The sequence below is a fragment of the Brevibacillus sp. FW306-2-1A-C05A genome, assembly GCF_058781555.1.
The window spans coordinates 57,672-106,475 of sequence record NZ_JBYSWV010000010.1; the positions used below are offsets into that span (position 1 = coordinate 57,672).

The window sequence follows — 48,804 nt, forward strand, 5'->3', positions numbered from 1 at the left end:
CCCGCGTCCTGTTCCGTTGCGGAGCGGATCGTGTAAGTCAGCCCATTGACGGTAAAATCGCGCTTTTCGATTCGCATGCTGCCCCTCCCTCTCTGTTTGGAGTTGATAAACTCTGCTGCGCTCGTCCATTTTTTCACAAAAAAGCCCTCAAGCGAACGAGTATTGGAAATTTTACCAAAACAAAGGAAATGGCGCAATTGTTTTGGCAACTCCTGGCATGGAGAAAAAAGAGCAGCGTATCCATTCATTAAGAGGACACTCTGCTCTTTTCCTGCCCGCCCGCTCGTGTTCAGGCGGAGCGCTGCCGCTCCACTTCGCGAATATGCTCAAACAGCATATAGGAACGAATCGCCGTCTCCAGGTGCAGGCGATCCGGCTCTTTTGTCGTGAAGTGCTTCTGAAAAAAAGCGGACAGCTTGTAAAGCACGCCGCAATATTTGCGCACGTAGCGATCCCCAAACATCCCGACGAACAGGCCGCCCACGCCGCAGACAACGCTCCACTCCAGCGGCAAAAACCAGACCGAGAGCAAAAATCCGACGAAAAACCAGACGACCAGATTGGTCGAGCAGCCGTCGTTGACGATATCGGCTTTGGCGATTTGCGGCAAGGCCGCCAGCGATTTTTTGCCTGTATAGCTGAAGACTTTATGTTCTGCACCGTGAAACTTTTTCATCATTTTTGGAAAAACAAAATGAAAGCCGCCGATGTAAACCGCTACCCACAGCGGATCTATAACCGCCCACGCCGGATTGACCAGGGCTGCGACCACATAGCAGGCAAGCAGCAGATGAAAAAGCTGATAATACCAGGGAAAGGAGAAAAAAATCCGATACCACAGCTTGCCGATCGTCTTGAGCGTAATTTTTTCCGCCCACATATGGATGACGCCGTCTTTTACTTCGGCACAAGCAAGCACGTTTCGATCATGAAAAAGCACACCGCGTCCAAAAGACATCCCCATAATCATGCCGTTAGCTATTCTCCTTCCGCTCTAATGTCGTTATAATAGGTTGAGTTGTACGCAGAATGAAGGAGGTTTCCACAATTGATCCGCATGGTTCCAACAACACCAATCACACCGATACACGATCCATGGGAGCCGTTGTTTAATGCGACACCGCCCGCTTACAAGCTTACCAGCGTGGAGTTTACGGTAACGAATCTGTGCAATCTCCGCTGCGAGCATTGCGCGGTTGGCGATACATTGCGATATAAAGACGATCCCGCCCTGCCTGTCGATCTGATCCTGCGCCGTCTGGACGAAGCCAAGGATTTGCTTACGCTAAGTATAACAGGCGGGGAACCGATGTACAGCGAACGAACTGTAAAGGAAGTCATCCTGCCGATCCTGCGCTACGCAGCAGACCGCGGACTGCGCACACAGATCAACTCGAACATGTCCATGCCGTTTTCCCGCTACGAGCTGATTTTGCCTTACATAGATGTGATGCACATTTCCTGGAACTGGTCTACGCCAGAGGAATTTCATGATATTGTTTACGCAAAAGCAAGGCAAACGGTTTCAATCAAACAGGCAGAAGCGCAGTTTGAGCGCATCATGGAAAATTCCCGCAAGCTCGCTGCAGCAGGCGTGTTCGTCTCCGCGGAGACGATGCTCAATCATCGGACGTGGCCGAAGCTCGATACACTGCATCGGCAAATTCAGGAAATGGGCAGCCGCAGGCACGAGGTTCACCCGATGTACGCCAGCGACTTTGCCCGCGACCTGAACGTGCTGTCTTTGGATGAGCTGCGCCAGGCGATTCACCGGATGCTCGACATTCGCAACGAAAACTTGTGGATGCTGTTCGGGACTCTCCCCTTTTTCGCCTGCAGCCCTGATCCGGCAGACCGAGAGCTGATCCAAAGACTGCGAACAGCGAAAAATGTGACCACCCGCAATGATCCGGATGGTCGGAATCGCTTGAATATCAACATTTTTACGGGCGATGTGATCGTGACCGACTTCGGCGATGTCGAGCCGCTCGGCAATATCCAGGACGCTCAGCTTCAACATATGTTTGACGCCTGGCAGCGCCATTCGTTGAACCAGAAGATCAACTGCTTCTGTCCCGCGGCCAAATGTGCCGGGCCGAACCTGCTCGTTGCCAACACTTACTACCCGGAGACGGACTTCACGTTGCGCAAGGCACTCGTCTAGTTGGGCACGCTAAGGCGAGAGGTGATATCCGTGAGCAGACGAAAACGTCCTCTCGTCCCAGGTGCCAGAGCAGGGCTCGATGCCTTGAAAGCGCAAGTCGCCCATGTCGCCGATCCGAACCAGGCGAAGTATGAAGTGGCTTCCGAGCTTCACGTCCCGCTGCAGCGCGGCTACAACGGCCAGCTCAGCTCACACGACGCAGGCCGGATCGGCGGCAGGCTGGGCGGCAGCATGGTAAAGGAAATGGTGCGGATGGCCGCGCAAGCCATGAATCAAAAATCGTAACGGCCTCACGCCTTGGGAACCCTGTCTTTTGCTGAAAGCGAGCGGCGGGGTTCTTTTTCGATCAATCGCGCCCTCCCCAACAGCATGCTGGCAGCCAGGCTGATGAAAATCAGTAGCATCCCGGAGAAAAACACGCCGTGCAAAGCCTCGCTGAATACGTGCTGCACGGCCGCGAGCGACTCGGGCGCAAGCGCACTGCGAAGCTGCTCGTCCAGCAGAAGCTTCGGATCGGCAAGGGCGGCAAGCTGCTCAGCAGACAGCGTGGAGTCTGCCATACCGCTCACCTCGTTCATCCCCGCCTGCATGCGCCACGCCAAAATCGTTCCGAATACGCTGATGCCCATCGTCCCGCCAATCGAGCGAAAAAATTGCGAGGTCGACATGGCGACGCCGCGTGCCTCGGGCGGAACCGCACTTTGGGCTGCTGTACCGAGCGCCGGGAAGACTGCTCCCATCCCAAGCCCCGTCACGATCATGGAAACCAAAAGCTGGCTGTTTGGCGTGGTTGCCTGAAGCTGGCCTAAAAGGTAAAAGCCAATCGCTATCAAGACCAGACTCGGAACCAGAATCGCGCGAAACGAAGCTTTGGCCAGCAGCCTTCCGCCAATGGCAGAAGACACTGCCACGGACAGCATGAGCGGTGTCAGCATATACCCCGCCTCCGCCGGACTTGCTCCGCGCACGCCCTGGACGAACAGCGGAATGTAAGCAATGGCACCAAATAGCGCTGCGCTCACGAAAAAGCCTGCGATATTTCCGAAGCCGATGGCCGGAATCCGAAACAGCGAGAGCGGCAAAAGCGGCTCCTTCGCCTTGCTTTCAACCCAGATGAACAGCCCCGTCAAAAGCAGACCCGTACCGAACAAGCCGAGAACCGGCCATGAGCCCCATGCGTCATGCCGCTCCCCTCCGATCACCAGGGCGAGCAAAATCGCAAGGACAGCGGCGCTCAGGCTGATGGCTCCGTACCAGTCAATCTGCGGCTTTTTGTCACGAATCGTTTTCCCGCGCCACGCCAGTGCGATGAGCAGAAAGGCGGGAATGCCGATCGGCAGATTGAGAAAGAAAATCCAGCCCCAGTCCCACTTCTCCACTATGATCCCTCCCAGCGTCGGACCGACCATGCTCGCCAAAGCGAACACCGCTCCGAACAAGCCCTGGAATTTTCCGCGTTGCTCGGGTGGGTACAGCTCGCCGACAATCGTAAAGGCAATCGGCAGCAAAGCCCCGGCCCCCAAGCCTTGCACTCCCCGGGCGGTAATCAGCTCCATCATCGAGCCTGACCATCCGCACAAGAGCGACCCCGCCAAAAACAGCGCCAACCCGCTCAAATAGACAATCCGCGTGCCAAACAAATCGGCGAGCTTTCCGTAAATCGGCATCGTGATCGTCGAAGCGAGCATGTAGATCGCAAACACCCAACTGTAGAGCGACAATCCTGCCCATTCTTTTGTAATCGTCGGCATGGCCGTGGCCACGATCGTCTGATCCAGCGACGCCAACACCAGACCAAGCAGCAAGCCTGCCGTCACCAGATTCACCTGACGCTTTTGTTCCTTCATCTCGTTCCCTCCCTTTTTTTGTAAAACCATCGTTGACAGCTTTAAAAATATAAGGGAAATCGCGAAAAATGAATAGACTTTTTCTTTGCGATCGGTTATTCTGATGATAGAGTCTGCCCCTGAGAACTTGCAGGTTTCCATTGCTTTCGGACGCCTTGCCTATAGATAAAAAACCGCCCCAGCAACGACTGGAGGCGGTTTTTTGGTTGTCCGGCTTCATGCCTGATCGTCATCTGAGTTTGTCGAGATTTTTCGCACTCGGCTTGCGTGGCCCAAGCATCGTCTTGCTGATGCTGTTTACTTTGTGAAAGGAATCGAATACTTGGTCGATGACTTCCACCAGCTCGCGAATCTGCACCACTTTTCCATAGACGCCCATGAAATGGTGTCTGACGTTTTTGCCGTTAAACCCTAGCATGGCCGCACCTCCTCGTAATCCTCTAGTACTACCTTATGCAGTTCGGGGCCAAGAGGCGATGGCGTAGCGGGAAAATTATTAGCCCTTTGCAAAAAGGAAGGATGGCCGGACGTCCAATGGCTTAGCGCGGGCGTGGAGTCGCAGTCGGGCGCGGTCGAGGGGGCGGGGTTGGCGCAGGCGTCGGCACCGGGCCGGGCACGAGGCGTTCCAGACGGGTCACGCGCGCCTCCAGGCGGTTGACGCGTGTTTCCAGGCGATCCACGCGATCATCGACTTTGGTGTAGTCGTCGCGCAGCGCATCCACGCGATTTTCCACGCGCGTCAATCTCCGTTCCACATCACTCGTCGGAGCAGGCGTGGCAGTGACCGGGATGTACAGGTTTTGACCGACGTAAATGTAATACGGATAGGCGATATTGTTTACGCGGATCAATTCCTGAACGGGCACGCCAAAGCGAGCGGCAATACTGTTCAGGGTATCTCCCGCACGGACTGTATAGTTCACGAAGCTCACTCCCTCTATCGTTTCTTGTTCGTTACTAGCCTATGCCCGCCCGGAGACAGTGGAGATAAACCAATACCCATTTTTGCAAAGATAGGTAAACACCCAGTATATTCGCCGTTGCAGGCGCGCAGCGGCAAGGCGCCCAAGAATGCTTAGGAGTGAGAATGAACAACAGTGCTAATCATGATACTCAATTAAATACTGCAAATCTGTTTCCCTTTCGATTATTTCCCTTTCAATATCTTCGGTATAAATAAGCACATGTGGTCGGTTATCTTCTTTTCCTAAGTGGTAAACTTTTGAATAAACACTGACTTTTTGTTTCAACAACCGATAAAAAAGCAGATTAAACGGTCTTGGTATGTACCCCACTCGTTCATAATGATTTTCTTGGTCAATAAATTCAACTGCAGACGAATCTTCAGGATTAACATCGTCTATTCTGACAATAAACTCAATGTTCTCCTTCTGTTGAAAATCCCTGTTCTTAGATTTTGTATATGACCAGCCTGCAACCTCACAACTAAATAAAACATAATTCTTTTCATAAACAATTGGTTCCATGAACGTTAACGAGTCCGTTGCCAATTTCCCTTTTGTTACACACAAGTAATCCCAATACACATCATCAGAACCCTGCAAATCATTATCAGACAAAAATTTTTGAAAATCATTTCGTTTCGTGTTAGGAAGTCTTCTTTCAAAAACGGAAAACAATTTCTTGCTTTCATAGACTGACTCGATATCACTAATCCCGATAAACGGAATGAAACCTTCCGCCTTTGCCTCTTCAACGACTGAAATGTTATAAGAAAACACGTACAGACCGCTATCAAGCCTTTTTTGCAGTACTCCTACTGGGAAATTTCTCCCTGAAACTGGACTTTTCCAGTTTAGAAGTAATTTACTAAAACTAATTTTCATGGCTAAACTCCCTTAACATATAGTCTCGACGAGTTATTAACAAGCGTATAACGAATTGCTTTTGAAGGTCAGTCATAACTACGTCCGGTACTTTTTCAAGCAATTGGATTATCAAATTATCAGAAAGTTGTTCAATACGCGACACATATTTACTAATTTCAGGGGTACATTCCCTGATTTTTTGAAACAACGAAAAAATATTCAATTTCTCATGCTGTTGAATGTTTCCCCATTTGATTAAAGAACTTGATTTCCTTCCAAATAAGTATGCATCAAACATTTGTTTATCCCGCATCATTAGCATGATTTTATGTTGAGGTAACTCTCTTCCTAAACTAGAAGAATTATCGTAAAAAGGAGCAAACCGTATCTCGTTTGTTTTTTCATTTCTTATGATTCCAAAATTATCTTGATGTCGATCTGTGTTCCCTATTAAAGTGTCAAAAACCATCATTTTATACAGTTCTTCTATAAAATTGTATTTACGAAAAATTTTCTCTAATAACTCATAGCTGTAAACTTCAAACTCTCCCCGTAAAATGTCCCGATTGTATGTAAAATCATATTCCATGATCATATCTGCACCTTCAACTAAACTCTCCTCCCCTTCAACAAGAAAGGAATGACAAAGTGCTCCGTAAATCATTCCCGAATCCAACTTCGAAATATCTAGCCCATAATGCCCTACGATTTCGTCGTCAGCCGCAACACAAGCTATGTCTACAGTATGTGTGCTAAAACCCAGAATTTTGCCTATTTCGGAAGCAATTTTTTCAGCCCACATTTCCCCAGTAGATTCTCCTTCTATTTTCCATGTACTACTTGTCAGCGAAACAGGAAGCTTGAATAAGCCTAGCTTAAAACTCTCAGGAAATCTGTACCATCTCTTTTCTTTTGATCCCGAAACGTATAGATCTTCGAAGGGCCACCCTGAAATATTTAAGATTGGGTACATATGGCAATCTCCTTAACAATAATCTATGCTGATTATATCAAATAGCACATGTTTAATGCTAAAAGCTATTACTGCTTTTTCATGACCACAGGACAAGGGTTATTGCTTGAATGACTCGTTTACAGCTCAAAAGCCTCTGGCATCATATAATGTCAGAGGCTTTTGCGTTATTTCTATACGGTTTCCCTTATTTGAATACCGGCTCGGCAAACTGAGCCAATTTTTCCAGGGACGATTTCTCGACATCGGCATGCAAGCTGTTGCCGTGGGAGTCCATCGTCACGATGGCGGCGAAGCCTTTTACGCGCAAATGCCACATCGCTTCGGGAATACCGAACTCCAGGAAGTCCACGCCTTCGACTTTTTCCAGGCACTCTGCATAGTACTGAGCCGCGCCACCGATTGCATTCAGGTAGACAGCACCGTGCTCGTTCAACGCTTTCAACGTTTTTGCGCCCATTCCGCCTTTTCCGATAACGGCACGGATTCCGAATTTCTTGATAATGTCGCCCTGGTACGGTTCCTCGCGGATGGAAGTCGTCGGTCCAGCCGCTTTTACATGCCACTCGCCCGCTTCATCCTTCAGCATGACCGGACCGCAATGGTAGATGATCCCCCCATTGAGGTCCACAGGACAGTCGTGATCCATCAGGTAGCTGTGCAGGGCATCGCGTCCGGTGTGCATTTCGCCGTTGATGATGACGACGTCGCCCACTTTCAGGCTGCGGATTTGCTCTTCCGTAATGGGCGCTTCGAGCACTACCTCGCGACGGCTTTCGCCTTCTTCGCTTGCGGCTGCGGTCGGAGCCAAATCCATGGCGACTTCCTCGTCCTTGTACAAGTAACGGAGAATTTCGCCTGTTTCGGCGTTCAGACGCACACCTTGACGGCGGAACGCCCAGCAGTTGTAGGCAACAGAAACGAAAAAGCTTGCGGGCAGGCGATTTTCCACGCCCACTTTACAGCCGAGCAAGGTCGAGTTTCCGCCGAAGCCCATCGTCCCGATTCCCAGTTGGTTCGCTGTTTCCATAATGTAGTTTTCCAGCGCGGCCAGGTCCGGGTTCGGATTGACATCATCCACAGGGCGGAACAGTTGATGCTTCGCCAGCGCATAGCCGGAGGTGCGGTCGCCACCGATGCCTACGCCGATGAAGCCGGCGCTACAGCCTTGTCCTTGTGCCTGGTAGACCGCATGCAAAATGCATTTGCGCACGCCATCCAGGTTGCGGCCCGCTTTGCCCAGACCTTCCAGCTCACAGGGCAGGGAGTATTGAATGTTCTTGTTCTCACAGCCGCCGCCTTTTAGGATCAGCTTGATTTCGATTTCATCCTCTTCCCATTGCTCGAAGTGAATGACCGGAGTACCTGGCCCCAGGTTGTCCCCGCTGTTTGCCCCTGTCAAGGAGTCAACGGAGTTGGGACGCAGCTTGCCTGTTTTCGTCGCCTCTACAATCGCTTCCTTGATCGCTTTTTTGATCGTGAGCTGGTTGACGCCAACCGGAGTTTTGACCTCAAAGGTCGGCATCCCCGTATCTTGGCAGATCGGAGAGACGTTTTCCTCGGCCATCACGACGTTTTGCGCGATGGTGGACAAGGACAGCGCAGCACGAGTGCCCAAATCTTCTTTCAGTTTTGCTGCATTGACGGCGCGACGCACGTCTGGCGGCAAGTTTGTTGACGTATCCGTGATGAGTTCCAGAATGCTTTGCTTCAAGTTTTCCATCTATGACGCCCCTTTTGACGTAAGTGTGAATGGTAGCTTAAACCGCCTATTATTATAGCACACGCTCTCCCCCCTGTCCGTAGATTGCTGACCAAAGACAATGTGAAACGTTAAAGCAGCATTCTGCGTCTTATAACTGAATGCACATCCTGCCAAGATCGAGATGCGAGGGGATCGAGATGAAGAAAAAAGCAGCGGGACTTATCGTGACAGCCGTCGTGCTGTGCGCTCTGCCGTTTTTGCTCCCGCCAGGCTCGCTCAACGAGCCGACTGTCACAGCCTCAGAGCAAGACGGATTGCCTGTCGTCGGTTCCTACGGGCAATTCAAGAAGCTGCTGAAAAAGGCGAAAACCAACTACGTCGTGGCAGAAGCCGAGTTGAGCATGCCCGCAGCGGCTGCTGTCCTTGAAGCGAGGGATTCCGGCAAAAGCGCAGCAGCCCCGGATTTTTCTGCGACGAACACGCAGGTGCAAGGCGTCGATGAAGCCGACATCGTCAAGACGGATGGCACCTACCTGTACCAGTCGACGAGTCGCGAAGTGCGCATCGTCAAAGCGTACCCGGCCTCGGAGATGCGCATGACGAGCCGGATCAGCTATGAGGACGGCCTGTTCACGCCGCTGGAGATGTTCGTCGACGACAAAAAACTCATCGTCATCGGCCAGGCGAACAGCAGCGTCGAGTTGGCTCCTTTGCCCGCTTCGAAGCGCGCTATCCCGTATTACCGCCACAACCAGCTTGTCAAAGCGCTCGTCTACGACATCCAAGACAAAGCGCAACCGCGGCTCATCAGACAACTGGAAGTGGAAGGCCAGTATTTGTCGTCCCGCAAAATCGGTTCCAGCCTGTATTTGACGGCCAATCACTACATCGACACTTACCGGATTTTGCAGGAAAAAACGGAGCTGCCTGGCCCTGCCTATCGCGACAGTGCCTTCGGCGAGCAGTATCAAACCGTTCCGTACAGCGACATCCGCTATTTTCCGGAAAGCTTGCAGCCGAACTACCTGATGGTGGCAGGCGTCAATCTCGACGAGCCTAAACAAAAGCTGTCGCTTTCCACTTATTTGGGCGCAGGGGAAAACATTTACGCCTCCCCGACCAATCTGTACGTAGCGGTAACCGAGCATAAAGCGGAGCCGATCAAGCTGAAGCAAGGCGAGTCACTTGCCCCTTCGTTTGCCCCCCCGCCGCTTGCGACGGACACGACGATCTACCGCTTCGGCATGAACGACGGCAAGATCGCCTTTTCGGCAAAAGGCAGCGTGCCGGGCCAGATTCTCAACCAGTTTTCCCTGGACGAACACGACGGCTACTTGCGGATCGCGACGACGAGCGGAAACATGTGGCGCACCGATTCCGGCACTTCGCAAAACAACGTGTACGTCCTTGACAGCACGCTCGGAATCCACGGCAAGCTGGAAGGCATCGCTCCGACCGAGCGCATCTACTCCGTCCGCTTCATGGGGAAACGCGCCTACATGGTGACGTTCCGCAACGTAGACCCTCTGTTCGTGCTCGATTTGGCAAAGCCTGCTGCCCCGCGTATTTTGGGAGCGCTGAAAATTCCGGGCTACAGCGATTACCTCCATCCGTATGACGAGAACCACATCATCGGATTCGGCAAGGAAGCAGAGTCAGACAAGGACATGGCTTTTTACCAGGGCATGAAAATCGCGCTGTTCGACGTCAGCGACGTGACCAAGCCGAAAGAAAAGTTCAAAACCGTCATCGGCGACCGCGGAACAGACTCCGAGCTGTTGCGCAACCATAAAGCTTTGTTGTTTTCCAAGGAAAAAGGGCTGCTCGCCTTCCCGGTCACCGTCTACGAATGGACCGAGGAACAAAAGGCGAAGCAGGACATTCGCGGCTACGGCCACTTCACGTTCCAGGGCGCGTACGTCTACCGGCTCGATCTGGAAAAAGGCTTTACGTTGACGGACAAAATTACACATCTGGAGCAAGCAGACAGAGACAAGGCAGGGGAAGGCTGGTACGAAAGCACAAAAAACATCAAGCGAATCCTGACGATTGACCAGACGCTCTACACCGTTTCCGACGACTTCGTCAAAGCCCAGCCGCTTCAAGGGCCGAAAGCTGTAAAGACTTTGCCATTGACGAAATAAAGGGAATGGTCTGTCACGCGGACAGGTTCTGTGCTAAGATGGGGGAATAGAGGCAGCGCAAAAAGAGAGGGTGTCATTACGTGGAGTATTTGAGTCTTAATCTGACTTCAACACTGGCGGGATTAGCTGCCGTGCTGCTGGTCATGTTCATTCGCCTGCACTGGCCCTTCCGTTTTCAATATATGGCGAATCTGTACAAGCGCCGATTGGATGTACGGCTTAGCTGGTTGGAGGCATCCTACCGAAAAAACCGTTCGCGTGCGGTAGCCATGCTCGATAAATCGACACACGAAATCATGATCGGCAATTACGAACTGGCTGAAAAGTACATTGTTTCGGGCATCAACGTCTGCAAGGAACGCCCTTCTCTGTTCAATCAGGCCATGATTCACTACCTGTTTTACAACCTGGCGATCGTCTACTACTCGTCCGGCCGTTACAGCGAATCGCTGGAAGTCGCTTTCCGCATTTACCAACGCGACCAGAGGATGACGGATTCGCTCGCGCTCATCGCCTGCTCGCACGCTCGACTGGGCGAAATCGAAAGCGCACTCGAAGCTTATCAACTGATTGCCACCAAGCGCTCTGCCAAGGAGTGGAAGCTGTTTTGCCTCGCTGAAATCGAAGCAGCCAAGGGCAACTACGAGCACGCCTTGACCTATCTCCGCCAGTTGCTGAACAAATCGGCCAGCTCTTTGCACTTCAACCGCTCCGAGCTGGAAAAACGCCTGGAGGAATGGCAAAAGGCTTCGACTCACGTCAGCTAAATATCCGCCTGCTTTCCAATCCAAATGACACCGCACATGATTTTTCTGGTGTGCGGTTTTTTATTGCCGCCTGCTTCCAGAAAACGGGCATATCGGGCAGGAAAATGTGGCATTCTCGTAAAAGCCGTTCCATTTTTCTTCCGTATCGCTGCTCTATACTATTTCAACAGATGTAGGCCAGAAAGAGAGGTTTCTTGAAATGAAAAAGTTTGACATTTCCATCCTGACAGTCGCCGTCCTCCTGACAGGACTGGCTGTGATCGGCGTATCGCAGGCAAAAGATCCTGCCGCCGCCCACACAAGTGCAGTCGCGACAGTCGGCAACACCGCGATCTCGCAAACCGCGCTCTATGAGCAGATGAAAAAAGAGGCTGGCGCCAAAGTCGTGACCGACCTGATTGCCATTGAGCTGTGCAAGCAGGAAGCCGCCGCCCAAGGCATCAAAGTGACCGAGCAGGAGATCGACGCGAAGATCAATCCGATCAAGGATAAATTGAAAACACCGGAGAAGTTCCAGGAGTATTTGCAGGAACGAAAAATGAATGAAAAAGAGCTCCGCGAGCGGTTCGGCATGCTCCTTTTGCGCGACAAAGTGTTTGAAAAGGCATTCCCGGTAACAGAGGAGCAAATCAAGGAGTACTACGAGAAAAATAAAGAAAAGCTCGGAAAAACGTATGAAGAAGCTCGTCCCGAGATCGCCGAGAAGCTGCTAGAGCGCAACAGACGCAAGCACTCGGACGAGTGGCTGGAGCAAATGAAGAAAAAGTACAACGTCCAGATCATGGACCCGGTTCTGGTGGAGCAAGCAAAGGAATAATCGCGCTTGATTCACCCGCACGCGTAATGCCAAAAGACTTGTGTCGCCCGTTTTTCCGGTGCACAAGTCTTTTCTTTTGCAGAAAAAAGTTACGGACGTAAAATCGCGATCAGCTCCTGCAAAAAGTCGGGGATGTCGCCTTGCAGGATGGGACCGTGTCCCGTCGCCAAAAATTCGATCGGCCAGTCAAGCAACGCTTCCAGCCCCTCCACGTACTCCGGGACGCGATCAGGCTCGTCGATGGCCCAGCTTTTTATATGCGCCTTGTACGCCGCCCGGCACTCGCTTTCTTTTCCGACGATCTGACCCAGCTCGGCTTTATCAAAGCAGATGTGGTCGCCGACAAAACAAATTTTGCTCTGCGGGTCGAAAAACGCCACGGACCCTTCCGTATGAAAGGACAATTGCCGAAAACGCAACGACGGTAGATCTCCGCCGCTCCCCGTGAAGGTGTGCCCGAACAGCGTCTGAGAGAAATCGTCCAGCTCGTAGTAATCGTCGAGATGAATCCAGTTGTTTCGGGAAGGAAACATGTCGGCATTCCCGATATGGTCCGCGTGCCGATGGGTAAAGTAAACGTATTCAATCCGCTCCGGCTTGGCACCGATTCCCTCCAGCGCCTGCTGAAAGTACGTCCGCTGCTTGCGCAAGTGGGAATCGATAACAGCAAACGATTCACCTTGTTTGACCACGTAGCTGTTCACGTAGCTCTGCCACGCATCCTCGTAGGTGATGATCGCCCAGGTGGAGTCTGTGATTGGTGCAATCACGTTGTTCATGCCTCCATCTCTCCTCTCCTCCCAGTTTCTATTCATACTGTTATTATACACAATGTTACACGACCTTGCCGACTCTTGCCAAAAGATCGGCTGTTAAAGCACCGATGCCGCTTCCCCGAGGCTGACCCAGGAGCGTCCCTGCGACCGCGCAATGTTGACCGGAACCCCAAAAAAGCGGGTCAATCCGTCTGCCGTCAGCACCTCGTCCGTTTTTCCCGCCCGCTCGACCTCCCCCGCCTTCAACAGCAGCGTGTGGGTAAAGCACGGCAAAATTTCCTCGATATGATGAGTGACGTACAGCAATGTCGGCCCGTCCGGCTGCTTGGCAATTTGCTCGATCATCGACAAAAGCTGCTCTCGTGCCAGCAAATCCAGTCCCGTACATGGCTCGTCCAAAATGAGCAGCCGGGGGGACGCCATCAACGCCCGCGCAATCAGCACCTTTTGCCGCTCTCCTTGCGAAAGCGCTCCGAACGGCCTGTCCCGCAGCTCCGTGCAGCCGAATGTTTCGAGCAGTTCGGACGCTTTTTGCACATCTTTCTCCGCCGGAACCGCGTACAGGCCAATCGTCGCTTCTCTCCCGCTCAAAATGACGCGAAAGGCCGTCTCGTGCTCGTGAAGCTGTGCGATCAAAGCCGTGCTGACCCAGCCGATCGATTTTCTTACTTCGCGCAAATCGACCGTTCCGTACACATTTCCGAGGACACTGACCTGCCCCTTTGTCGGCCAAGTGTAGCCACAGATGATTTTCAGCAGGCTCGTTTTGCCGGAGCCGTTCAGTCCGACCAGGCACCAGTGCTCGTTTTCTTGCACCTGCCAGTTAACGTCGCGCAAAATGACCGTTTCGTCTCTTTGCCACATGACTTGGTTCACATCAATAATCATTTGCTCTCTCCACTCCTGTCTTACTTTGTCGGAAGCCGTAATCTTTCTGATTATTAAGAGTATAACTGTCCATTCCTGATCGATCAATTCTTTTGTACACCCGGAGGCGATGCGAAAAAACCTTCGCGGCAAGTTGCGAGCCACGAAGGTTTGTTTCGCTAATGCGGTTTGCTTAAAACTTTCCTTGAATCTTGAACACGATCTCCGCGAACAAGGTTGCGAACAGGAACGTCCCTGTGAAAACGACGAGGGATACGACTACGATCCGCCAGCTCAACTGCTTGAACAGATGAATGTCTTTTCCAAGCGACAGACCGGCGTATGCGAGAATCGGTGTCGCGAGCGCCAGCAGGTTGATTTTGGCAATTGATGCTGCCGTGTACTCGCTTCCTGGGAAGAAAGGAGAAGTAGCCAACATGGCAAACAGAGAAATCCAGACAATCACCGGAGATTTGAACGGCAAAATTTTCGTAAAGCCCATCCCGATCAAGGTGATGACCGCGAGAAGCACAATGCCTGGCAACGATTCCATGATCGGCACGCCATAGCCGATCCAGTTACCGATGAGTGAGATTGCGCCAATGATGAGAATCGTCAAAATTTGATTCATGCGCTTCTTTTCCCCCCTTCTGTGTCAGAAGAAGCGTTTTTGCGGCCGATGATCGGCTCCAGCCATGCGTACAGCCGCTGCGTGAGCGGTAAGGAGACGAAAATGCATACATACGTACCGATAATGCTCATCATCAAGTTCGCCGCCCCCGAGTAGAAGGCGATGTCTTTTTGCGCTTCCGGGAAAATTACGGCGAGCGAGCCTGTCGCTGCCGCCATCATGCTCCCTGAACCAACCGCTGCGCCCATCGCGAGCGAAATCGGATGGAACAGTCCGCTGCTGCCGAGGATACTTGCGAGCAACGACATGAAAATCGCGCCAAACAACGTACCGCAAATGTAAACGCCCAGTGCGCCGCGCGCTTCCGGCGAGCTTGCCCCGAACTTGTCCACGATAATCGCCAGGTTAGGCTCGCGGTCGAGGGAATAGGTAGCCCCGATTGATTCGCGCTTCAGACCGAGCAAAAGCGCCACTGGCAAGCCCAAAATGATCGTTCCGACGATGTGGCCTACCTCCTGGACGAGCAGCGATACGCCCGCTCCAAACAGCTTGGGCAGCTCTGGACCAATGTTGGCGCCGAGCTTACATACGAAGATCAGAAAAGAAACGCCCAAAATGTTTGCCGCGACATTCATATCTTTTTCTTTCAAAAACTTGAATGAAGGCCAGCTAATGACACCGCCGATAACGAGTGCGTACAGCATCGGGAACAAGGCGATGACCCCGATGCCGATATTGATTTTTTTCGTGCCGATAAACTCTGTCAAGGCTACCAGTACAAGCACCAGGAAATGCAGCTTGTACACATTCACGCGTCCCTCAGTCATAAGGATCCCCCTGTTCGGTCTTGTTTCTGTCTGCTATTCGATGACTACCTTTTGCGCTGCCCGAACGAACAATTCGACGCCGCGAGCCAATGCGTCTTCATCAAAATCAAAGCGTGGGTGGTGGTGCGGGTAAACAAAGCCTTTCTCCGGATTGCCCGCTCCCAACTGGATGAAGCAGCCTGGCGCCTTTTTCAAGTATTCGGAGAAATCCTCGCCCGGCATCAGCGGGTCGATGTACATAATGTCTTCCTCGCCCCAGCGCTCGCGAATGATGTCCTCCATCAGCCTGGTCACTTGCTCGTCGTTGACGACGGAGGTGTAGCCGTGAGAGAACGAGAACTCGTAGCCGGCCCCATGTGCTTCGGTAATCCCTTTGACAATCCGCTCAATCCAGACCGGCAGATTTTCGCGAATTGTCGCGTTAAAGCAGCGGGTCGAGCCTGTCAGCGTCAGCGTATCTGGAATGATGTTGTAGGCCGTGCCTGCGTTCAGCATCGTCACGGAGAGGACGACCTTGTCCAACGCGCTGACATTGCGGGAGACGATTTGCTGCAAAGCGGTGATGACTTGCGCGCCGATGACGACCGGATCGATCGCCGACTCCGGCTGGGAGGAGTGTCCGCCCTTGCCCTGGATTTTCACATCAATACGGTCTGTGGAAGAGGTGAGCGCCCCGTATAAAACTCCGAATTTTCCGACTGGCATGTAAGAAGCGAGGTGAATCCCGATAATCGAATCCAGACCGTCCGCCGCTCCTGTCCGGACAATCTCGACCGCGCCGCCCGGCGGAAGCTCCTCTGCGTGCTGGAAGAAAAATCGCACTTCCCCTTTGATGCGGTCTTTGTACTGCGACAATATTTTCGCCGCCCCAAGCAGCATCGCGGTGTGCCCGTCGTGCCCGCAAGCGTGCATCACGCCCGCTTTGCCGGATGCGTAAGGCACATCGTTTTCTTCGTGAATCGGCAGGGCGTCCATGTCGGCGCGCATGCCGAGCACTTTTCCCGGCTGGGAGCCGATCAGGCGAGCAACCACGCTCGTTTTCGTCGGACGGGACAATTCCAAACTTCCGAAAGATCGCAATTTTTCATACACATATTGAGACGTCTGTTCTTCTTCAAACGACAGTTCGGGATGCTGGTGCAAATGTCTGCGCCAGGCAACGACCTGTTCTGCCAATTCGTCCGCCAATCGCTTCGTATCCAAACTCACTGTGTCCACTCCTTTTCTCTCTAGCTTTACGTTCAGTTAAGTTTCATTAAACAAATTGGCTTTCCGTGAATTCTATCACGTGTGAGCCAAAATTACAAATGTCCATTTCAGAAGGACATTTTTTGTCGAATCCACCTCGATCCCTGTCTATTTATTAGTTATTTTAGAATTTTCTATCTATAATGTCCACGTAAAATATACATAAAACGCAATAAAAATTTTTGAACAGCGTCCTTTAGGGCTTTTCCGCAGAAAAGCCCTGCCCCGCTTCCTACAAATTGACGGCAAACCACACGTACTTGCCGCCGCTTTGGCCCAGCCACAGTTCACCGTTGCCCACCATCACGCCTTGGGCGTTGACGAACGTCTCACGGACGTTTTGGGCGAGCAAAGCTTCCTTGACCTTCGGTGTGACAATCTCGTCGTACTCCGCGAGGAACTGCTGCTCATTTTGCACGTAGCGGCTGCCCCCGTCCTTGTTTATGCGCAGCGGATACTGGACCATTCTTGCGACTTGTGCTTTGTTCCCGGCCTTCACCGCCTCCTGAAGCTTGTGGAAAAAAGCTTCAAAGGCAACCGGGTCGGTAATGCCTGCCACTTCGTAGCGATTGTGCTCGCTCTCCGCCTGTTGCCGCGCCGCTTGCTGCATCATCTGGCCCGGTTCCGCCGCTTGTCTGGCGAGAGCTGGGGAAGTCAGGTGAAGCAGAACGGTTCCGATGACGAGTAACGTTCTCACGCTTTTGCTTTTGCTCATCACGCTTCGCTCCTTTACGGTTTATCGTTCGTTTCTACCAGTAGCTTTTCTCCGGGGGCTTTGGCTTATGAGTCGCGGCGGCCCGTTGCCCAAGCTTTTACCGTGTCGCTGCGGCAATCCATCGCACCTGATGCTTGTCCGTTGCAGGCGGGTGGCCGTACGGAAAGGAAACATGCCGATCGAAAAAGGGTGTACACAGGCGCCCTGCCTGTTCGCTCACCTTCATGCGCGCAACTGGGAAGTTTTCATATCACACGCCGCTACTGTTTTTGGAGATACTACGTGGTGACGACGATCCCAGGGGTGATTTCCTTGATCCGTTTGGGCTATGCCTGCATCAGCGTAAAGCTGAAAAACAATCCGAACAAAAAGACGACCGTTGCGCAAATCAATAAACTGGAGCCGCAGGCGCGCCTGAAAAAGCTGCGGCAAGTGTTGCAGACGAATTTTTTCAACCTGATGGATTTGCTCGCCTACAACGTGGAAAACCGCATTTTTTTGTATCGCCTCCCCTCGGAATTTGTGCCGCTGGCTACGCACCCGGTCGCGGCAGACTGGGACTGGGCCAAAGAATTTTCCTGGGACTTTCAGAAGACAGGCACATTCATCCGCAACAACGGCATTCGCCTGACAGCGCACCCCGGCCACTTCAGCATTTTGAACAGCGACAAGCCATCCGTGGTCGAGGCGGCGATAGCGGATTTTTCGTATCACGCCAAAGTGTTTGATCTGCTTGGATTGGACGACAATTCGGTGCTGGTCACGCATGCCGGCGGTGTGTTCGAGGACAAGGTCACTTCCCTGGAACGATTTGCGGCGAACTTTGAGCGACTGCCTGAGCAGGTCAAGCGGCGACTGGTCGTGGAGAATGACGACACGTCCTTCACCATGCGCGAGGTGTTGGAGCTGTGCGAGCGGATCGGTGTGCCGATGGTGTTCGACATCCATCACCACCATTGCCATTCGGACGGCGAGGAATGGACAGAGTATCTTCCGCGCATCATCCAGACGTGGGGGAAGCGCATCCCGAAAATGCACATGTCCTCGCCGAAATCAGCCAAAGACTTTCGCTCCCATGCGGACAATATCGATCCGGACGAATTTATCGCTTTTGCCAGCGCTCTCGCCGATTACCATGTCGATATTGTGCTGGAATGCAAAAACAAAGACGATGCGCTGCTGACTCTGCGGCAACATCTGAAAAAACGCGGGGTTGAGGTCGAGGCGTTTGCCGCTGCCCCTTGATCGCCCCGGCAGGAAAACCAATTCGCTTTTGCCGCCAGCCAAACAGCCAAAAGGACGCCTACGCGAAAACAGGCGTCCTTTTTTTGCTTGCTCGTTAATCGCAACTGCAACCACAGTCGCAGCCATGTCCGGAGGAGGAGCTTCTATGTCCGTAAGACGATGAGCTGCTGCGTCCGCCAGAGCTGCTGCCCCTATGATGCCAAACTTGGCAACGGTCGTGATAATGCTTCATTCTCCGTTGATGGTGTTTGTAATGTCTGCGGTATTCGCTGTATTTCCGGCGGTGATCCCGGTATTGCTCGCATTTGTGACGGAAATACTGCATCCGGTCCATATGGAAATGGAACTTGAACAAATACAGTTCGATTTCCGAGCCTGGCCGGACGTTTTCCGCTGACGGCGGCCTCATGTTTGGCGAAGCATTTGGTGGACGCCGGTTCGGCATGACGTTCGGCGGCATCGGATTCGGTCTGCGGTTTGGCGGCATTGGGTTGGCTGGCCTCCGATTTGGCGGCATCGGATTGGCTGGCATCCGGTTTGGCGGCATCGGATTGGCTGGCATCCGGTTTGGCGGCATCGGATTGGACGGCATCGGGTTTGGCGGCATCGGGTTTGGCGTATTCGGCATAATCTGGTTAGGAGATGGCACGTTCGGCCGTTGCGGCATCGGGCGTGCCGGGATGTTGTGCTGCGGATTCTCCGAGCTTTGCGGCGCTTTCGGCTTCGACGGTGACGGTACGTTTGGCGATGGTACGTTAGGAGACGGTACAATCGGTGACGGCAACGGCATTATCGAGGAAGGCGGCTTTGGCATTTCTTTGGGACGCCTTGGGGACGATGGAGGCACAGGCGGCATCTTGCGTCGCTTTTCCACGGAAATGAACACGTCCTTTCTGATGAAATAACACAGTACATGGTATGACATTTATCCCGCTCAAGAAACGACAATCGCCCAGTTTCCAAAAATGGATTGAGCCCGTTTTTTCCACTATAGGGAAGGAGCCGTGCCAATCTTGATCTTGACTGCGCGCTCACTTCCGTTACAATAATACTAATAACGAAAATTATCTGACAGTTGTAGAGCGAAAGTGAGGAAAGACGTATGCGGCCTCCAATCGGGCTTACGCGTTTCATCCAATCACATAGAACCCAGGAGCGAGGGGTTAGGATCTAGTATCCTAACCCCTCGCTCTTTTCGTTCTCTGCTCTGTTAAAGGAGGAAACTATCCATGAATCAGCAAGCAAGCGTCATCCATATGAATGGGAATCGCCTGCGCATTGAAGACGTCGTCCGGATTGCCAGGGACGCTCACCGCATCGAATTGACCCCCGAGGCGCTGGAAAATGTGCGCCGCTCCCGGGCGATGGTCGAAGAGATGCTCCAGGAGCAAAAAGTCGTCTACGGCATCACCACAGGCTTCGGCAAATTTTCCGATGTCATGATTCAGGGCGAAGATGTCAGCAAGCTGCAGGAAAACTTGATTATGAGCCACGCCTGCGGAATGGGAGAGCCTTATCCGGTGGAAGTCGTCCGCGCCATGATGGCGTTGCGAATCAATGCGTTGGCAAAAGGCTATTCCGGCATCCGGGAAGAAACGCTGCTGCACCTGGCCGAGCTGTGCAACCGCGGCGTCCATCCGGTCATTCCCCAGCAAGGCTCGCTCGGCGCCAGCGGCGATTTGGCTCCGCTCGCGCACATGGTCCTCGTCATGCTCGGCAAGGGCGAAGCGATCGTCAATGGACAGCGGATGAGCGGAGAAGCGGCGCTCAAAGCAGTCGGGCTCTCCCCGATTCGCCTGCAGGCCAAAGAAGGTCTGGCCCTGATTAACGGCACGCAGGCGATGACCGCCCTGCTCTGCCTGGCCTTGTACGATTCGCGCGTCGTCCTGGAAAGCGCGGAGCTGATCGCGTCGATGACGATTGAAGCGTTGCGCGGCATACCGAAAGCGTTTGATCCGCAACTGCACCTCGTCCGCCCGCATCCCGGACAGCAGGAATCGGCGAGACGACTGCTCGCGCACCTGTCCGGCAGCGAAAGAACCTCGCAGCAGGGCGAGCTGCGCGTCCAGGACCCTTACAGTCTGCGCTGCCTCCCGCAAGTCCACGGAGCGACACGCGATACGCTGGAATACGTCTGGGCGACGGTCACCCGGGAGTGCAACAGCGTGACCGACAACCCGATCCTGTTCACGGAAACAGGCGATGTCATCTCCGGCGGAAACTTCCACGGGCAGCCGATGGCCTTTGCCGCCGATTTTTTGGCGATCGCCATGGCAGAGCTGGCCAACATCTCCGAGCGCCGCACAGAGCGACTCGTCAACCCGCAGCTTAGCGGCCTGCCCGGATTTTTGACCGAAAACGGCGGTCTTCATTCCGGTTTTATGATTACGCAATATGTAGCCGCTTCCATCGTCTCGGAAAACAAAGTGCTGTGCCATCCTGCGTCCGTCGATTCCATCCCGTCCTCGGCAAACCAGGAGGACCACGTCAGCATGGGGACAACCGCCGCCCGCAAGCTGCGCACGGTCATTTCCAACGTGACAAAGGTGCTCGCCATCGAATATTTGGCGGCAGCACAGGCGATCGACTTCGGGAATGGAGAGCTGGGCGCAGGCACGAAAAAAGCTTACGAAGAGCTGCGCCGCGTCATTCCCCGTCTGCACGAGGACCGGGAAATGCACCCCGACCTGGTGAAAGCAGAGGAACTGATTCAAAAAGGAGCGCTTGTCATTCTCTAGTTATCCGCACTGGGAAAGCCCTCCCTTCTCTGCTATGATGAAAGCGAAGGCGGCACGACCGCACGACCATTCGATTCGCTGTAGAGCATGGAGGGCTGCCTGATGAAGCCAGCATCTGAGCCGCTGCAACACCCTGACTATCTTTTGTTGTTCGACGGTGTTTGCCATTTGTGCAACAGCGCCGTTCAATTCATCCTCAAGCGCGATCCTTCCGGCAGCATTCACTTCGCTTCTTTGCAGTCGGAAAAAGCGCAGCAAATTTTGTCCCGCTATTCGTATGCCGAAAGCGGGCTGTCATCTGTCGTCCTGATTGCCCATGGACGCTTATACACCAAGTCAGACGCGATTTTGCGAGTGGCGCGCAAGCTGTCCGGGGCCTGGCCGCTGTGCTACTACCTCGGCCGTCTGTTCCCCCGTCCCGTCCGCGATTTCACCTACGATTGGGTGGCCAAAAACCGTTACCGCTGGTTTGGCAAACAGGAACAGTGCATGCTGCCTACTCCCGAGATCAAGGCTCGCTTTCTGGACTGACTGATCGGTTAGAAAACTTGGCTGCGCCAAACCCTTGGCGACGCCTTTGTGGCACTTATGTACAAAAAAAAGAGGAGCCGTCGCGATCTGTCGGCTCCTCTTTTCGCTATTTGACCCGCGCTTGCGGGTGATCGTCGCTTGCGAAGGCAGCGGCTTTGGCGTTTGCCTCCACCTGTGCCGGGCTTTTGCTGCCCGGGATGACCGTCGTGACGGCCGGGTGCTTCAGGCACCACGCCAGCGCCCACTGCGCCATGTCCACGCCCTCCGGCACTTCGCTTTCCTTGATTTTGGCAACCTCTTCGAGCAGGCGGGCGACGTGCTGCGGATCGTGGCGGTGGCGCACATCGTTTCCGGCGAACACGGCTCCTGGCTTGTATTTTCCGCTCAAATAACCGCTCGCCAGCGGCACGCGTGCGAGCACGCCCAAATCCTGCTCCGCGCACGACGCAAGCACCGCTTCCTCCGGCTTGCGATCCAGCCGGTTGTAGACGACCTGGATCGTCTGCGCGTTGACGCGGGAAGCTCCGCCCACCTGATGCATGTTGTCGTTTTTGGCAATCGACAAGCCCAGATGGCGAATCTTCCCTGCCTGCACCTGCTTGTCCAGATACGTCCACAGCTCGTCGTTGTCAAACGCTTCGTCTGGCCCGGAATGGAACTGGTACAGGTCGATGTAGTCGGTCTGCAAAGCCCGCAGCGATTTTTCCAGTTGCTCCAGCACAGCGGCAGCCCCGTACTCGTTCGTCCGCGAAAACTTGTCGTGGAAATGGTGGCCGAACTTCGTCGCGATGATCCAATCGGCGCGGCGGCTCTTTTTCAAATAGCCTCCGATCAGCTTCTCGGACAGATGATCGCCGTAGCACTCTGCGGTGTCGATCAGGTTGATCCCCAGCTCGTGCGCCTTGTCCAGAATCTGGTCGACTTCTTGCTGCGAAAAGTCTTGCCCCCACTCTCCGCCAAATTGCCACGTCCCTACGCCAATGACCGAAACAGTCAGTTCCGTTTTCCCTAATCTGCGGTACTTCATTGTCGATTCCTCCTCGCGCCTCTATGTAGAAAAGGCCCTGAGCGAACTGTCGCTCAGGGTGAAACCAAACGAACATCAGATTGTTTTTTCGATGTTTAACTGGCTGACAAACGCTTGCAGGCTGTCTTTCCGTTCCTTGCGCATTTTTTTGCGCTCCTCGGCAGTAGCCATCAACCTTTTCTCTTCCTCGGTTTCCGGAACGATGGCCGGAACCTCGGTAGGATTGCCCGCTTCATCGAGCGCGACAAAAGTCAAAAACGAAGTGGCAGTCAGGACTCGTTCCCCTGTTTGCAGGTTTTCCGAGACGATTTTCACAAAGACCTCCATGGACGTGCGCCCTGTCGAGGAGACAAACGCTTCCAGGCAGATCGAATGCCCCATTTTTACGGGTGCCAAAAAATCGATGGAGTCTATGGAAGCAGTCACGACCGGGCGGCGCGAATGCCGCATGGCAGCGATTGCCGCTACCTCATCTATATAGGCCATCATCGTCCCGCCGAAGATGGTCCCGTGGTAATTCGTATCGGACGGTTGAACCAAGGATGCCTGGATCGTGCGGGATTCTTGTGTAGTCTTGACGTTCATCACTGTTGCTCCTTTGTCAATCATGTTCATGCTCCCCCATCATATCACAAGGCATCCGCTGTTCCAATTACATACTGACAGTTGTCATATGGCTGCGCTCGCGCAGGCGCTCCAGCACGGTATCCGCCTCCTCCTGCAAAAAATAGCGCAGCATCGGCACGTTCCATTCGTAGGCGGGGCGGTAGCCATCGAGCGCGAACCAGTTTTCGTCGATGTGCGCAGCCAGCTTCCTGCGCTCCCGGTTCGCGCAGTAAAACTGCTCCAAATAGTCCGTTCCCCAGCGGGAAAAGGACGACGTCTCTTTGGTCACGGCAGTCAACAAAATTTCCTGGCCCGTATCAATCAAATCCAGCGGGTACAACTGGCAACTGAACGGCTTGAGCGGCAGGACATCGTGCCCTGCCTCTTCCGCGTAGGCGTGGATCGCACAGCCGAAGCGGCCGTTGTTTTCCTGATAAAACAGACAGTTGCCATGCCGCATACGAATCGTGCCTGGCAACTGTCCCCGGTCCCACACGCCGTAGCGCTCCCAGTTTTCCCGCTCACCTGCTGTCTGCAAACGGGCAGCGATCGCCGGAACCTGTTTTTCCAGCAGCGGGATTTGCCATTCCTCGACGGCGTATGGCTGGCCGCCTTCGCAGCAAGTCTCGCGGTGAACCGCCCGGCAATTCCAGCAGTCCAGGTGAAACAAAGCGAGCAGAGCGGGTACGTCCACCATGTACCGCCCTGCCTTTATCATCGCATGCCTGTTTTTTTTCATGTACTTTTCGCAACTGTACACTTCTTTTTCACTCATCGGATCGGGTGTTCCGACGTAGCGATAGGATGGCTTCCTGTTCATTTTTCCAGGACGATCTCCGCTTCCGTACCGAAAATGTTCAGTTTTCCGTCTGCATAGGTGGCGAGATCCACTTCTTCTCCGGGAATTTCCATCAAAATTTCCACGCTTTCCTCGTCCGCTGCCACAAACAGCAGCAACAGGTCTTTTTCGTCAAATTCGTTGTCGGTGAGCTTCACTTCTGTCAGTTGTCCCTGAAACTGCGCGACTTCTTCATCGTCTTCGCTTTCCGTGTCCCATTGCGTAAAAGTGACAGACAGCGTTTGCTTGGCAAACTCGTCCGCAAGCAGGCGCAAAAGCTGTTCGTGCTGTTGAATTTCCATTGTCAATCCCTCCGAAAAAATATCATTACTGCCCATCATAGCAAAGTGCAGCGGAAAAGCCAAAAGAAAAACCGCTTCCCAAACCGAAGCGGCTGTTTCCTGACGCTAGCTTACTTTGCTGATCGTCTGGGCGAGGGCAAAATCTTTGCCCGTCAGCCCTTTTGCCTCGCGGGTCGCGAGCGTAAACGTCACAGTTCCGCCAGACAGGTGAATCTCGACATGCTGACTGTCATGCTCAAGCATTTCCGCCACACGGTTTACAAAGCTCACAGCCGTGGCAAAGTCTCTACAGTGATATGTGCGAGACAGCGCCATCCTGTCTTCTACCAGCTTCCAGCCCGGAACCTTGCTCAAATACAGTTTGACCTGTTCCAAAGACAGCTTGCTCACTCACATCGCCCCCCTTTTGTCCGATGAATCGGTGGTAACACCATCATATTCAACAGACAGAAAGGTTAGTCACGCTTATCCGCGCTACCTATTGCTTGATCGCGTAAAAAATCATGCGCGGCGATTGACTGGCTATATACGGTTCAAATTGGTAATTGCCGAATACCTGAATTTGTCCGAATCCGGCCAGCTCCAGCATGGCCGTCATCTGTTCCACGGAGAAAAGCCGAACCTGCTCCAAGTACTCCCTCGGCTGCGCGGCGGGATCGTCTCGAATCAAAATCCGCTTTTTTACCGCCTTGTCCTCGATCCAGCGCTTCTCCTCGATCAGCATCCCGCTGACCTCTTTGGTGGAGTGCGGGACAAGATGCTGCTTCACGTAGGCGGGGTTCAAATAGTCGATGACGACTTCCCCGTTCACCTTCAATGCCTGCGCCATATTGCGGACGACCTGCGCGTTTTCCTCATCGGACGAAAAATAGCCAAAGCTGGTGAACAGGTTGACTACGATGTCAAATTCGTCCCGATACGGAATATGGCGCATGTCGCAGCGAGCGAAGCTGAGCTGTGGATAGGTGTTCTGCTCTTCCGCAAGCTGCAGCAGCACGGGGGACAGGTCGACACCTACGACTTCGTATCCTCTGCGAGCCAGCGCACGCGAATGCCGCCCGCTCCCACAGCAAAGATCAAGTACGCGCCCCGTGCTCTTTATCGGCAATCGCTCGAGCAGATTGGCGATCTCGCTGTCGGCCGCCGAATCGTCCCGATGCCGATACACAAGTACGTAATCTTCGCGAAAGCTGCGTTCAAACCATTCTTCTGCCATTCCCTAGCTCCTTTAATTCCAAGATGCTCTCATTATACCACAGCGGGGTTTATCCGCAGCCGATTTCCCCCCGCCGAAGTGCACGGAAAACCGCAGGAAGCCTGACCAAAAGCACGCTCGCGAAGAAACGACGACAGCGATGCGCTGAGGCTCGAAGACTATCCCGTCCGGTGAATGGCAAACACAGTCCGAAAACAAAAACCCCCTGTCTTTCCTGCTGGCGGCAAGCCTTGCCATACAGTAGGAGGACAGGGGGTTTTGGGGCTGGCTACGGCAGGCGCGCAGCTCGTCCCAGGCGAATTTTTTCCGCCGCACGGGCAATGATGCTCTCCACGGAGGCCGGGTCGTCCACGACGTCGTACTCGTTGATGTTCACCCGCAGAACAGGACAGGAGGTAAACGAGTGAATCCAGCTATCATAGCGGTTGAACAAATCGCGCCAGTAGTCGATCGGGGTCTGCTGCTCCATCGGGCGTCCCCGCTCCTGGACGCGCCCGATAATGTCATCGAAGCTGCCTTCCAGGTAGATCAAAATATCGGGATGCGGGAAGTACGGCGTCATGACCATCGCTTCGAACAGCTCTGTGTACGTGCGGTAGTCTTCTTCCGTCATGTTGCCCTGCTCGTACAGCATGCGGGCGAAAATGCCGGTATCCTCGTAAATCGAGCGATCCTGGACGAAGCCGCCGCCGTAGTCGAACATCCGCTTCTGCTCCTTGAAGCGCTCGGCCAGGAAAAAGATTTGCAGGTGAAAGCCCCAGCGGGACAAATCGTTGTAATAACGGCCAAGGTAAGGGTTGTTGTCCACTTTTTCCACGGACACGCGAAAACCGAGCTGATCGGCCAGGGCGTGTGTGAACGTCGATTTGCCGACGCCTACCGTTCCGCCGATGGTGATGACCGCATTGCTCGGAATGCCGTATTTTTCACGAAGATGGCTGTTTTGAAACCTAGACATGTACGCAACTCCTTATTGAAATACTTGCCAATCACACGGCATCGTTATGCCTGTTGCCCCCGCAGCTCCTGAATGCGCGGCAGGATGAGATCGAGCATATACTGCCGATCCTCTGGCCGATGGACGAAATCCAGCTCGTCACAGTTGAATTTGATGACAGGCGTATCCGGGTGGTGCTTTTCAAACTCGTCCATAAATTCGTTGTAATCGGCGATCAGATTTTCCATATAGCCCACATCCATCGTCCGCTCCACCTCGCGATCGCGCATGGCGATCCGCTTCATGACCGTGTCGATGGACGCCGTCAAGTAAATGACCAGATGAGCCTGCGGCAAATCTTCTGTCAGGATATCATAAATTTTGAGATACTTCGGGAGATTGTTGTCGGACAGCGTTCGTTTGGCAAAAATCGTATTTTTAAAAATATTGTAATCGGATACGACAGAAATGCCCTGGTTGAGATAGTGGGCGTGAATATCCTGCAACTGCTTGTAGCGGTTGCACAGGAAAAACATCTCTAGCTGAAAGCTCCACTCCGCGATGTTCTCGTAAAACTTTCCTAGAAACGGATTTTCATAAACAATTTCTTCCAATAATTGCAATTCGCAAGTGCGGTGCAGTTCCCGCGCCAACGAGGTTTTCCCAATACCGATCGGTCCCTCGACAGTTATTAATATGGACTTCATATACGCCTCTGTTCCTTTCGCCAAAATGAGAGCACTCCATATTTTAGCACGCGTACTTCCATTTGTCGAAACCATTCCTTTTCTGTCGCATGCCGCTTTTTTCCAATAAAAAAAACTGCTCCTGACGATCAGAGCAGTCGGTCGAACAAACGCTTTTGCGCTACGTAAAATACTCGATTTTGGCCTTGGGAAACAGTCTCGCAATCTCCCTCTCCAAATGCGCCTGCAAGGCTTTGGCCTGCACGTCCGGGTAGACGTACTTGCCTTTGCCGTACTTGCCCCATTTGTATTTGCGCTCCTCCTCGTTCATCGCCAGCTTGGTTTTCGGATAGCGCTGCAAAATCAAGTTTTTGGCAATTTTGGTGAAGCGGTGCTGGATCAGCTCAAAAGTCAGGTCGGCCAGCGCTTCCGGGACGAGCTGGTTTCGCAGCCGTTCCAGCAAGTCGGTGTAGCCTTCCTCCCATCCGTCAAACCAGTATAAGGGGGCCAAAATGAAGCCGAGCGGATAGCCTGCTTTTGCCACTTTGCCCGCCGCTTCAATTCTTTGCGCAAAGCTGGAAGTGCCCGGCTCGAAGTTTTTGATGACGTAATCGGCATTCATGCTGAAGCGAAAACGGGTATGCTTGTTATGTTTCGCATCGAGCAACGAATCGACGTGGTGAAACTTGGTAACGAACCGCAGACGGCCATACTCCTGTTCCCCCATAAATTCGATCGCTCGCTTCAGGTTTCCTGTCAAATGCTCGATGCTGACCGGATCGGACGTACAGGCTGCCTCGAATCGGGTAATCTCTCCCGGCCGTTCCTCGATGTATGTTTTCGCCTGGGCCAAAATTTCATCGGTATTGACGTAGACGCGAACGTACGGCTTGGACCCGATGTTCGTATTCAAATAGCAGTAGTGGCAATGCGCCGCGCAGCCTGTAGCCAGCGGAATCGCGTATTCGGCAGACGGCTTGGAGGTTTCGAACTTCAACGTTTTGCGCACCCCAATGACCAATGTTCGCTTGGCATTGCGGTACTTTTCCACCTCTGTCTCGCCGGGAATGCCGCGCACCTGATTGTGGCTGGTTGTCATTTGCAGCGGGATGCCTTCCGCTTGCAAACGCTGGTACAGCTCCTGGCCGAGCGGATAGTTCAGTGCGTTTGGCTCGACGAAAACGTAGTCGGGCACAAACAGGCCAGCTTTTTTCTGCCCTGTTTTCGCGGGTGCTTCCAGCAGTGTCGTCACCATAAGCGCAAGATCCCTCCCAGTGTGTAGTATGGCCTGCACAGTCGGACAAGCTTTCGAGGAGATCACTGGCTGCTCACGCTCTACAGCGTGCTTTTGAACTCGCGCAGCCACTGTCGCGCTTCCGCCGCCTGGCTGGACGGCACCTGCAGCGTGTACACATACCCGCCTTTTTTCGTTTCTCTGGACAACAGCCTGACCCGGATTCCTTTTATCTCCAAATATCGCCGGCACTCGCTCGCCACTCTAGGAAGCCCGTACGATTCATGAATCGTTACCCATTTGGTCCACATGCCTTCCCCCACCCTCATTGCTTCTTCCTTTACTGTAAGCAACAAGCAGGCAGTTGGTTCAAAAAAGACGCAGCGATTGCCGATTTTCCCAAAACTGTTTTCGCCTTTGCGCAGTCTAATACGTGTAGGAGGGGGAAAATGTGAATCTGGAACAACTTGTCTCGCAAGCCAGGCAAGGAGACGACGAAGCTTTTTACCAGTTGATTTGCCAGCAGCAAAAGCAACTGTACAGCGTGGCTTACGCCTTTTTGCGCAACGAAGCGGACGCGCTGGAGGCGATACAGGAGGCGACCTGCCGCTCCTATCTCCGCTTGTCTCGCCTGAAGCAGCCCGCGCATTTTCGCACCTGGCTGACGCGCATTCTCATCCACGTATGTCTGGACGAGCTGAAACGAAAAAAACGGTTTGCCCCCGACTTTCCCGATGGCGACGGTCTGGCGGACCCGGATCGCAAGCAGTGGGAGCACACGGCGGACAAACTCGTTATCGAGGAAGCGCTGGCCAAGCTTACGCCTGCTTACCGCAGCATCATCATCCTGAAATATTTTGAAGATCTGACCATTCGCGAAATTGCGTTGCGGCTCGGCCATCCGGAAGGAACGATCAAGACCTGGCTGCACAAGGCGTTGGCTACATTGCGAAAAGAACTCGGGAAAGGCTGGTGAATGTATATGGATATCGAAAAAACAGAGGGTCAGACCGACGCGCACGTACCGCCGCACATCGAGCACTACATTCGCTCTGGCATCGCCCAGGCCAAAAGCCTTCAACGCAGACGCCGCCGCAGCCGTCTGGTTCGCCTCTGCTCGGGAATTGCGGCAGGGTGTCTGCTCCTGGCCTTTGTGTTCTCGGTGCGCCTCTCCCCGGCGGTTGCCGCTTATGTCAGCCACATTCCCGGGATGGAAAAGTTCGTCGAGCTGATTCGCGATGACAAAGGGTTGCAGCGGGCTGCCGAGCACGAGATGGTCCAGGACATTGGCACAGGCGGCTCGCTTGCAGGCATCACGTTCACGATCGACCAGGTGCTGACCGATCAGAAGCGGATGCTGCTGTTTTACACCTTGAAGCACGAACGTAGCGGCCAAAAGGTCGGGATGCGCAAGCTGGAGCTGTTTGACGCCTCCGGCAAGGAGTGGGAGCACGGAGCGAGCTGGTCTGGCATGGACGTGGAAGCGAACGAGGAGCAAAAAAACCGGATTGATATTTTTCTCCCGGAAACAAGCGAAGTACCTGACGCGCTGACAGCCAAAGTGACGCTCGACCTCGACGGCGTAGAGCTGAACCCTCCGCTTGCGATTACGTTTCCGATCGACCATAGCAAATACACGACATTTGAGAAAAAAGTGGTTCCTGTCGGAAAAAAAGTGACGGTGGACGGACAGACGTTTACCATCGAGCAAATGACGGTGTTCCCTACGCAAACAGAAGTCAGCATCCGCTTCGATCCGGGCAACTCCAAACATATTTTCGGCTTTGACGATCTGCGGCTGGTGGATGAAAACGGCCAGACGTACGCTTTCTGGGGAAATGGCGTGCCGACGCGTGACAACGGGGAAAACGGCAAAGTGTACAATTTGGAAAGCATCTATTTTCTGGAGCCGCAAAAGCTGTTTTTGAAAGCAAGCGGGATTCGGGCGCTGGACCGCGACAAGCTGCAGGTGGTGATCGACGCGAAGACGCAGACGCTCGCCAAAGCTCCTGATGCCAGGCTCAAGCTGACAGCGCTGCGCCAGGTCGACGATGTGGTCGGCATGGACTGGGAACTGCAAATCGAGGAAGCGGACGCGCATCGCTACGTCTATCTGGGAAGCGACATCACGGACAATCGGGCGAATCAATACGACTACGTCCAGGGAAGCTCTTCTTCGCGCTATCCGGAGGAACGTTTCCAGACGTACAGCCTGCTTTACAAAAGGCTGACGAAAAACGGCGCCCCCGATTCCTACACCTTTACCCTGACGGACTACCCCGTTCGTTTGCAAGGCGCATTTACCGTGCAAGTCAAATAAAAAAACGGCTTCGCAGAAAATCGACTTCTCCGCGAGGCCGTTTGCTTTGTTCCGCTCGCGTTAATCCACAACCGCCCAATGGTTGGTCGGCCCGTGGCCGCCGCCCAATTGCGGAGCGGTCTTGATCGCGGCAAAAATAAAGCGGTTCGCTTTTTCGACCGCAGCCCTAAGCGGCGTATGTTTCGCCAGCTCTGCCGTCAACGCAGCGGAAAACGTGCAGCCCGTTCCGTGCGTATGCCGGGTCTGGATGCGCTCATGCGACAGCTCGAAAAAGTCGCGGCCGTCAAACAAAATGTCGACGACCGTATCACCGTCGAGGTGGCCGCCCTTCATCAAGACGTTGCGCGCTCCGAGCGCATGAATCGCGCGGGCGCCTTCGCGCATATCGTCCGGGGTGCGAATCGTCATACCTGTCAGGCACTCGGCCTCCGGCAAATTCGGCGTCACGACTTCCGCGAGCGGCAGCAACTCTGTTTTCAGCGCGTCAATCGCTTCGTCCAGGAGCAGCTTGGCCCCGCCCTTGGCGATCATCACCGGGTCTACGACCAGCTTTTGCAGACTCGCGGCGCGCACCTCTGCCGCCACTGCGCGGATGATGTCCGCATCAAACAGCATTCCCGTCTTCGCCGCATCCGCTCCCAGGTCGCGCAACACTTCGCGCATCTGCTGGGCCACCGCCTCTGTCGGCAGCGGATACACCCCGGCCACGCCCAACGTATTTTGCGCCGTAATCGCCGTAATCGCGCTCATTCCGTAAACGCCGAGTTGGTGAAACGTCTTCAAATCGGCCTGGATGCCCGCTCCGCCCCCGCTGTCTGATCCTGCTATCGTCAATGCTCTCGCGATTGTATGCATGAATCTCCCTCCTGCTTTCGCCACCTTTTCTCCTACGAGTATATCATCCGCTTGTCCCATTCGGTATACTTAGGAGTGATGACCAACCGCAAAGAAGGGATTTGTTATGTCGTATCGCTTGTTTTACTGGCTGACCGTGCTCATTCCCACGATCATTATCGGGGGCTTCGAATTTGTTCGGCACGATTTTTTGCTGCCTTATATGTCCATGGAAACGGGCAACGTATATATTACTTTGCTGACGCTCTTGTTGTCTTATTTGTTCGCCACCTGGATGTTTCGCACGATCAAGCAGATGAACGCGCGGATCGTCGAGGAGCAAGCCAGGAGGGCCGTGTACGAGGAGCGCGAGCGTTTGGCCCGGGAGTTGCACGACGGCATCGCGCAATCTTTGTTTTTTCTCAATGTCAAGCTGAAGCAGGGGCATTTGGATGACGCCAGAGTAGCGGTTTCGGCCATCGACAACCACGTGCGCCAGGCGATTTTCAACCTGCGCTCGTTGCCGGAGGAAGGCAGCTTCGACCAGCGGCTGGAAAAATGGCTGACGCAGTGGAGCGCGCTGTCCGGCGTCGATGTCGCAGCGGATTTGCGCGTGAAGGAAAGCTTTTTCACCCCTGCGGAGGAAGTGCAACTGTTCGGAATCATCCAGGAAGCTTTTGCCAACATCCGCAAACATGCGCAGGCCAAGCATTCCTGGATTCGACTGACGACAGGCGAGCCGCGGAGCTGGCAGCTCGTGATCGAGGACGACGGCGTGGGAATTGCCCATACCAAGCCAGACACGAAAAAATACGGCTTGTCGATGATGCGCGAGCGGGCGCGCCAGTTGAACGCCGCAATTGACATTCAAAAACGGGCAGACGGCGGCACCATCATTCGCCTGACAGCCCATCCTGGAGGTTTTTCGCAATGAACGCATACCGTGTGCTGATCGCTGACGACCACCCGATGGCTCGCATGGCGATTCGCTCGCTCTTGGACCCGGACCCTTCGTTTGAAGTGATCGGCGAGGCCGAAAACGGCGAGGAAGCTTTTTTGCTCTGTGGACAGTTGCAGCCCGATCTGGTGCTGATGGACATCAACATGCCGAAATGGAGCGGCCTGGAAGCGACCCGCGAGGTGAAAAAAGCGTACCCGCACATCAAGGTCGTCATCCTGAGCGTCTCGGATGACGTCGCAGACTTGATTACCGCGATTCAATTCGGCGCGCAAGGCTATTTGCTGAAAAACCTGGAGCCAGACGACTGGATCAACTACTTGCACGCGTTGCTTGGCGAAGACAGCGAGCTGACGCGGGAAATGGCAACCCGGCTGATGTACCGGTTCAGGCAGGAGGAGCACGTGGACGATCTGGTGCCGGATGTGCTGACGCCGCGCGAACGGGAAATCGTCATGTACGTCGGAGCCGGAAAGACGAACAGGGAAATCAGCGAAGCGTTGATTATCGCGGAAAACACGGTGAAAAATCACCTGAAAAACATCCTGGAAAAGCTGCAATTGGCCAATCGCGTGCAGCTCGCCGCCTACGCGGTGCGCCACCATCTGATTATGAAAAAGTAAGCTCCCAACCGAAAACAGTTGCTTTCCGCGCCAACCACTGTCATCCTTAGAAGGACCCGTTTTTACGATACCAGACATGAAGAATGGCAGGTGAACCACATGCTCGAAGTCAAGACCTCCAAGCTGAGCAACGGAGAATTAAACAGAGGCGTTTTCGCCATGCGCGACTTTGCAAAAGGCGAATTGCTCCATGAAGCTCCGGTTCTTCCTTATCTGAACGAGGAACACGAGCACATTGAAAAAACGCTTTTGGCGGACTACGCCTTTGAATACGGTGCCAACCATACCGCGTTTTTGCTCGGCTACGGCATGCTATTCAACCATTCCTACACGCCAAACGCCACGTACAGCATCAATTTTGACAACCACACGTTCGATTTCTACGCCTATCGCGACATTCAGGCGGGCGAAGAGATTTTGATTAACTACAACGGCGATGAGGATTGCGACGATCCGCTCTGGTTTTACGAAGAAGAGCAGTCCGGCAATAAAAAGGAATAGGCAAGCGCGATCAACAGGCAGGGGAGCTTTTCCCTTGCCTTTTTGTTTTTTAGCCCGTGTTGGCAGCCAGCGCCGCCTCCAGCAGCTTCAGTTCGTATTCGTCGCGTTCCGGCGCAAGCGCCGAGCAGCGCATGTCAATCCTGGCCCCGTACCGCACCGGGTCGATATCCTCTCCGCCCGCCAGCACAATGCCATCGACCGCCGCTACAAGCTCTTGGCAAGCATCGAGATCCCCGACAGGAATCCCGAGCGGAATCGCTCCTTTCGCATGGCATCCAAATAGTCGTGCCCGATGACGCTAAAGCCTTGTCCGGCCACTCCCCGCAGCTTCCCGCCGAAGCCTTCATGCGGGTTATCCAAAGCTCAGCAGTCTCGCTCTGTTCTGCACAAAAAAATGACTCCGCCAGACGTAACTGGCGAAGCCAATGGGTGAGCACGATTTTTATGGAGTGATATCTGCCGCCTCGTAGCTGTAGTACACATACGGATCTTTCGGTGCCTTGACCGCCTGGATTTTCGCATCTTTCAGCACGAGCATGTCATAGCCGTCGACCTGGCGCAGTTCCAGCTTGCCCTGCACCTTGACCCAACTGTCTTTCGCCCATTTGCCTGCGTCCTCGCTCTCCACGAGAATGCCGAAGACGCTGGCATCCGCCGTGCAGCACGTCACCGAAAAACGCGCCACGACGAATTGCTTGTCGCCAAGTCCAGGCTCCCTGTAGACAAAGCCGAGCGTTTCGAGCTGTTTTCCCGCGAAGTCTTTCGCGTACAGCTCCAGCGTGGTGAGGCCGTCCAAAAAGATTTTGTCATGAAGCGAGATCACGGGCTGCCTGTACATGGAGGCGGCGATGTCGGTGTAAAAATCGCCGAAGCCCCCGCCCGAAAAGTATCGCTTCAGCTCCTCGTCCGTCATGGACGGACTGGCGCCAGAAGCAGCCTGTGCTGTGCCACTTGCTGTCGGGTTCGCAGCCGTTGCGTCTGCGGGCACTGCTTGCTCTATCGCTTGCGGCTGCGCGGATTGCTGTGGCGTCTGTTGCTGATCGCCCTTCTGGCCTTCGCCTGTTGTTTCCACCACGACTGGCGCATTTGCCTGCTGTGATGGCGATGCGTCCTCGCCTGTCTGCTCTGGCGGTGCAGCCTGGCCGCCCTGCTCCCCGGACGGCTGGGACGCTGCTTCTGGTTGCCCAGCTCCTGTCGCCACTGCCGCCAATTTTCTGGCGTCGCTGCTGAGCAGAGTAACCCCGCGGTTTTCCGCTACGGCGCTCCCCAATATTTTATCCGGCATGAAAAAGCCCATGAAGATCGGCAGCAAAAACAGGCTGTAGATGACAAGCGAGCCCCAGCGCGTGCGCGGCACCTGGTGCGCTTCCTCGCAGTCGCACTCGTACGCCCGGTTTTTGCTGAACAACTGGCGCACGCTCACAATGGTCAAAATGACGAGAATGCCTAGCGTGACGTAGCTGAGCATGTGCAGCTTCGGCGCGAGGTAATGCCCCAGCTTTTCCGTCCAGATCAGGTAGGACAACAGCGCGGCGAACCCTGCCAAAATCAGGCTGCGCATCAAATAGTGTCTGGTCCAGTTCGTCTGTTCCATTTCTTTCCTCCCCCTAGATCGGCATCAGCATCGTAACGGCCAACACCAGTATTGTAATGGCGACGACGAGCTTAACGACAAATCCGAAGCGGAACGTGCCGAGCAGCATCAGCGTCGTTTTGAAATCAAGCATCGGTCCAAAGACGAGAAAAGCGAGCAGCGAGCTGCTTTGAAACGTGCCCGAAAACGATGCGGCAATAAAGGCATCCGCCTCCGAGCAAAGCGAAAACAAGTAAGCCATGCCCATCATGACCAGATGGGACGTAATCGGCGTTTGCCCGATCTCCACCAAAATGTCGCGGCTCATGAACACTTGCAGGATGCTGCTGACCAACGCCCCGAACAGCAAAAATTTGCCCATGTCGAAAAATTCGTCAACGGCATGCGCAAAAGTTGCCGACAGCTTGCCCCGCATCGCTTCGCTATGGGCGGCTTCGTGGCGAATTTGCGCCTCTGTCCCGAGCCGCAGCGGGTTCTTTTTCACAAACAGCCAGACCAACAAGCCGACGGCCAGCGCGACGAGAAAACCGGCGACTCCCCGGTACAGCGCCATATCCGGCTGCCGCGCGAAGGCGATGTACGTCGAGGAGAGCACGACCGGATTGACAATCGGTCCGGCGAGTAAAAACACGACGCCGACGGATACGGGCATCCCTTTTTGAATCAGGCGGCGGACAACCGGGACGATCGCACACTCGCACACCGGAAACAAAAAGCCGAGCAGCCCGGCAATCGGTAACGCGACGAGCGGATGTTTTGGCATCCAGCGCCTAACCTGCTCTTCCGAGACAAACGTCTGAATGAAGGCGGAAAAAAACACGCCCAGCAGCACAAACGGGATGGCCTCCAGCAAAATGCTGAGAAAAAACGTTTTGACATCGAGCCAACGCGGCGACCATTCTATGCGAAAGCCGGAAAACCAGCTATTCTGGCTGCCAGTGGTAAGCCAGACTACACACAATCCAAGAAGGACGGCCCCTATAATCTCTATGAGGAAATGACGAATTTTAGCAATCACGTAAGCTGTCCACTCCTTTTAGCAAATCGTCATCATTCCTAATTAGATACTCCTTGCGCACTTTCCTCCTGGTTCCCGTCTTTTTTTCCGTCCCTTTCCGTTTTATAATGGATAAAACCGACTGTGCGGGGGGAAGAACATGGAGCTGGAATTTCAGCGTGCTGCTGAAGAAGGAGACGTTTGCGAGATCCAAACGGTCGATGAAGCGAAGGTAAACAGGCTGCGGCCGAAGATGAGCGAAACAGAAGGCGTCGCCCCTTTGTTCAAGGCGCTGGCTGACGACACGCGCGCGAAAATCATTTACGCCCTGGCGCTGGAGGGCGAGCTGTGCGTGTGCGATGTCGCGGCCACGATCAACAGCTCGATTGCCAACACCTCCCACCATCTGCGCTTGCTGCGCAACATGGGGCTTGCCCGGCACCGCAAGGACGGAAAGCTCGTCTACTACGCCCTGGACGACGACCATGTTCGCCATCTGATTATGTGCGGGATCGAGCATGCGGCCGAATTGAAGCAATCGAAAAAGACAGCTCGTTCTTGAGCAGTTCCATTGTGGCTCGTCACATTTGTGGCGGCTTTTTTTATTGTTTTTACCTAACATTCAAATGATTGTTTGAATATAATAATGAATGTGGTATGATTTAGGTAAATTCCCGGCCGAAAGAAGGGGTCTCCCATGCACGACTACGAAGTCATCATCATTGGCGGCGGCCAGTCCGGCCTTGCGCTGGGCCATTTTTTGCAGCAGCGGCAGGTACGCTTCGTCATTCTGGACCAAAATGGACGCGTCGGGGACAGTTGGCGCAAGCGTTACGACTCCCTCGTGCTGTTTACCTCGCGCAAGCACAATGCCCTCCCCGGCCTGGCCTTTCCCGGAGAGCCGCATACCGTTCCGACGAAAGACGAAGCCGCGGACTATCTGGAGCTGTACGCCAGTCATTTTCAATTGCCCGTCCGTTTGAATACGGCGGTCGTCTCCGTCGAGCGCACGGCATCGGGCTTTCTCGTGCAGACAGGGCACGAAGCGCTGCGAACGAAAAACGTCGTCGTCGCAACAGGCCCGTTTCAATCGCCTTACATCCCGCCGTTTGCCGGGCATTTGGCCCCCGATGCCGTCTCGCTCCATACGGCGCACTACCGAAACGAAAGCCAGCTCCCCGCCGGGCCCGTCCTCGTCGTCGGCTCAGGCAATTCGGGCGCGCAAATCGCCGTGGAGCTGGCCATGCACCGCCCCGTCATTTTTTCCAGCGGACAGCCGCGCGTTCATCTGCCTTTGTACGTTTTGGGCAAAACTATTTTTGACTACATGCAGTTGTTTGGCTTGCTGGACGCCCCGCGCTCGTCGTGGGTCGGAAAGCAACTGATGAAACGACCTGATCCGATTTTTGGCTACCAAAAACAGATGAAAGCTCTGGCAAAAACTGGCGCCATGCGCATCGCGGCCAGAACCGTTCGCCTTGCGGACAAAACCGCCTTTTTCGTGGACGGCGGGCAGGCGAGCTTCCAGAGCGTTTTATGGGCGACCGGATTTCGCCCCGACTACGGCTGGCTGTCCATGGCAGACGTACTCGACCCAAGCGGCTGGCCGCGGCATGATCGCGGTGTCACAGCCGTGCCGGGACTGTTTTTTCTCGGGCTTCCCTGGCAGCACACATGCGCCTCCGCGCTCATGGGCGGCGTGGGAAAAGACGCTTTCTTTCTTGCTGAACAACTCGTCCGCTAAAGCGACCCAATAGAGGAGGGCAACACTATGGGATTCCACCATCACGACCACGGAGATGGACACGACCATCATCACCATGGAAAAGGAGCGAGCAAAAAAGCGCTGTTCACTTCTTTTCTCATCATCACGGTGTTTTTGATCGTCGAGACGATCGGCGGCTTTTTGACCAACAGTCTTGCGCTTTTATCCGATGCCGGCCACATGCTGAGCGATGCCCTGGCGCTTCTGCTCAGCCTCGTTGCCTTGCACTTTGCCGCGCGTCCCCCTTCGGCCAAAAAAACGTTCGGGATGCAGCGTTTTGAAATTCTCGCTGCCTTGACAAACGGCGTCACGCTTGTGCTGATTTCCTTGTTCATTTTCTGGGAAGGCTTCCAGCGCCTGCTCCAGCCTCCCGAGGTGGCCAGCGGAAAAATGATCGTCATTGCCGCCATCGGTTTGCTCGCCAATATCGCCGCTGCCTTCGTCCTCATGCGCGGCGATTACAAGGACAACGTGAACGTGCGCAGCGCCTACCTGCACGTTCTGGGCGACATGCTCGGCTCTGTCGGCGCCATTCTCGGCGGCATCCTGATGCTCGCTTTCGACTGGTACATCGCCGACCCGCTCATCAGCATTATCGTCGCCTTCCTGATCTTGCTCAGCGCCTGGCGCGTCACCAAGGAATCGGTCAACATCTTGCTGGAAGGAGCGCCCTCCCGCCTCGACACGACAAAGGTGGAAGCGCGCCTGGGCCAGCTCGACGGCGTGCGCAAAGTGCACGATCTGCACATCTGGACGGTCACTTCCGGCTTTGACTCGCTGACGTGCCACCTCATCGTCGAGGACGGCTTGCCGAGCTACCCTGTCCTGGATGCGGCGCTGGAGCTTTTGCAAAAAGAATTTGGCATCACGCACGCGACGATCCAGATTGAGAACTCTTCAATCTCGCACGGCAAGCTGCATTGTCAGGGAGGGGCGCGGGGGCATGTGCATGAGCACGGACACTCCCGCTGAACACGCGAACTCACACCTTCACGCACACCGCCATAACCACGAACGTCCCATCTCCAAGCCCCGCCCCACTGAGCAAAAAAAGAACCATCTCCCTTACCAAGAGAGATGGTTCTTCGTCTGTTCGCCTAGTCTTCCATCGTGGACAGGTCGCCTGTCGGCAGGCCCAGCTCCCACGCCTTGAGGACGCGGCGCATGATTTTTCCGGAGCGCGTTTTTGGCAGCTTGTCGCGGAACTCGATTTCGCGCGGAGCGGCGTGGGCTGCCAGCCCCTCCTTCACGAACTTGCGGATGTCGTCCATCAACGCTTCGCTCGGCTCGTAGCCCGCGCGCAGCGAGATGAACGCCTTGATAATTTCGCCCCGCAACGGATCGGGCTTGCCGATTACCCCTGCTTCGGCGACTGCCGGATGCTCGACCAGCTTGCTCTCGACCTCGAAAGGACCGACGCGCTCGCCGGACGTGTTGATAACATCGTCAATCCGGCCCTGGAACCAGAAGTAGCCTTCCTCGTCCTTGTAAGCCGAGTCGCCCGACACGTACCAGCCCGGGATGCTGAAATATTCTGCGTATTTCGCCGGGTTGTTCCAGATTTGTCGCATCATCGACGGCCAGCCGACGCGGATCGCAAGGTTGCCCATCCGGTTTGGCGGCAGCTCGTTGCCTTGGTCGTCGATAATCGCCGCGTAGACGCCCGGGACAGGCTTGCCCATCGAGCCTGGCTTGATCGGCATGCTGCGGTAGTTGGAAATCAGTTGGCCGCCAGTCTCTGTCATCCACCAGTTGTCGTGGATGCGGTGGTTGAACACGCGCAGTCCCCAATACACAACCTCCGGATTGAGCGGCTCGCCGACGCTCAGTACATGGCGCAGGCTGGACAGATCGAAGCGCTTCACAACCTCATCGCCTGCGCCCATCAGCATGCGGAACGCGGTAGGCGCGCTGTACCAGACCGTTACTTTATATTTTTCAATCGTTTTATACCAGTCTTCCGGAGTGAATCGTCCGCCGCGAACGACGTTCGTGACGCCGTTCAGCCACGGAGCGAAAATGCCGTACGAAGTGCCTGTCACCCAACCCGGGTCGGCTGTACACCAGTACACATCGTCTTCTTGCAAGTCCAGCACCCATTTTCCTGTCTGGTAGTGCTGAATCATCGCGTTGTGGACGTGCAGCACGCCTTTTGGCTTGCCTGTCGAGCCGGACGTGTAGTGCAAAATCATGCCGTCCTCGCGATCCACCCACTCGATCTCCAGCTCCGAGGATGCTTTTGCCATCGCTTCTTCAAAGCTGACTTGCCCTTCCGCAAGCTCCTCTTTTGCCCCGACAATAATGACGTGCTTGAGGGCTGGCAGCTCGGATACCGGGATGCGCGGCAGCAGCGCAGGAGTCGTCACAATCGCGGTCGCTTCGCTGTTTTCCAGACGGTCGCGCACCGCTGCTTCCATAAATGCCTCGAACAAAGGGCCGACAATCGCACCGACCTTCAGCGTTCCTAAAACGCTTACATAAAGCTCTGGGGTACGCGGCATGAAGACGAACACGCGGTCGCCTTTTGCGATTCCCAGGTCACGCAGTACATTTCCGAATTTATTGGACAGCTCGCTCAGTTGGGCAAAGGTGTAGGCTTCTTCCCGGGTCAAATCGCTGTACAGCAGCGCGACCTTGTCCTTGCGCTCGGTAGAAAGATGGCGATCAATGGCTTCATAAGCCATATTCACTTTTCCCGTCTCATACCAGGAAAATTGCTTTTCGACATCCTTCCAGTCAAAATTGGCGTACGTCTCGTCGTAATTCTCCAGGTTGAATCGGCCTTCTGTCGCCGGAATTTTTTCTACGTTCATGCTCTCACTCTCCTAAACCCCTTAATGGATTCTTCACTACGCAACATTCATAATATTTCTGCACTTTTCGCTAAATTCCTTCTGCCAGAACCTACTTATTCGAAAAGCGCAGAAATCGAGTATAATGACACTACCTTGGGGATAAAGGAGATGGCCGAAGAGATGTTATGGTTTTTACTGATTGTCGCTGTCGCCTTGCTCTTTGTCAAAGCGTATCGCAATACATTCGATGTCCATACCAACTATGTTTCCATTCCGCTGCAACCGTCGCAGCATATAGATGATCGGCAAGACTTCGAACCGCTCTCTGTCTTGCATCTGTCCGATTTGCATATGGAAAATTTGTCGATTGACCCGATGCGGATCGTCCGCGATTTTTCCGGGCAATCGGTCGATTTGATCGCGATTACCGGAGATTTGCTCGATCGCCATAAAAACATTCCGAAAGCAGTCGCCTACGTCGAGCGGCTGATGCAATTGCAGCCTGCGCTCGGTACGTATGTCGTTTTTGGCAACCACGACTACGTTCTCTCGCCGCCAAAGCTGGCGCAACTGAAATCGGAGCTGACGCGGATCGGCTGCCGCGTCCTCATCAACGAACATGTGACGGTCGACCATAAAGGCCAGCCGCTGCACATCATCGGCGTCGACGATTACAGCACGCGCCGCAGCCAACTGGAAAAGTCGTTTCAAGCCGTTCCCGCGACAGGCGTGCGCCTCGTTCTCACGCACGACCCGAATATCGTCTTGCATATGAAAGATTACGCCTACGATTACTTGCTGGCCGGACATTTTCACGGCGGGCAAATTCATTGGCCGCGTCCTTACCACCTCGCCAAAATGGGGAAGTTGCCGCGGCTGAACATGGTCAAAGGGCTGCATGAGATGGACGGACGGCCGTTCTACATTAGTGAGGGCCTGGGGCAAACAGGGCTGAACGTCCGCCTTCGCTCTCGTCCGGAAATGACACTGCACACGCTAGGCAGCGCAAGCCTGCTTGCGGTCCCAGAGGCAACGGCAGCACAGCCTTCCGCTTTGCAGGAAAGCGCCGCCACGCTTGCCCTGGAGTAATGTATAATAGACCTACGCAAGAGTTTGTAACGGAGGTCTTCGCTGTGGAAAAATGGATGAAGGAAGTCGAGCAAATCAGGCAGGTTACGAACTTGCCGATCGTTTGCGTGAAAGTTTGTGAACACGAGATCAGCCAGACTCAGCAAGAATGGGAGCAAAAAGGCTGGGGACTTGTTTCGCTTGCGTCTGAGCACGATGCCGCCTACCTCGTGCTGATTGAAGCGATGCAGTGGCCCGCGTCTTCCCGTTCCTTGCTGAGTCTGTTTTTTTCCCGTCCCGAAGAAAAAGCGCCCCCGACGCTGCACGAGCAGATTGCGGTATGGCTGCAATCCATGGTCACAGGATTGCGCCAGGCTCCCCCTGAACGTCTCGATGCCCGCTGGCCGTGGAAGGAAGAGCGCCTCGTCTTTTTGATCGAGCGCAACCGGACGGAAGGCACAGGCACGTGGGAAGCGTTGCAAAGCTGTTTGCACCCGTTTTTCCGCGAAACGGCTGCCTACGCGCCAAAAGCGTCGAGCCTCGCCTTTTTTGCATTGAGTCATTCTTATTCTGTCCTGCTGCTCCCGATCTCAATCCTGGAGGGCGCAAAGGAGCGGGCTGACTTGCTGGAATGGGCATCCGGCCTGTACGACCTGATCTCGACCGAATGGATGGAGCCTGTGCGCATCATTGTCAGCGCGCCCGTAGCTGCGCCTTCCTCTCTGGAAAAAACGCTCGCCGGGCAACTGCTGTTGTCCCGCGCCTTGCATCAATACCGGGCACAAGTGATGGTCGCGGGCGACTGGATGTATCCGTTGGAGCGCTGGGCTGCTTCTCTGCCTGCGGAAACGGCGAAGTCGATTGCCCGCGAGCTTGCCGCTCTCATGTCTGTGCCGCAAATCAGCAGCGAGCAGCGCGAAACGTTGGAGACGCTGTTCGCGCGGCAGCTCAATGTCAGCGAGACAGCCCGGCAGCTTTTTTTGCACCGCAACACGCTCTTGTACCGGCTGGACAAGCTGACGGAACAGACGGGCCTTGATCCGCGCCAGTTTCCTGACGCCGTTTTGCTCCAGCTCTATTTGCTCTTTCGGCAGCATTAACAAAACATTTTGTACATTTCATCCATAGTCTAACTGTCTAAAAATTGTTACTCTTGCAAAAAGTCATCCGAGAATTGCTCCCCTATCATTCAAGGAGGTGCCTCTTCCATGGCAAAAGTGACACTGAACCACATATACAAGCGGTACGGCGGAAATGTAACGGCAGTAGATGATTTTCACCTGGAGATTCAGGATCGGGAGTTTCTCGTCCTCGTCGGGCCGTCCGGCTGCGGAAAATCGACGACGCTGCGGATGATTGCCGGGCTGGAGGAAATCTCCGAAGGCGATTTGTACATAGGCGACCGCCGCGTCAACGACGTCGCTCCCAAAGATCGGGACATCGCGATGGTATTCCAGAGCTACGCGCTCTACCCGCACATGAACGTGTATGAAAACATGGCATTCGGTCTGAAGCTGCGCAAGTTTTCCAAAAGCGACATCGACAAGCGGATTCAGGAAGCAGCCCGCATCCTCGACATTTCCCACCTGCTGGACCGCAAGCCAAAGGCGCTTTCCGGCGGCCAGCGGCAGCGTGTCGCGCTCGGACGCGCCATCGTGCGGGAGCCGCAAGTTTTTTTGATGGACGAACCTTTGTCCAACCTCGACGCCAAGCTGCGCGTCCAGATGCGCACAGAAATTTTGAAGCTGCACCAGCGGCTGAACACGACGATCATCTACGTGACCCACGACCAGACGGAAGCGATGACGATGGGCGACCGGATCGTCGTCATGAAGGACGGCCTGATTCAGCAAGTGGCGACGCCGAACGAGATTTACAACCACCCCGTCAACCTGTTTGTGGCGAGCTTCATCGGCTCCCCGGCGATGAACTTCGTCAAAGGGCAGCTTTCGGAACAGGACGGCGCCCTGTACTTCGATGCGGAAAACATCCACGTCCGCTTCCCAGAGGACAAAGCAAGAGTTTTGCGCGACAAAGGCTATGTAAACAAGCCGGCGATCTTCGGCATCCGCCCGGAGGACATTTACAGCGATGCCGCTTTTATGGAGGCCAATCCGTTCGAAAGCTCGCTTGAGGCGCAGATTGAAGTCGTGGAAAACATGGGCTCCGAGCTGTACGTTTACTTCCATAATATCGGCCAGACACAAATGGTCGCCCGCGTGGACTCTCGCGAAGATTTGAAGCCGAAAATGACGGTCAAGCTCGCCATGGATCTTTCCAAATGTCATCTATTTGACAGCGAGACGGAAGTGGCTGTATTCTAATAGCAAAGTGAAAAGGAATGTCTTTTCCGGCATTCCTTTTTCTGTTGTCCTCAACCGTTTTTCGTCCGTGGCGGCTTCTGTACTGCCGCTGCTTTTTTATGGCTACAAATAGAGAAAGAGTGGAGAGAGCAAACATGGCCTACAAAATTGTCTTTTTCGACATCGACGGCACTCTGTTGAACACGGAGCACGCGATTCCGCCAGCAACCGTGGACGCTGTGCGCAAGCTCAAGCAAAACGGCATCCGGGTTGCCATCGCAACTGGCCGCTCGCCGTACCACCTGATGCCGATCGCCCGGCAGCTCGGGATTGATACGTTTGTCGGGTTCAACGGCTCCTACGTCGTGAACGAACAAAAAGTCATTCACCATACTCCGTTTGCCACGACGACATTGGCCGAACTGGAGCAGATGGCAAACGGAAACGCGCATCCGATGGTGTTTTTAAGCCATGAAGAGTGCTATGCGAACACATCCGATCACCCGCACGTCCTCGACTCGTTCGACTTTTTGCGCTTGCCCGCTCCGGCCCATCACCATCGCTACTGGGAGGTCGCTCCGATCTATCAGGCGTTTTTGTATTGCACCGCCGAAGAAGAAGCGCTCTATACGGAAGGTTTCGAGCAAGTGTCGTACGTGCGCTGGCACAAGCACGTCCTCGACATTTTGCCAAAAGGCGGCTCGAAAGCGCGCGGCATCGAAGCGATCCTCAAGCACGAGGGCCTCACTCCCGCTGACGCCGTAGCGTTCGGGGACGGACTCAACGACAGGGAAATGCTCTCCTACGTCGGAATGGGCGTCGCCATGGGAAATGCCCATGAAGAATTGAAGCCTTTTGCCAAGATGGTGACCCGTCATGTGAACGAAGACGGCATCCGGCACGGCTTGCTGCAACTTGGACTCATCAATTAGGAAGGACGTTGAAAGATACATGTCTTGGGAATGGTTTAACATCGTTGGCACGGTAGCGTTCGTCATTAGCGGCGCGATCATCGCCATGGAGGAAGAATACGACATCTTGGGAGTAATCGTTCTCGGAATGGCCACAGCATTTGGCGGCGGGATCATGCGCAATATTTTGCTCGGCATCCCGCTGACCGCTTTTTGGAATCAGGGAACACTGTTTACAATCGCACTCGTTTCCATGCTCATCGTTTTTGTCCTCCCCCACAAATACCTTGACTACTGGAATCGCTGGGGGATGTTTTTTGACGCAGTCGGGCTCTCTGCCTTTGCCATTCAGGGCGCTATCTACGCCACACAAATGAACTACCCGCTCAGCGCGACGATCGTCGCAGCGGTTTTGACCGGAATCGGCGGCGGAATCATTCGCGACGTTCTCGCTGGACGCAAGCCGCTCGTGTTCAAGGAAGAAATTTATGCGGTCTGGGCCATGGTCGCCGGGCTGGCTGTCGGCCTCAAGTGGGCGACAACCGTCGGCGAGCTGTACACGCTGTTTTCCGCCATCATCGTTTGCCGGATGATTTCCGTCTATCAAGGCTGGAAGCTGCCACGCCGCTCGCTTCGTCCCGTCCCGATTCGCCCTTTTGACAACCGAATGTAAGCTATTTCCTTCATAATCACTCTCTCCATGTGCACGCTATAGTCATCAGCACTGGAGGGAGTGAGTTTTTTTGCGCGTCTTGCCCCCAATTATCGCCGCCCTTGCCTTGGTCGGTCTGGTCGTCCTGCCTTATCGTCACCATCAAAATGCCGAGCAGGAAATGCGCGAACCTCATCCCCGCGTCACTTCCATCGAGGCGAGCATACCGCGGATCAACTATATCGAGCAGGTCAAAGACATTCGCAGGGATCTGGAAAAAAGCAGCCACGTACAGACGCTCCACCACAATCCGCGCGACCGCAGCCATTATGTCGAGCATGAAGTGGTCGTCCGCTTCTCCCCACGCCCTGAACAGAAAAAAATTGACCAGTTGGTCCGTTCGCTGGATGCCAAGATCAAACGCGATTTTGAGCAATTTATCATCATCAAGTCCAAAAGCCTGACGACGAAGCAGTTAATGAAAAAGCTGGCCGAGCATCCCGACTCGGTGTTTGCCGAGCCGAACTACCTGCTTTTGCCCAACCGCAAGCCAAACGACACGTACTACGCGGAGTACCAGTGGAATTTGCCGCTGATCGGCATGGAGCAGAGCTGGGACGTGAGCGAGGGCAGCAGTGACGTCACGGTCGCGGTCATTGATACGGGGATTGACCTCAATCACCCCGAGTTTGCCGGAAAGCTCGTAGAAGGCTACAACGTGCTGGAAGACAACAATCGACCAGAGGACGACAACGGGCACGGCACGCACGTCTCTGGCGTAATTGCCGCAAAAACGAACAACGAGGACGGCATCGCCGGGATGTCGTGGAACAGCAAGCTGATGCCGATCAAAGCCATCGGCGCGGACGGCTCCGGCTCGGCTGTCGATATCGCCCAAGGCATCTACTGGGCGACCGATCACGGAGCTGACGTGATTAACCTCAGTGTCGGCAACTACACGTCATCTGCCGCTTTGAAGGAAGCGTGCCGCTATGCGTATGAAAAAAACGTCGTGCTCGTCGCGGCTTCCGGAAACGACGCCACCGATCAGCCGAGCTACCCGGCAGCCTATGAAGAAGTGCTCGCCGTCGCCGCTGTCGACCATCGCAAGGAACGCGCCGATTTTTCCAACTTTGGCGATTACGTGGATGTCGCCGCTCCCGGCGTCGATATTCCGAGCACGTACATCTACAGCGACTACGCCTCGCTCTCCGGTACTTCCATGGCTTGTCCGCACGTCGCAGCGCTCGCCTCGCTGGTGCGCTCTGTTCATCCTGACATGAAAAACCACGATGTCATGGAGCTGATCCGCCAATCGGCCAAAGACCTCGGCGCCCCCGGACACGATCAGTTGTACGGCTACGGCATGATTGACGTCAATCAGACGCTGCGGCAAATCAAACCGGCAGAGCCGGCGCGCACGGAAAAAACAGAGCATACGGTCGGTGGACTATTGAACAAATTTTTTATGCGCCTGCGCTTTGGCTTCGAATAAGCATACAAACGGTAACCCACGGAGGGATGGACGATGAAAGCGTGCATTGTTTTTGCTCACGAAGGAAAGGAAAGCTTCTGCCATGCCATTCTCGACCGCGTCACCCGCTCCTTGCAACAGCAACAAATCGACTTTGAGGTGCGCGACTTGTATCAGATGAAATTCCAGCCTGTCTTCGATGCGGCAGACATGCAAAAAGTAGCGAACGGGTCAGCCTCGCAAGATGTTGCCACCGAACAGGAGCTGATTTCCGATGCCGATTTGCTGGTGATGATTTACCCTGTCTGGTGGTGGTCGCCTCCTGCGATCCTCAAAGGCTATATCGACCGGGTGTTTACGAACAACTTCGCCTTCCGCTACGACGCCAATGGCCCCGTCGGCCTGTTGTCAAACAAACAGGCGATTGTGTTTACGACAACCCGGGAGTCCGAAGCGGAAATGCAGACGAGCGGCTTCGACGCTGTGGTGAAAAAACAGATCGTGGACGGCACGCTCGCCATGATCGGCTACGATGTGACCTACCGCAATTTTGCCGCCGTCCCTTACGTAGACAACGCCGCCCGCGAGCAAATGCTTGCCGAGGTCGAGAAAATCGCTGCGAGTGCGCGCCAGCCGCTCGGCGTGTAGCCGGATTAGCAAACTTGGCTGCGCCAAATTTTTATCTGTATAAAAGACGACAAGCACAGGTCATTACACCTGTGCTTGTTCTTTATGCAGCCGTTTTTTGGCTATATAGTCATTTTCGTAGTATTGCAATTCATCACGCATTTGCTCAAACACTCTGGACAAGGACAAGGTCAACTGCTGCAACTCGGGTGTTACTTGTTTGCGGAAAATGATACAGTCTTGTCCCGTGTAGGCATAGCGGCCGTCTTCCTCATAAACCTCGCCTTTGGGATAATAGAAGTAATTCACACAAGTGTGGTACACCTGGTACAGAACTTCTTCGGCAAACTCCTCGTTAAATCGTGCTCGGCGCAGGGATACCCCCAGCCTGTCGTACGCATTTTCACAGTAAACCAAAAGGTGGCGCAGATCGGAAAGATACGCTCGATAATAAGTTTCAAATTCTTCCGGGTCGCCCGATGCGGATACAAGACTAGACAAGGTAACCTGATTGAGATAACGCTCCAGTTCCATGCTTACCTTTTTCAACTTGGTGTACGTCTCTTCGCACAATTGCTTCAGATGAGTCGCTGACATATTGTCCCCCTTGCGTTGAAGAATCTGTCTTTTTTAAGTGAGCCTTTTGCAAAATTCACTTCTTGATTAGACGCGATAAATTCGAAGGAGTCCTTGCATGAAGAATTGTTATCAA

55 protein-coding genes (1 of these 55 cut by a window edge) are annotated in these 48,804 nt (G+C 54.3%); 24 read left to right on the forward strand and 31 right to left on the reverse strand.

Features of this window, described 5'->3' with window-relative positions; translation table 11 throughout:
- Both AC3WJN_RS09225 and AC3WJN_RS09230 read right to left on the reverse strand, forming a co-directional pair.
- Positions 1–77, reverse strand: partial view of a GNAT family N-acetyltransferase gene (locus AC3WJN_RS09225; RefSeq protein WP_310670491.1) — the beginning only. 469 nt of this gene lie to the left of the window's left edge; 77 of the gene's 546 nt are visible here — the first part of the coding sequence; it begins with the start codon at positions 75–77; the stop codon falls past the left edge of the window.
- 212 nt (positions 78–289) lie between these two features.
- Positions 290–970 (reverse strand): DUF1385 domain-containing protein, encoded by a 681-nt coding sequence (locus tag AC3WJN_RS09230; protein WP_005832905.1) that lies wholly within the window; start codon positions 968–970, stop codon positions 290–292.
- 78 nt (positions 971–1,048) lie between these two features.
- Here AC3WJN_RS09230 and yfkAB point away from each other — a divergent pair, with 78 nt between their 5' ends.
- On the forward strand, positions 1,049–2,164 hold the full coding sequence (yfkAB, locus tag AC3WJN_RS09235; protein WP_005832907.1) for a radical SAM/CxCxxxxC motif protein YfkAB: 1,116 nt from the start codon (positions 1,049–1,051) through the stop codon (positions 2,162–2,164).
- Between the two features lie 30 nt (positions 2,165–2,194).
- The gene (locus AC3WJN_RS09240; RefSeq protein ID WP_026557020.1) at positions 2,195–2,449 is read left to right on the forward strand and encodes an alpha/beta-type small acid-soluble spore protein; all 255 of its coding nucleotides are present in this window, start codon (positions 2,195–2,197) and stop codon (positions 2,447–2,449) included.
- A gap of 5 nt (positions 2,450–2,454) precedes the next feature.
- On the opposite strand, the gene AC3WJN_RS09245 is transcribed toward AC3WJN_RS09240, so the two are convergent.
- The 6 genes from AC3WJN_RS09245 to AC3WJN_RS09270 all read right to left on the reverse strand — a co-directional run bounded on the left by AC3WJN_RS09245 (position 2,455) and on the right by AC3WJN_RS09270 (position 8,536).
- Positions 2,455–4,011, reverse strand: a complete 1,557-nt coding sequence (locus tag AC3WJN_RS09245; RefSeq protein ID WP_007785082.1) for an MDR family MFS transporter — start codon at positions 4,009–4,011, stop codon at positions 2,455–2,457.
- A 229-nt stretch (positions 4,012–4,240) separates the two neighbouring features.
- Positions 4,241–4,429, reverse strand: a complete 189-nt coding sequence (locus AC3WJN_RS09250) for a hypothetical protein (RefSeq protein WP_005832911.1) — start codon at positions 4,427–4,429, stop codon at positions 4,241–4,243.
- A gap of 121 nt (positions 4,430–4,550) precedes the next feature.
- The gene (locus tag AC3WJN_RS09255; RefSeq protein WP_005832912.1) at positions 4,551–4,934 is read right to left on the reverse strand and encodes a LysM peptidoglycan-binding domain-containing protein; all 384 of its coding nucleotides are present in this window, start codon (positions 4,932–4,934) and stop codon (positions 4,551–4,553) included.
- A 177-nt stretch (positions 4,935–5,111) separates the two neighbouring features.
- Complete coding sequence (locus AC3WJN_RS09260) at positions 5,112–5,858, reverse strand: HIRAN domain-containing protein (RefSeq protein WP_007785079.1); 747 nt, start codon at positions 5,856–5,858, stop codon at positions 5,112–5,114.
- Positions 5,848–6,813 (reverse strand): HipA domain-containing protein, encoded by a 966-nt coding sequence (locus AC3WJN_RS09265; protein WP_005832916.1) that lies wholly within the window; start codon positions 6,811–6,813, stop codon positions 5,848–5,850. The genes AC3WJN_RS09260 and AC3WJN_RS09265 overlap by 11 nt, the downstream gene beginning before the upstream one ends.
- 187 nt (positions 6,814–7,000) lie before the next feature.
- Complete coding sequence (locus tag AC3WJN_RS09270) at positions 7,001–8,536, reverse strand: fumarate hydratase (RefSeq protein ID WP_007785077.1); 1,536 nt, start codon at positions 8,534–8,536, stop codon at positions 7,001–7,003.
- A gap of 179 nt (positions 8,537–8,715) precedes the next feature.
- Between AC3WJN_RS09270 and AC3WJN_RS09275 the strand changes: the two genes are divergently transcribed.
- The 3 genes from AC3WJN_RS09275 to AC3WJN_RS09285 all read left to right on the forward strand — a co-directional run bounded on the left by AC3WJN_RS09275 (position 8,716) and on the right by AC3WJN_RS09285 (position 12,246).
- Positions 8,716–10,662, forward strand: a complete 1,947-nt coding sequence (locus AC3WJN_RS09275; protein ID WP_007785074.1) for a beta-propeller domain-containing protein — start codon at positions 8,716–8,718, stop codon at positions 10,660–10,662.
- An 80-nt stretch (positions 10,663–10,742) separates the two neighbouring features.
- Positions 10,743–11,429, forward strand: a complete 687-nt coding sequence (locus tag AC3WJN_RS09280; RefSeq protein ID WP_007785072.1) for a tetratricopeptide repeat protein — start codon at positions 10,743–10,745, stop codon at positions 11,427–11,429.
- Between the two features lie 199 nt (positions 11,430–11,628).
- Positions 11,629–12,246: a SurA N-terminal domain-containing protein gene (locus tag AC3WJN_RS09285; protein WP_005832922.1), complete on the forward strand. Its 618-nt coding sequence runs from the start codon at positions 11,629–11,631 to the stop codon at positions 12,244–12,246.
- Between the two features lie 89 nt (positions 12,247–12,335).
- Here AC3WJN_RS09285 and AC3WJN_RS09290 read toward each other — a convergent pair whose 3' ends face one another.
- The 6 genes from AC3WJN_RS09290 to AC3WJN_RS09315 all read right to left on the reverse strand — a co-directional run bounded on the left by AC3WJN_RS09290 (position 12,336) and on the right by AC3WJN_RS09315 (position 17,310).
- Positions 12,336–13,025, reverse strand: coding sequence for an MBL fold metallo-hydrolase (locus tag AC3WJN_RS09290; RefSeq protein WP_005832924.1), 690 nt, complete (start codon positions 13,023–13,025; stop codon positions 12,336–12,338).
- Between the two features lie 93 nt (positions 13,026–13,118).
- Positions 13,119–13,910 carry an ABC transporter ATP-binding protein gene (locus tag AC3WJN_RS09295; protein ID WP_005832926.1) on the reverse strand — a complete coding sequence of 264 codons (792 nt, stop codon included), beginning with the start codon at positions 13,908–13,910 and terminating at the stop codon, positions 13,119–13,121.
- A gap of 172 nt (positions 13,911–14,082) precedes the next feature.
- Positions 14,083–14,520, reverse strand: a complete 438-nt coding sequence (locus AC3WJN_RS09300; protein WP_005832928.1) for a hypothetical protein — start codon at positions 14,518–14,520, stop codon at positions 14,083–14,085.
- Positions 14,517–15,347 (reverse strand): DUF3100 domain-containing protein, encoded by an 831-nt coding sequence (locus AC3WJN_RS09305; protein ID WP_005832930.1) that lies wholly within the window; start codon positions 15,345–15,347, stop codon positions 14,517–14,519. The genes AC3WJN_RS09300 and AC3WJN_RS09305 overlap by 4 nt, the downstream gene beginning before the upstream one ends.
- Positions 15,348–15,380: 33 nt before the next feature.
- Positions 15,381–16,556, reverse strand: coding sequence for an amidohydrolase (locus AC3WJN_RS09310; RefSeq protein ID WP_492329249.1), 1,176 nt, complete (start codon positions 16,554–16,556; stop codon positions 15,381–15,383).
- Positions 16,557–16,827: 271 nt separating this feature from the next.
- On the reverse strand, positions 16,828–17,310 hold the full coding sequence (locus AC3WJN_RS09315) for a hypothetical protein (RefSeq protein ID WP_025848541.1): 483 nt from the start codon (positions 17,308–17,310) through the stop codon (positions 16,828–16,830).
- A gap of 312 nt (positions 17,311–17,622) precedes the next feature.
- On the opposite strand from AC3WJN_RS09315, the gene uvsE reads away from it, so the two are divergent.
- The 4 genes from uvsE (at position 17,623) to AC3WJN_RS09335 (ending at position 21,824) form a co-directional block, all read left to right on the forward strand.
- Positions 17,623–18,555 (forward strand): UV DNA damage repair endonuclease UvsE, encoded by a 933-nt coding sequence (gene uvsE / locus AC3WJN_RS09320; RefSeq protein WP_238503133.1) that lies wholly within the window; start codon positions 17,623–17,625, stop codon positions 18,553–18,555.
- A 347-nt stretch (positions 18,556–18,902) separates the two neighbouring features.
- Positions 18,903–19,460: a hypothetical protein gene (locus AC3WJN_RS09325; RefSeq protein WP_492329250.1), complete on the forward strand. Its 558-nt coding sequence runs from the start codon at positions 18,903–18,905 to the stop codon at positions 19,458–19,460.
- A gap of 324 nt (positions 19,461–19,784) precedes the next feature.
- The gene (gene hutH / locus AC3WJN_RS09330; RefSeq protein WP_007785063.1) at positions 19,785–21,293 is read left to right on the forward strand and encodes a histidine ammonia-lyase; all 1,509 of its coding nucleotides are present in this window, start codon (positions 19,785–19,787) and stop codon (positions 21,291–21,293) included.
- 102 nt (positions 21,294–21,395) lie between these two features.
- Positions 21,396–21,824 (forward strand): thiol-disulfide oxidoreductase DCC family protein, encoded by a 429-nt coding sequence (locus AC3WJN_RS09335; RefSeq protein ID WP_005828022.1) that lies wholly within the window; start codon positions 21,396–21,398, stop codon positions 21,822–21,824.
- Between the two features lie 106 nt (positions 21,825–21,930).
- Here AC3WJN_RS09335 and AC3WJN_RS09340 read toward each other — a convergent pair whose 3' ends face one another.
- From AC3WJN_RS09340 to AC3WJN_RS09385, 10 genes are all read right to left on the reverse strand, one after another.
- Positions 21,931–22,851, reverse strand: a complete 921-nt coding sequence (locus tag AC3WJN_RS09340; RefSeq protein ID WP_290426099.1) for an aldo/keto reductase — start codon at positions 22,849–22,851, stop codon at positions 21,931–21,933.
- A gap of 75 nt (positions 22,852–22,926) precedes the next feature.
- On the reverse strand, positions 22,927–23,436 hold the full coding sequence (locus AC3WJN_RS09345; protein ID WP_025848534.1) for an acyl-CoA thioesterase: 510 nt from the start codon (positions 23,434–23,436) through the stop codon (positions 22,927–22,929).
- Between the two features lie 67 nt (positions 23,437–23,503).
- Positions 23,504–24,277, reverse strand: coding sequence for a DUF3109 family protein (locus AC3WJN_RS09350; protein WP_197187735.1), 774 nt, complete (start codon positions 24,275–24,277; stop codon positions 23,504–23,506).
- A complete protein-coding gene (locus AC3WJN_RS09355) occupies positions 24,274–24,597 on the reverse strand; it encodes a hypothetical protein (RefSeq protein WP_007785058.1) in 324 nt (107 codons plus the stop codon). The genes AC3WJN_RS09350 and AC3WJN_RS09355 overlap by 4 nt, the downstream gene beginning before the upstream one ends.
- Before the next feature lie 105 nt (positions 24,598–24,702).
- Positions 24,703–24,987 carry a 4a-hydroxytetrahydrobiopterin dehydratase gene (locus AC3WJN_RS09360; protein WP_005828012.1) on the reverse strand — a complete coding sequence of 95 codons (285 nt, stop codon included), beginning with the start codon at positions 24,985–24,987 and terminating at the stop codon, positions 24,703–24,705.
- An 88-nt stretch (positions 24,988–25,075) separates the two neighbouring features.
- On the reverse strand, positions 25,076–25,813 hold the full coding sequence (locus AC3WJN_RS09365; protein ID WP_290426100.1) for a class I SAM-dependent methyltransferase: 738 nt from the start codon (positions 25,811–25,813) through the stop codon (positions 25,076–25,078).
- Positions 25,814–26,081: 268 nt separating this feature from the next.
- Positions 26,082–26,771: a deoxynucleoside kinase gene (locus AC3WJN_RS09370; RefSeq protein ID WP_005828008.1), complete on the reverse strand. Its 690-nt coding sequence runs from the start codon at positions 26,769–26,771 to the stop codon at positions 26,082–26,084.
- A 44-nt stretch (positions 26,772–26,815) separates the two neighbouring features.
- Positions 26,816–27,457 carry a deoxynucleoside kinase gene (locus tag AC3WJN_RS09375; RefSeq protein ID WP_025848528.1) on the reverse strand — a complete coding sequence of 214 codons (642 nt, stop codon included), beginning with the start codon at positions 27,455–27,457 and terminating at the stop codon, positions 26,816–26,818.
- 160 nt (positions 27,458–27,617) lie between these two features.
- Positions 27,618–28,691, reverse strand: a complete 1,074-nt coding sequence (gene splB / locus AC3WJN_RS09380) for a spore photoproduct lyase (protein WP_005828004.1) — start codon at positions 28,689–28,691, stop codon at positions 27,618–27,620.
- 80 nt (positions 28,692–28,771) lie between these two features.
- The gene (locus tag AC3WJN_RS09385) at positions 28,772–28,981 is read right to left on the reverse strand and encodes a hypothetical protein (RefSeq protein ID WP_035317425.1); all 210 of its coding nucleotides are present in this window, start codon (positions 28,979–28,981) and stop codon (positions 28,772–28,774) included.
- A gap of 140 nt (positions 28,982–29,121) precedes the next feature.
- Here AC3WJN_RS09385 and AC3WJN_RS09390 point away from each other — a divergent pair, with 140 nt between their 5' ends.
- Both AC3WJN_RS09390 and AC3WJN_RS09395 read left to right on the forward strand, forming a co-directional pair.
- Complete coding sequence (locus tag AC3WJN_RS09390) at positions 29,122–29,646, forward strand: sigma-70 family RNA polymerase sigma factor (RefSeq protein ID WP_007785046.1); 525 nt, start codon at positions 29,122–29,124, stop codon at positions 29,644–29,646.
- 6 nt (positions 29,647–29,652) lie between these two features.
- Positions 29,653–30,990: a DUF4179 domain-containing protein gene (locus AC3WJN_RS09395; protein WP_237716665.1), complete on the forward strand. Its 1,338-nt coding sequence runs from the start codon at positions 29,653–29,655 to the stop codon at positions 30,988–30,990.
- A gap of 60 nt (positions 30,991–31,050) precedes the next feature.
- Here AC3WJN_RS09395 and thiD read toward each other — a convergent pair whose 3' ends face one another.
- The gene (gene thiD, locus AC3WJN_RS09400) at positions 31,051–31,845 is read right to left on the reverse strand and encodes a bifunctional hydroxymethylpyrimidine kinase/phosphomethylpyrimidine kinase (protein ID WP_007785042.1); all 795 of its coding nucleotides are present in this window, start codon (positions 31,843–31,845) and stop codon (positions 31,051–31,053) included.
- 106 nt (positions 31,846–31,951) lie between these two features.
- On the opposite strand from thiD, the gene AC3WJN_RS09405 reads away from it, so the two are divergent.
- The 3 genes from AC3WJN_RS09405 to AC3WJN_RS09415 all read left to right on the forward strand — a co-directional run bounded on the left by AC3WJN_RS09405 (position 31,952) and on the right by AC3WJN_RS09415 (position 33,906).
- Positions 31,952–32,758 (forward strand): sensor histidine kinase, encoded by an 807-nt coding sequence (locus AC3WJN_RS09405; protein WP_005827995.1) that lies wholly within the window; start codon positions 31,952–31,954, stop codon positions 32,756–32,758.
- Entirely contained in the window at positions 32,755–33,405 is a 651-nt protein-coding gene (locus AC3WJN_RS09410) for a response regulator (protein WP_005827993.1), read from the forward strand. The genes AC3WJN_RS09405 and AC3WJN_RS09410 overlap by 4 nt, the downstream gene beginning before the upstream one ends.
- Positions 33,406–33,504: 99 nt before the next feature.
- Positions 33,505–33,906 carry an SET domain-containing protein gene (locus AC3WJN_RS09415; RefSeq protein WP_005827990.1) on the forward strand — a complete coding sequence of 134 codons (402 nt, stop codon included), beginning with the start codon at positions 33,505–33,507 and terminating at the stop codon, positions 33,904–33,906.
- A 49-nt stretch (positions 33,907–33,955) separates the two neighbouring features.
- Here AC3WJN_RS09415 and AC3WJN_RS09420 read toward each other — a convergent pair whose 3' ends face one another.
- The 4 genes from AC3WJN_RS09420 to AC3WJN_RS09435 all read right to left on the reverse strand — a co-directional run bounded on the left by AC3WJN_RS09420 (position 33,956) and on the right by AC3WJN_RS09435 (position 36,518).
- On the reverse strand, positions 33,956–34,162 hold the full coding sequence (locus AC3WJN_RS09420; RefSeq protein WP_081494719.1) for a gamma-glutamyl-gamma-aminobutyrate hydrolase family protein: 207 nt from the start codon (positions 34,160–34,162) through the stop codon (positions 33,956–33,958).
- Entirely contained in the window at positions 34,111–34,266 is a 156-nt protein-coding gene (locus AC3WJN_RS09425) for a hypothetical protein (RefSeq protein ID WP_157179548.1), read from the reverse strand. The genes AC3WJN_RS09420 and AC3WJN_RS09425 overlap by 52 nt, the downstream gene beginning before the upstream one ends.
- 82 nt (positions 34,267–34,348) lie before the next feature.
- Positions 34,349–35,500: a TIGR03943 family putative permease subunit gene (locus tag AC3WJN_RS09430; RefSeq protein ID WP_005827986.1), complete on the reverse strand. Its 1,152-nt coding sequence runs from the start codon at positions 35,498–35,500 to the stop codon at positions 34,349–34,351.
- Between the two features lie 13 nt (positions 35,501–35,513).
- A complete protein-coding gene (locus tag AC3WJN_RS09435; protein WP_007785036.1) occupies positions 35,514–36,518 on the reverse strand; it encodes a permease in 1,005 nt (334 codons plus the stop codon).
- A gap of 139 nt (positions 36,519–36,657) precedes the next feature.
- On the opposite strand from AC3WJN_RS09435, the gene AC3WJN_RS09440 reads away from it, so the two are divergent.
- The 3 genes from AC3WJN_RS09440 (at position 36,658) to AC3WJN_RS09450 (ending at position 39,234) form a co-directional block, all read left to right on the forward strand.
- Positions 36,658–37,059, forward strand: a complete 402-nt coding sequence (locus tag AC3WJN_RS09440) for an ArsR/SmtB family transcription factor (RefSeq protein ID WP_005827982.1) — start codon at positions 36,658–36,660, stop codon at positions 37,057–37,059.
- Between the two features lie 135 nt (positions 37,060–37,194).
- A complete protein-coding gene (locus AC3WJN_RS09445; RefSeq protein ID WP_007785033.1) occupies positions 37,195–38,241 on the forward strand; it encodes a flavin-containing monooxygenase in 1,047 nt (348 codons plus the stop codon).
- Positions 38,242–38,268: 27 nt separating this feature from the next.
- Positions 38,269–39,234, forward strand: coding sequence for a cation diffusion facilitator family transporter (locus AC3WJN_RS09450; RefSeq protein WP_005827978.1), 966 nt, complete (start codon positions 38,269–38,271; stop codon positions 39,232–39,234).
- 125 nt (positions 39,235–39,359) lie between these two features.
- Here the strand turns inward: AC3WJN_RS09450 and acsA are convergent, their stop codons facing one another.
- Positions 39,360–41,075, reverse strand: a complete 1,716-nt coding sequence (gene acsA, locus AC3WJN_RS09455; RefSeq protein WP_005827976.1) for an acetate--CoA ligase — start codon at positions 41,073–41,075, stop codon at positions 39,360–39,362.
- Positions 41,076–41,237: 162 nt separating this feature from the next.
- On the opposite strand from acsA, the gene AC3WJN_RS09460 reads away from it, so the two are divergent.
- The 7 genes from AC3WJN_RS09460 (at position 41,238) to AC3WJN_RS09490 (ending at position 48,113) form a co-directional block, all read left to right on the forward strand.
- The gene (locus tag AC3WJN_RS09460; RefSeq protein ID WP_005827974.1) at positions 41,238–42,146 is read left to right on the forward strand and encodes a metallophosphoesterase; all 909 of its coding nucleotides are present in this window, start codon (positions 41,238–41,240) and stop codon (positions 42,144–42,146) included.
- Positions 42,147–42,190: 44 nt separating this feature from the next.
- Entirely contained in the window at positions 42,191–43,225 is a 1,035-nt protein-coding gene (locus tag AC3WJN_RS09465; RefSeq protein WP_007785031.1) for a PucR family transcriptional regulator, read from the forward strand.
- Positions 43,226–43,333: 108 nt separating this feature from the next.
- A complete protein-coding gene (locus AC3WJN_RS09470; RefSeq protein WP_005827971.1) occupies positions 43,334–44,449 on the forward strand; it encodes an ABC transporter ATP-binding protein in 1,116 nt (371 codons plus the stop codon).
- Positions 44,450–44,583: 134 nt separating this feature from the next.
- Complete coding sequence (locus AC3WJN_RS09475) at positions 44,584–45,360, forward strand: Cof-type HAD-IIB family hydrolase (RefSeq protein ID WP_005827969.1); 777 nt, start codon at positions 44,584–44,586, stop codon at positions 45,358–45,360.
- Positions 45,361–45,379: 19 nt separating this feature from the next.
- Complete coding sequence (locus AC3WJN_RS09480) at positions 45,380–46,012, forward strand: trimeric intracellular cation channel family protein (RefSeq protein WP_005827967.1); 633 nt, start codon at positions 45,380–45,382, stop codon at positions 46,010–46,012.
- A 70-nt stretch (positions 46,013–46,082) separates the two neighbouring features.
- Complete coding sequence (locus tag AC3WJN_RS09485) at positions 46,083–47,486, forward strand: S8 family peptidase (RefSeq protein ID WP_007785028.1); 1,404 nt, start codon at positions 46,083–46,085, stop codon at positions 47,484–47,486.
- 33 nt (positions 47,487–47,519) lie between these two features.
- The gene (locus AC3WJN_RS09490; protein WP_007785026.1) at positions 47,520–48,113 is read left to right on the forward strand and encodes an NAD(P)H-dependent oxidoreductase; all 594 of its coding nucleotides are present in this window, start codon (positions 47,520–47,522) and stop codon (positions 48,111–48,113) included.
- Positions 48,114–48,176: 63 nt separating this feature from the next.
- On the opposite strand, the gene AC3WJN_RS09495 is transcribed toward AC3WJN_RS09490, so the two are convergent.
- On the reverse strand, positions 48,177–48,689 hold the full coding sequence (locus tag AC3WJN_RS09495) for a DUF3907 family protein (RefSeq protein WP_005827960.1): 513 nt from the start codon (positions 48,687–48,689) through the stop codon (positions 48,177–48,179).
- Positions 48,690–48,804: the final 115 nt, after the last annotated feature.

What these genes read in the sequence shown, in the direction of transcription:
- AC3WJN_RS09230 (WP_005832905.1), bottom strand. Translation starts at nt 970, where the DNA reads ATGATTATGGGGATGTCTTTTGGACGCGGTGTGCTTTTTCATGATCGA.
- AC3WJN_RS09245 (WP_007785082.1), bottom strand. Translation starts at nt 4,011, where the DNA reads ATGAAGGAACAAAAGCGTCAGGTGAATCTGGTGACGGCAGGCTTGCTG.
- AC3WJN_RS09250 (WP_005832911.1), bottom strand. Translation starts at nt 4,429, where the DNA reads ATGCTAGGGTTTAACGGCAAAAACGTCAGACACCATTTCATGGGCGTC.
- AC3WJN_RS09260 (WP_007785079.1), bottom strand. Translation starts at nt 5,858, where the DNA reads ATGAAAATTAGTTTTAGTAAATTACTTCTAAACTGGAAAAGTCCAGTT.
- AC3WJN_RS09265 (WP_005832916.1), bottom strand. Translation starts at nt 6,813, where the DNA reads ATGTACCCAATCTTAAATATTTCAGGGTGGCCCTTCGAAGATCTATAC.
- AC3WJN_RS09270 (WP_007785077.1), bottom strand. Translation starts at nt 8,536, where the DNA reads ATGGAAAACTTGAAGCAAAGCATTCTGGAACTCATCACGGATACGTCA.
- AC3WJN_RS09275 (WP_007785074.1), top strand. Translation starts at nt 8,716, where the DNA reads ATGAAGAAAAAAGCAGCGGGACTTATCGTGACAGCCGTCGTGCTGTGC.
- AC3WJN_RS09285 (WP_005832922.1), top strand. Translation starts at nt 11,629, where the DNA reads ATGAAAAAGTTTGACATTTCCATCCTGACAGTCGCCGTCCTCCTGACA.
- AC3WJN_RS09290 (WP_005832924.1), bottom strand. Translation starts at nt 13,025, where the DNA reads ATGAACAACGTGATTGCACCAATCACAGACTCCACCTGGGCGATCATC.
- AC3WJN_RS09295 (WP_005832926.1), bottom strand. Translation starts at nt 13,910, where the DNA reads ATGATTATTGATGTGAACCAAGTCATGTGGCAAAGAGACGAAACGGTC.
- AC3WJN_RS09300 (WP_005832928.1), bottom strand. Translation starts at nt 14,520, where the DNA reads ATGAATCAAATTTTGACGATTCTCATCATTGGCGCAATCTCACTCATC.
- AC3WJN_RS09305 (WP_005832930.1), bottom strand. Translation starts at nt 15,347, where the DNA reads ATGACTGAGGGACGCGTGAATGTGTACAAGCTGCATTTCCTGGTGCTT.
- AC3WJN_RS09315 (WP_025848541.1), bottom strand. Translation starts at nt 17,310, where the DNA reads ATGAGCAAAAGCAAAAGCGTGAGAACGTTACTCGTCATCGGAACCGTT.
- hutH (WP_007785063.1), top strand. Translation starts at nt 19,785, where the DNA reads ATGAATCAGCAAGCAAGCGTCATCCATATGAATGGGAATCGCCTGCGC.
- AC3WJN_RS09335 (WP_005828022.1), top strand. Translation starts at nt 21,396, where the DNA reads ATGAAGCCAGCATCTGAGCCGCTGCAACACCCTGACTATCTTTTGTTG.
- AC3WJN_RS09340 (WP_290426099.1), bottom strand. Translation starts at nt 22,851, where the DNA reads ATGAAGTACCGCAGATTAGGGAAAACGGAACTGACTGTTTCGGTCATT.
- AC3WJN_RS09345 (WP_025848534.1), bottom strand. Translation starts at nt 23,436, where the DNA reads ATGAACGTCAAGACTACACAAGAATCCCGCACGATCCAGGCATCCTTG.
- AC3WJN_RS09350 (WP_197187735.1), bottom strand. Translation starts at nt 24,277, where the DNA reads ATGAACAGGAAGCCATCCTATCGCTACGTCGGAACACCCGATCCGATG.
- AC3WJN_RS09355 (WP_007785058.1), bottom strand. Translation starts at nt 24,597, where the DNA reads ATGGAAATTCAACAGCACGAACAGCTTTTGCGCCTGCTTGCGGACGAG.
- AC3WJN_RS09365 (WP_290426100.1), bottom strand. Translation starts at nt 25,813, where the DNA reads ATGGCAGAAGAATGGTTTGAACGCAGCTTTCGCGAAGATTACGTACTT.
- AC3WJN_RS09370 (WP_005828008.1), bottom strand. Translation starts at nt 26,771, where the DNA reads ATGTCTAGGTTTCAAAACAGCCATCTTCGTGAAAAATACGGCATTCCG.
- AC3WJN_RS09375 (WP_025848528.1), bottom strand. Translation starts at nt 27,457, where the DNA reads ATGAAGTCCATATTAATAACTGTCGAGGGACCGATCGGTATTGGGAAA.
- splB (WP_005828004.1), bottom strand. Translation starts at nt 28,691, where the DNA reads ATGGTGACGACACTGCTGGAAGCACCCGCGAAAACAGGGCAGAAAAAA.
- AC3WJN_RS09385 (WP_035317425.1), bottom strand. Translation starts at nt 28,981, where the DNA reads ATGTGGACCAAATGGGTAACGATTCATGAATCGTACGGGCTTCCTAGA.
- AC3WJN_RS09395 (WP_237716665.1), top strand. Translation starts at nt 29,653, where the DNA reads ATGGATATCGAAAAAACAGAGGGTCAGACCGACGCGCACGTACCGCCG.
- thiD (WP_007785042.1), bottom strand. Translation starts at nt 31,845, where the DNA reads ATGCATACAATCGCGAGAGCATTGACGATAGCAGGATCAGACAGCGGG.
- AC3WJN_RS09405 (WP_005827995.1), top strand. Translation starts at nt 31,952, where the DNA reads ATGTCGTATCGCTTGTTTTACTGGCTGACCGTGCTCATTCCCACGATC.
- AC3WJN_RS09410 (WP_005827993.1), top strand. Translation starts at nt 32,755, where the DNA reads ATGAACGCATACCGTGTGCTGATCGCTGACGACCACCCGATGGCTCGC.
- AC3WJN_RS09415 (WP_005827990.1), top strand. Translation starts at nt 33,505, where the DNA reads ATGCTCGAAGTCAAGACCTCCAAGCTGAGCAACGGAGAATTAAACAGA.
- AC3WJN_RS09430 (WP_005827986.1), bottom strand. Translation starts at nt 35,500, where the DNA reads ATGGAACAGACGAACTGGACCAGACACTATTTGATGCGCAGCCTGATT.
- AC3WJN_RS09440 (WP_005827982.1), top strand. Translation starts at nt 36,658, where the DNA reads ATGGAGCTGGAATTTCAGCGTGCTGCTGAAGAAGGAGACGTTTGCGAG.
- AC3WJN_RS09445 (WP_007785033.1), top strand. Translation starts at nt 37,195, where the DNA reads ATGCACGACTACGAAGTCATCATCATTGGCGGCGGCCAGTCCGGCCTT.
- AC3WJN_RS09450 (WP_005827978.1), top strand. Translation starts at nt 38,269, where the DNA reads ATGGGATTCCACCATCACGACCACGGAGATGGACACGACCATCATCAC.
- acsA (WP_005827976.1), bottom strand. Translation starts at nt 41,075, where the DNA reads ATGAACGTAGAAAAAATTCCGGCGACAGAAGGCCGATTCAACCTGGAG.
- AC3WJN_RS09460 (WP_005827974.1), top strand. Translation starts at nt 41,238, where the DNA reads ATGTTATGGTTTTTACTGATTGTCGCTGTCGCCTTGCTCTTTGTCAAA.
- AC3WJN_RS09470 (WP_005827971.1), top strand. Translation starts at nt 43,334, where the DNA reads ATGGCAAAAGTGACACTGAACCACATATACAAGCGGTACGGCGGAAAT.
- AC3WJN_RS09475 (WP_005827969.1), top strand. Translation starts at nt 44,584, where the DNA reads ATGGCCTACAAAATTGTCTTTTTCGACATCGACGGCACTCTGTTGAAC.
- AC3WJN_RS09480 (WP_005827967.1), top strand. Translation starts at nt 45,380, where the DNA reads ATGTCTTGGGAATGGTTTAACATCGTTGGCACGGTAGCGTTCGTCATT.
- AC3WJN_RS09490 (WP_007785026.1), top strand. Translation starts at nt 47,520, where the DNA reads ATGAAAGCGTGCATTGTTTTTGCTCACGAAGGAAAGGAAAGCTTCTGC.
- AC3WJN_RS09495 (WP_005827960.1), bottom strand. Translation starts at nt 48,689, where the DNA reads ATGTCAGCGACTCATCTGAAGCAATTGTGCGAAGAGACGTACACCAAG.